This window comes from Algoriphagus oliviformis (genome assembly GCF_017254915.1).
In the GTDB taxonomy this organism is placed as follows: Bacteria; Bacteroidota; Bacteroidia; order Cytophagales; family Cyclobacteriaceae; genus Algoriphagus; species Algoriphagus oliviformis.
This window is the reverse complement of the sequence record NZ_JAFKCT010000006.1, coordinates 196,173-253,843: the sequence shown is the minus strand read 5'-3', so window position 1 is coordinate 253,843 and position 57,671 is coordinate 196,173. Positions and strand designations below refer to the sequence as shown.

The window sequence follows — 57,671 nt, the reverse complement described above, 5'->3', positions numbered from 1 at the left end:
TCGGCAATCACGCTGGAAAACGGTCGGGTGCAGCAAAACAACTTCGATACCTATCAGATCATCCGCATGCCCCAGGCGCCCAAAAAGACCCACGTCCACATCGTGCCGAGCATGGAGAAGCCGACAGGGGTAGGCGAGCCACCGGTGCCGCCTTTTATCCCGGCCTTGGCCAATGCCGTGTACAAGCTGAGCGGGAAGCGAAACTACCAGTTGCCGTTTCAGGTATAGCTTGTTTTCGCAAAAACCAGTTTTGCCAGTCAAAGCCGTCCGCATCTTCGGACGGCTTTTTTTATGATTTTTAGTCGAGCGACGGCTTGCCTTCGTATTTTTAAGCATGCGATTTTTCCGACCCCTTTCGTTCAGTTTGGCTTTCGGCCTTTTGGTCAGCTCTCCGTCATTTTCCCAAACCAAGTCAGAAAAAGACGCGGCCGTCCATGCGGCAACGCCTGTTCGTACTATCGGAACCCCGGTTTTGGAAGAGATGAGCGGCTTGGCTTTTTCGAAAGCTCATCCCAAGCTCCTCTACACCCACACGGATAGCGGGGGGGAGGCAGCGGTTTACCTGTTGGATTCGGAAGGAAAGGAGCTCGGCAAGATCCGGTTGGAAGGCGTGGAAAACCGGGATTGGGAGGATATCGCCGTGGGTCCTGGGCCTGGCGGAAAGTCCTACGTGTACGTGGCCGAGATTGGCGACAATGTGGCCGTTCACCGCTCGGTTCAGATTTTTAGGTTTCCCGAGCCGGACAGAATCGCCGACGGCTGGACTGTCAAGCCGGAGATTTTGACTTTTTCTTACCCCGATGGGGCGATGGATGCAGAGAGCCTGATGGTCGATCCGATTTCGGGCGACCTGTTTGTCGTTTCCAAAAGGGACAAGCAGAACACCGTTTTCCGTCTGAGGTCGGCTGATTTTGGGAAAAATGGAGTCGTCGCCGAGGAGTTGCTCAAGCTTCCCTTTACCAGCGCAGTGGCTGCGGATATCAGTGCCGACGGGAGCCAGATTTTGGTCAAAAACTATTTCAAAGTCTATCACTGGACCAGAACGCCGGGAGAGTCCGTCGCACAGGCCCTTGCCCGACCGCCCAGAGAGCTTCCCTATGTGCCGGAGCCCCAGGGTGAGGCGATTGGTTTTGGGCCGGATGGAAAAGCCTACTACACAGTCAGCGAAAAGCGCTTTGACATTTTGCCTGTCCTGTACCGTTACCTTTTGACCGACTAGCCATGCAGATCAGCGATACAGTACTGATGGTTCGTCCCGCCCAGTTTGGCTTCAATGCCGAGACTGCGGAAAACAACTTTTACCAAAAGCAGGATGGGCGATCAGCCTCCGAGATCAGTGCTTTGGCAAGGAGGGAGTTTGACGGTTTTGTCGCGCTTTTGAAAGACCAGCGGGTGGAGGTGATCGTCGTGGAGGATACCGACAGTCCCGCCAAGCCCGATGCCGTTTTTCCCAACAACTGGTTTAGCACACATCCGGATGGAAAGCTGATCCTCTATCCCATGTTTTCGCCGGTTCGGCGTTTGGAACGGAGGAAGGATATCGTGGAAAGGCTGATCCATTCCGGTTTTGAGGTCAACGAGATCATCGACCTGAGTTTTTTCGAAGAAAGCGGGCAATATCTCGAGGGAACTGGCAGCATGGTGATGGACCACAAGGCCCGGATCATTTACGCAGGCTATTCCCCACGTACGCACCCGGTTCCGCTGGACTATCTGGCGAAGTTGCTGGGCTATCGTGTCGTGGCGTTTGGGGCGGTGCAGGAGATGGATGGAGGGCTCAGTCCCATCTACCACACCAATGTGATGATGCATGTGGGGACGGATCTGGCCGTGGTCTGTCTGGAGAGCATAGCCAAAGCTTCCGAGCGTCGCCGGGTACAGGAGTCCCTGACCCAGTCCGGCAAAAAAGTGATACCAATCACGCTGAAGCAAAAAAACAGTTTTGCGGGGAATATGCTGGAGGTGGCAAATGACGGCGGGGAGCGATTTACCGTAATGTCCCAAGCGGCCTTCGATTCACTCGGAGTCGGACAGATCCAGCAAATCGAAAAGCACACCACGATCATCAGCCCCTCTATTCCGACCATAGAAAAGCTCGGCGGCGGCAGCGCCAGGTGTATGCTGGCGGAGATTTTTTTGGGGAAGAGTTTTTAAGTGGCGGGAAAAAGTCGTTCGCCCAAGCGAGTGTCGCCACTCGCTTCATTTATTCATGGTTTTTAACGATTCATTTCCTCGGGGAAGAGTTTGATTTCGGTTTGCCGATCGAAAGTAAATAATGGAGAATCCGTGAGTGAAGACACTCACGGAGGCAGTGCGCCTGTTGCACCATAGCGAAGTTTTAAGGAAAAAAGGATGACCGGTCGCCCAAACGAGTGTCGCTACTCGGAGTATATTGTTTTTTGGTGCCGTGGATGTTTTGGTGCCTGTAGGAACTGGGGGAAATGAATTAGTTCTCCGGTTTTTGCTAAATTTTCATATGTCTATGGAGCTAAACAAAATCTATTTTTTTACGGCGACGATCCATAGTTGGATACCCATATTGGATCAGCAAGGATTCAAAGAAATCGTGTTGTCCAGCTTAAAATTTTTGACCGTAAAAGATCTTTTGAAAGTCTATGGCTTTGTTATTATGCCAAACCATATACATCTCATCTGGGAGCTACTCGAATTGAATGGAAAAGAGATGCCGCATGCCAGCTTCCTGAAGTTTACCAGCCACGAATTTCTCAAGAAATTGAGGTTGGAAAATCCGGGATTGCTTAGGGCTTTTCAGGTTCAGGAGGAAATCAGGTCACATTCGTTTTGGCAGCGAAACTCGCTTCCAATAGAGGTTTTTTCTCCTAAAGTTGTTTTTGAAAAACTCGACTACATCCATCAAAATCCGTGTAGGGGAAAATGGATGCTCGCAGACAACCCCGTTTCCTATCCGTATTCGTCTTTTAAATTTTATGAAACTGGAAAGGACCGATTTGGTTTTTTAACGCATATCGGTGAGCGACTTTGAAATTGGAGTTCCGTGAGTGGGGCCACTCCAGGGGCGCGGATGGATGGATCTTTTTTGGGTCTCTTGGTAAAGGAAGCTCGAGCGAGTGTCGCCACTCGCTTTATTTTTTTGGTTCTGAAAGCGGTTTGGCTCTAATCCGTCTGTTGGTTTTGGATATAGGAAAATCCGTGAGTGAAGACACTCACGGGGGCGGGAGCAACCTGGGGGATACCCTCTTGGAGCTGGGAGTGGATCTGATGAGGCCGGCCAATGCCTACTACAACCAGTCCAAGCTGGGCGTGAAAATGGACGCACTCAATGCCAAGCCTATCGCAACCGATTTCAAAGTTCGGTATGGGCAAAGGCGCAAGAAAAAGGACAACGGGCAGGGGGAGTAATCCTCAGGCAAAAAGTCCCTTTTCCAACACCACTGCCGGAGCCAAGGCCTCGGCAGTATTTTTTTGCCCTTGTCCAAGGGATAAAAACCAATTCCAACACTCGCGATCGAGGATAATTCACTCGAAATACCGGTTCCATCACTCGATCACGAGGTAAAAAGCCTCGAAATACCGCTTCCATCACTCGATCACGAGGTAAAAATCCTCAAACTATCATTTCCAACACTCGGCATCGAGTATAATTCACTCGAAATACCGGTTCCATCGCTCGATTACGAGGTAAAAAGCCTCGAAATACCGGTTCCATCACTCGATCACGAGGTGAAAAGCCTCAAACTATCGGTTCAAAGTCTCGTGATCGAGTATAAAAGCCTCTCGCCCGAGTCTGAGTGACCCGTCCTGAAAAAAGTTGACAGTTTTTGTAATAATACTTAAATGGCTTTACAGAAGAAACCGATAGTAGAAATTGAATAGCAGAAGAAGAGGGCAATCCCTTATCGGGATTCTGCCATAGATTCACTAAGCCTTAAGGGGATAGGGCTAGGCTAGAGCCAACTCTTTGTTTTTAATCACTCACTCACTCTCTCTCTCTCTCTCTCTCTCTCTCTCTGAAAAAAAATTGGAAAAGAGAAATAGAAGGAGTTTTCTTATTCGAAAGATTTTGTTAGTTTCAACTCGGTAAGCGGAAGGAAGGAGCAAAATATTCGAAATCAGGTTCGTAAATACAGAATTGTGACTTATTGTGAAAACATTCCGCTCTATAAGTGAATAACAATGCAAATGACTGAAATATGCTGAAACAATTACGACTCCGAGATCTTTTTACTGGAAAAGTAGATGCAAAAAATGAAATTCTTGAGAACACAAAAGATGAGCGAGATAGATTTGTTGATAGTTTTTTGGTTCCTGATAATATAATACTTGATTCGTATTTTAAAGGAATCAAGTATATTATTTCTGGTCTTAAAGGAACGGGTAAGACAGCCTTACTGCAATACATTTCATTGAAAGCAGAAAGGGAAAATGATGTAAAGACTTCATTCATACTGTTTAAAAGTGAATTTACGGAAGAAGATAAAAAGGACTTTTCAAAAGCAGTTAATACGACAATTGCTGATAGGGATGAAATTCCTGACAGTGATGAGGATTTTGTGAATATTTGGAGATGGTTTCTTCATCGGCATCTAGTTAAAATGATAGATTCTGCAAGCCCATTTGAAAGAGATAAGAGCTTTGAAAAATATTGTAGCTGTATATTAGCGCCAAAGGTTGGTGATGAGAAATCGGGTATTACTCGATATTTGCCAAAATTAAAGAAAGGCAATGTTGAACTAGAGGCAGATTTTGATTTTATCAAGGGGAAACTTGGTTTAGATTTCGAGTGGATAAATCAAAGTGCAAGGCAGGTTAAATTCAGTTCTATAGTGCGACAAGCTGATGCATTATTTGCTGAAATGAAACCTAGTAAATTGAGGTTTTATATATTTATTGATGAACTAGAGCTTACTCTGGGCAAACAGAGACAATACAATAAAGATGTTCGATTAATACGGGATCTGTTAATTGCTATAAATTCTCTCAATGGCTTATGTCGCAAAAACAAATATCCAATATTTTTCGTGACTGGTATTAGAAGTGAGGTTTTAACGGCAATTCCATCTTCGGGTAAAGAAATAAATAAGATTGTTTCTGATTTTGGTACAACTTTGAATTGGCATCAAGCAGGCGGTAGTATAAGTCAACATCCTTTGTTGAATATTGTAAATAGAAAAATCAATTCAAGTGAAAAGGCATTGGGTCTAGAAATCACACAGCCTGTCTCAGAAATCTGGGAGAAATATTTTACAAAAAGTTTCAACACGAAACCTATTCATGAGTATATGTTGCATCAAACTTGGTACCGCCCGAGAGATATTGTTAGGATGTTGTCGATAGCTCAAAATCAGTTTCCAAATGAAACGACATTTTCGCACACAGTCTTTGACTCGATACGTAAAGAATACTCTACCCAGAGTTGGGTAGAACACACCGAGGAATTGCGTTCAAAGTATTCTGAAGATGAAATAGAGGGGATCAGAAAACTATTTTATGGAGTAAAGTGTCCGTTCTCATTTCAGGATATTACTAAGCATTCAGATGGAAGAAAGCAAATGTATTCAGAAGTAGATGAGCTACTTGCTAAATTTAGACTAGCAGATATTCTTTCACAATTATATAAAGTTGGTATTATCGGTAACACAGGTGAAAGAATTAGATATGCTTTTCGAGGTGATGATGATATTTTGTTGGATAAGCGTATGAAAATCCATGACCCTCTTTGGAATTATTTAGCTGTTGAACCAGTAAGCTACAGCTAACTACAGTAATGGTTAGTAAGAAATTGGATGTTTTTATAGTTGTGTATAATTCTTTCGTTTACAGACTTTCAATATAAATTAGAATCCATGGGTTGTCCAATTACCTATAAGTCTGTTTGTTGAATGTTTAATATTGACCAATATTAAGAAAAGAAAAATCCTTTTTCAGATCTTGATAGTAATCTCTGTAATCGTCAATTTTTTAGTGTTTTTGGCCGTTTTTGAATTAGGTGAGAAATTGGGTAGATTCTAGGCAGGGTAGAGGATAGACGATTTAAACGAATGTGTTCAAAAAAATAGTCAGCCGTTCGGCTGACTATTAAGATGCAAAGCTAAGTTGTTTACAAAGTCACTAGTAGGTTGGCTTTTGGTAAGCAACTAATTTCAAATGATCTTGTTTTGAATCTGTAGCCTGCAATCAAATCCCCGTGTAGTTAAACGGCGTGATGGCCTTCAGCTCAGTTTTGAGCTCTTCGGAGATAGGCAGACCGTCCACGAAAACCGAGATGGACTCTTGGGTGATCTTGGTGTTGGTGCGGGTGAGGTCGCGGAGTGCCTCGTAAGGCTTCGGAAATCCTTCTCTTCTCAAAATGGTCTGGATCGCCTCGGCGACTACCGCCCAGTTTTCCTCCAGGTCCGCATCGATGGCAGCGCGGTTGAGTTCCAGCTTGCCGAGGCCTTTTTGCAAAGATTCCAAAGAGATCAGCATGTGGGCCAGAGGAACGCCGATCACACGAAGCACGGTGCTGTCGGTGAGGTCGCGCTGCAGTCTGGAGATAGGAAGCTTGGCGGCGAGGTGCTCCAAAAGCGCATTGGCGATACCGAGGTTTCCCTCCGCGTTTTCGAAGTCGATCGGGTTGACCTTGTGCGGCATGGCGGAGGAACCTACCTCGCCGGCTTTGATTTTTTGCTTGAAATAGTTCATCGCCACATACTGCCACACGTCCTTGGAAAGGTCGAGCAGGATGGTGTTGATGCGTTTCAGTCCGTCAAAAATCGCCGCTAGATTATCGTAGTGCTCGATCTGGGTCGTCGGATAGGAGCGCTCCAGGCCGAGGAAGTTTTCCACGAAAGTGAAGGCAAACTCATTCCAGTCCATCTCCGGATAGGCCACTTGGTGGGCATTCATGTTGCCGGTCGCGCCGCCGAATTTTGCGGAGTAAGGCACCTGCTCCAGCAATTCCAGTTGTTTTTTCAGACGTACCACAAACACGTCGATTTCCTTGCCCAGTCGGGTGGGAGAGGCAGGCTGTCCGTGGGTTTTGGCTAGCATGGGGATGTCGCTCCATTCGTCGGCCAGATCGGCCAGGCGCTCGGTCACTTCGCCCAAAAGCGGCAGGATGACCTCTTGGATGCCGTTTTTCAGCATCAGCGGCGTGGCGGTATTGTTGATGTCCTGAGAAGTCAGACCAAAGTGGATGAACTCCTTGTAGGCTTCCAGTCCGAGCTGGTCAAACTTTTCCTTCAGAAAATATTCTACGGCCTTCACGTCGTGGTTGGTGGTTTTTTCGGTGTTTTTGATCCACTCCGCGTCGGCCAGGCTAAAGTGCTTGACGAGCTCGCGGAGCTGGGGGAAAAAGGCATGGTCAAAGTCTGCCAGCTGGGGCAAGGGCAGCTGGGCCAAGGCCACGAAGTACTCGACCTCCACATGTACCCGGTACTTGATCAGGGCGAATTCAGAGAAAAAAGCGCGTAAGGGGGCAGTCTTGCCGGCATAGCGTCCATCCACTGAGGAGACGGCTGTCAAGGCATTTAATTCCATTCTAGGTGTGATTTGGCGGGACAAAGTATTCTGGGCTCCGATTTTCGGAAGCCGCAAAGTTAAGCCTTTAGCCTCATAATCGGGGCCTAAGGGGGATAATTATCCGGGAAACCGGAAAGCTTGGCGACTAGGAGTAATACTTTATGCCGGAAAGCTTCAGCGATAACTAGGACGGAAGACCGAAGACGGGAGACGGAAAAAATTTTGTCCGATGACCGGTGACCGCTGAATTGGAAATTATAAGTATCCGCTTGATTGCACGTTACCGTTTTAAAAGAGGTTTGAGGTTCTAACTAGGCGGATTCCCCCTTTTCAAGGGGGCTAGGGGGATTTTTTATAAAGTGAAATCCGCTATTTGAGACCTACGTGCAACCCGGACACATATATTGCTTTTATTAAGTTTAGGCCGATGCAAACTAGTTTTATGCTTTTGGGGTTAAGAGGGGAAATTCCGGGCGCGATGCCGGTTTTCCCAGTTTTGGGCTTAGTTTTGCAGCCAAATCACCAAAAGTCAGCATGTTTAATTTCTTCAAGAAAAAGAAAGAAGAGGTCAAAACCAATTCCTATTTGCCACTGAAAGTACGAGAAGTAGTCCGGGAAACAGCCGATACGGTCACCTTGTATTTCGAGCAGCCGGAGCCTTTTTTGGACTACAAGCCCGGGCAATTCCTGACCTTGGTGATGGATTTTGAGGGCAAGGAGCAGCGTCGTTCCTATTCGCTCTGTACCTCGCCTTTTGTGGATCCCTTTCCCGGCATCTCGGTCAAGCGCGTCACCAATGGCCTTTTTTCCAACTTTCTCAACGAGAAGATTTTTCCGGGAAAGACCATCAACGTGCTGAAGCCTTTGGGGCATTTTACGACTGAGTTTCACTCCAAAAACAAGCGCCACTTCTTCCTCATCGCCGCGGGCAGCGGGATCACCCCACTCATGGGAATCCTCAAGTCCGTGCTGGTCAACGAGCCCAATTCCATCGTGACGCTCATCTACTGCAGCCGCAGCGAGGAGCAGATCATCTTCCGCGATCAGCTCAATCTGCTCGAACAGGGCAATTCAGGCCGATTGAAAGTCATCCACAACCTGAGCCAACCCTCCGAATCTTGGACGGGGCTGAAGGGAAGACTGTCTGAGCGGGCACTGCGCGAGCTTTTTGCACAAGCGGAATACGAAGAGCGCTACGAGGAGGTCTACTTCATGTGTGGGCCAGAAGAGCTCATGGACCTGACTACCGACATCCTCAAAGACCTAGGCGTGGAAAACGAACGCATCCACCGCGAGAGCTTCTACTCCGCCGCGGCGCATCTCGCCCACGACGAGGCGATCGCGGGAATCAACCATGGCATTCTCGCCCGCGACGTAACCATCGTTCTCGAAGGAGAAGAGCAGCTGGTGACCGTTGATCCGTCTAAGACCGTGTTGGAAGCGGGACTGGCGGCGGGCCTAAATATGCCCTATAGCTGCCAAAGCGGACTTTGTACGGCCTGTCGCGGGAGAATCCTCAGCGGAGAGGTAAAGATGGACGAGGACGCCGGCCTGAGCGAAAAGGAACTGGCTGCGGGATACGTGCTCTGCTGCGTGGCCCGTCCGCTCACCGACGATATCAAAATCACCATTGAATAAATAGTCCACGGTCAACAGACCACTGTCGACAGCTAATAGAAATAGAACTTGGAGCATAATGGTCTATTCCTATGTGGAGGATTAATTAGAGTTTCCTTAACCTTTGAATCTTGGAACAGCAACAAATCCGTGAAATCTACCGAAGCACCGAGCGGCTGACTGTCGTGCTGTTGATTTTTGCACTGCCCGCTTTTGGCATGGTGTATCTCTACCAAAACTCGGGAACCCTGGACTGGGATCTGCCCGCGCTGCCGAAGCTGGGAGAGTGGCTGATCCTAGGCGCTGCGACGGCAATCCTGATCGCGCAGTACGTCCTCTTTCACCAAAAGCTCAAGCTGACCTTTGCTCAGGCCGAGCTGGTGGAAAAAACAAGAATCTACTGCGAGGCCACCAAGCAACGGTTTTGGGCACTTTTTGGCGTGTCTTTGCTGGTGTCTTTGGGACTGCTGCTTACCCAAAGCCCGATGTTTACCCTGCTTTTTGCGGTGACCATGGTGTTTTTTTCCCTAGCCAAGCCCAGTCCAGATCGCATGGCTCGGCTGATGAAGCTGAAAAAAGAAGACCGGGAGCTCATCAGGGAAGCGTCCCGGCCTGAATGAATTTGAGATTTGAGATTTGAAATTGGTTTCGAATCTCAAATCTCGAATTTCGAATCCTCAATTCTCTATGCTGATATTTCCGGAGGAGATGTTTCCACGAACCCAGCTGGAGGCGCCATTGTCGATTTCCAGGGTTTTTCCCGTATTGATCCCGCCCACGCGCAGGTTTCCTGAGGAGGCCTTTAGGGAAAAATTGTAGGCCTTCAGGTCAGAATTGGTCTGCACGCGGAAGTTGCCGGAGGTACCGCTAAACTTGGTGTTTGGACCAAGGCCGACGTTGGAGGCGCGGACGTTGCCGGAAGTAAACTGGAGCGTGCCCAGCGAGCCGGCGTTGTTGATTTTTGCGTTGCCTGAGGTCAGCCGAACGTTGATTTCGCCCGCAACCCCGTCTGCATCCAAAGAGCCGCTGGTGGATTCATAGTCCAGATTTCCCTTGATCTTATAGAAGTTTCCATTGCCGGAAGTGACTCCGCCGGAGACGTTGCCAGACACGCCGTCAGCCGTCAGGTTGCCGGAGGTGGCGCGGATAGACAGGTCGCCAGTAATGTTGGTGGCGGTCACGTTGCCGGAGGAGACGCGCAGGGAGGTGTTGTCCTGGGTGATGTTTTCCACGGTGACATTGCCAGAGCTGCCGCGGACATCCAGTGCGATGCCTTCGGGGCCGGTGATGTTGAGGTAGCCCTTGTTTCGGGTGTTCCAGTTGTAGTTGTTTTGCTTTCGCGTGTGGCTGATCTTCAGTACGTCGCCCACAGTCACGAAGACGATGTCCTGATCTGTGTAGTTGGATTCGAGGTAGGCTTCCACGGAGACCTCGCCGCTGTTTCCGCCCTTATAGTTGACATTGAGCCAGCCGCTTTCGATTTCGATTTTTTTGATGCCGGAATAGCTTTTCTTGGAGTCGACGAGGACGTTTTGGGCAAAAGCTGCAATGCTCATCAGCGTCAGTGCCAGCGCGAGGGTTGATGTTTTGAGTAAAGTGTTCATAGCATGTTTGTTTGGGATTAGTCTACTCTGATGCCAAAGCTCATGGCCTGGAGCTCGGGGCCCAGCCCAGGCTGGAAGAGGTCATTTAGGTCATAGTTGAAGAAGAGGGTGACATCTCCGATGCCGATCTCGGAGCGGAGGCCGTAGCGGAAGTTTTCCACGTACATGTTGGACTTGGTGAAGTCTTTTACCTTGTCCCCGTCCGAATCATAGACGAATTTGCCCCGGCCGCCGAGTCGGTAGCCGGCATAGCCACCCGCGCCGAAACGCATCTTGCCGTTGCTGGTGCGGACGGTTGGGATCACGGTCAGCGTGGCGTAGGAGGCAGAGATCTTGGACTTGATCGGGTCGGCGTTGGGATCGTCGATCACCTCCGTGTAGTCGACAAACTCCAGCCCGTCGGGAGTCTTGAGCGCGTAGATGTTTTCGTCCTCAAACTTGAAATTGTACCAGCTCACGCCCAGGGTGGATCGTAGGTGGAAGTTTTTGCTCGGCTTCCATGTTCCCACTGACTGTAAGGATACAAACCAGCTGCCCCAAGGCTTCACCTGGGGAACTCCTTTATCATTAGGCCAGATATTGATTCCGACCTCGGATTCTAGGAAGTTGTAGTGGAATTTGGAGGTCTTTTCAGAATGGTAGTGGTGGTATTCTTCCTCGTCGATCTCCCATTCGTAGGCTTTGGAGCCGTCCTCGTACTGGGTGACTTTCCAGGATTTGCCCATGACGGTGTACTGTTTCTCCTTGGTGACGGTCTTGGTGCTGTCGGTGCCTTGGGCAAAAGCTCCCGAGACGAGAAAGATCAGAAAAGCGGCGGTGAATAGTAGGTTCTTCATAGTTGGTTTGTTTTAAAAATGGATTGAAAAAGAGGCTGTCTTGTAAAGAGGCGCGTCACTGCGAGGTACGAAGCAGTCTTTTGAGTCTCTAGGTAGAGATCGCTTCGTCGTTCCTCCTCGCGATGACGTCCACGCGACAGCGTCTTTTTGTTTGTTTTTAGAACACTATCCCAAACGTGATGGGGTTGAGCTCGGGGCCTTTCCCGTCCTGGAAAAGTTCGTTGAGGTCATAGGTGGTGAAGAATTTCACCCTACCGAAGCCGATCTCGCCGCGGACGCCGTAGCGCAGATTCTCCAAATAAAGCCCGGTGTCCTGCTTGTCCTTATGTCGGCCGGAGCCCTCCAGCTCGCGATACACGTACTTGGACTGCCCGCCGAGTCTGTAGCCGACATAGGGGCCAGCGGCTACTTTCAGGCCTTTTCTTCCTTGGTCGTTCATCTTGCCGAAATCCAGCTCCAGCATAGTCGTGGCGGTAAGGTACGAGGAGGAGATTTTGCTCTTGAATCCGTCCACGTCCGTGCGCTGCACAAACTCGATCTCGTCCTCTCCGCGGACGGCCTGGAAGTCGCGGTTTTCAAACTTGAAGTTGTAGAAGTGGAAACCTATCCCAAAATCCCAATAGAAGCCTTTGGAGATGCGCTGGGCGGCCATCCAGTTGAGGCCCACCATCCAGCTGCCCCAGCCTTTGACCGCGTAGGGCTTGTCTGAGGTGGGAAAGCTTCCCGACTCGTCCAGGTAGTTGTTGACCCCCAGATCCATTTTGAAAAAGGACCTAAAAGGCGGGTCGGCGCTTTTCCGCGTGCCGGTTTCGAATTTTACCCGGGTGTTGTCGCCGGATTCGTCGACGTAGACCCGCATGCCGGCCACGTTGACCTCAGTCTGTCCGGAGTCTTCATAGACTTTGACGACTTCCTTCACGGTTCCGTCTTTTTTGCGGATCTCGACGATGGTGAGCTCGCCGGTTTCTTCGTTTTTCTCCAGGTCGAGCTCACTGATGATCTGGTTGATATTCATCAGCTTCAGCTTGTCAAAGTCCTCTTTGGACTCCACGATGATGACTACTTTTCCGGACTTGCCAAATTCGATCACGACGCTGTCTTGCATGACGGTGCGCTCGGTTTGGAAGGGAAAATCTTTCAGGTCACTGGCAAATGCCACCTGAACCAATGCCATCAGGCAAAATAAAAGCAGGTATTTTTTCATAGTCAATTGCGTGAAAATGCGTGGTGTTGGTTTAGTTTTTATCGTTCTGCTCGGTCTTTTTTGATACTGATTCCCCCGGCGAAGAGATTGTCTTTTCGGTCTTGGAGCTCGGCAAAGCCTTCGTCCACCTTGCCCAGCAGGCCCTCGACCTGTCCGACGGTCTTACCGAGCTCGGTGATCAGGTTTTTGTCCACGGGTTCGGCTTTTTTGATCCCGTTGGAGTAGATGCTGACCCGGTAGAGCGGCTCGTCCTCAGCTTTGCTGTTGGCTTCGGCTAGGCTTCGCTCGATCTGGGGCGCTTTGAGCTCTGGGATCGCCACTTCCAGCTCCTCGGTCTGGAGCGTGGGTAGTGGTGCGACGATTGGGGTGTTCGTGGTTTTGGTTTCCGCCTGGGCGATCAGGTTCTGCGAAGGCTGGGCTTGGGCGGGAATGGGAGTTGGTTTGGTTTTCTGGACAGGTTTTTGGCTTTGCTCAGGCTGTTTTACTGGCTTGGATTCTTCGGTCGCTCCGGCCTCAGTGCTTGTTTTTTGCTCCTCCTCAAGCGAGGCTTGGGGCGCTTCGATACTGCCTTCAGGCTGGACTTCTACTGGCATTTCGATCTTTTCCGCCAGGAAAGTCTCCGCGGAATCTTGCTCCCCACTTGGCCAAAACGCGTAGCCAGCCACGAGCAGCGCCGTCACCGAGGCGGCCACAGCCCACCAGACGCCCAGTTTGGGCTTGGACTTTTCGGGCAGTTGGCTTTCGAGCCTTTCCCAGGCGAGCGCGCTTGGTTTTTCGCGATGCCCGTCGAGTTTTTCTCTGAAATGCTGGTCGAATTGTTCGTTTGTCTTAGCCATGGTTCGTCTTGGTTTTGGGTTGCAGACTGGCAATTTTTTCCTTTAGCGCGGTGCGGGCCCGGTTGAGCTGCGACTTGGAAGTACTCTCGGTGATGCCCAGCAGGTCGGCGATCTCCTGGTGGGCATAGCCCTCGATGGCGTACAGGTTAAACACCGTCCGGTAGCCGACCGGCAGTCCCTGTACCAGCTCCATCAGTTCGGCTGCCTCCAGATGGGTCAGCTCGTAGTGCTGGTCGCCGTACTCGTATTCGTGTTCCAGATTCACCTCCATCATGAGGTGCCGGTTGCTGCGCAGCGTCATGAGCGCCTGGGTGACGACGATGCGCTTCATCCAGCCTTCGAAGCTTCCCTTGTGCTGAAACTGGGCCAGTTTTTCGAAGATTTTCATAAAGCTCTCGATCATCACGTCCTCGGCATGTTCGCGGTCTTTGAGGTACCGCATGCAGATGGCCAGAAATTTCCCCGAGTAGGAATCGTAGAGGTGACGCTGGGCGGACCGATCACCCTTGAGGCATCCCTTGATTATTCCTTCTTCGGTAGAAAAATTGGATCTGTTAAACATTCCGGTTGGCTTTCATATTTCTAGATGCGGACCTGGAAAAAATGGTTGCGCTGGAGTATGAAAAAAAGTTAAAATTTTTCCGGGATACAATAAAATGGCTGAAAATCAGTTTGTTGGATTTGTAAGTAAAAGGTTGAAAAGTGCCGGATGCCCGAGGACAGAAGATATATGCCCCAAATGCCGGTTGGTGACAGAGCCGATTCGAACTAGCGGTGACCCTACCACTAGCGACGGGGTCGTAAATCGTACTTCATAAATCAAAAATCACTTCTACCTCCATCCCATTTCCTCATAATGAGAAGAGGAAAAATAGCAGCGCTACCGTCTGGATAAGAATCAGCATCTGCGCCTTTTCCTTGTGTTCTTTCTCCACCTTTCGCTTCCTCAGTACCAGGATGGCTGTGCCCAGAGCCGCCAACTGAAGCAGGAAACTCACCCCGTTTAGCGGGCCCATGGGGGCGTTGACCAGGTGCCAGGTGGAATTGAGTATAGAGAGGGTGCCTAGGATGATCCCCGTGATTCCAAAGAGAAAAGAGCGCTGCAACAGCACGGGTTCGGGTAGGTCAGTCCATTTCATTGGTTAGTAGTTAGTAGCAAGTAGCCAGTATCAAGACGTTAGTATCAAGACAGTAGTATCAAGTATCAAGAAGGGAGAGTCAAGAGCAGAGAGCCAAGAAACAAGAGCCAAGAGTCAAGCGGCGAGATGTAAGTATCAAGACGTACGGGGCAAGAAGCTAATAAAGGGAGTCGGGACACTGCCCACTGCCTACTACTCACTAATTACTTCTTACTCCTCACTACTCACCGCTCACTCCTCACCCCTTACCCTCCTTTCGCTCTGCAAAGTAAGCTGCAATTTCTTCCCCGCTCAGCGCATTGAGGGTCATTTCTTTGGTCAGCCCGCCTTTTCTCCCGACCAACACGCCGTATTTCATGTCGCCATAGCCTCCCATCTCGTGGGCATCGGGATTGATGGAGAGCTTTACGCCTTGCTCCAGCGCATAGCGGATCCACCTCCAGTCCAGGTCCAATCTCCATGGATTGGCATTGATCTCGATCACGACCTTGTGTGCCGCGCAGGCATCGATGACAGTCTTGTGGTCGATGGGATATCCTTCTCTTCGGAGCAGAAGTCTTCCAGTTGGGTGACCGAGGATGGTCGTGTAGGGGTTTTCTATCGCGCGGAGCAGTCGGTCGGTAGCCCGCTTGATATCCATGTTCAGGATGGAGTGGACGGAGGAGACGATGAAGTCAAAGCTGGCCAAGACGTCGTTTTCGTAGTCCAAGCTGCCATCGCCGAGAATGTCGCTTTCTATGCCTTTGAAGATGCGGAAAGGAGCCATTTCTCGGTTGAGCTGGTCGATCTCGGCATGTTGCTTTAGGATCTTTTCCACGTCGAGGCCGCCTGCGTAGATGGCCGTCTGGCTGTGGTCGGAGATCCCGAGGTACTCATAGCCCAAGGCCCGGCAGTGCTCGGCCATCTGTCTCAGGCTGTGCTTGCCGTCACTGTAGGTGGAGTGGTTGTGCAGGATGCCCCTGAGGTCTGATTCTTCCAGCAGGCTGGGGATCTTGTTTTCCTTGGCTTGCTCCACTTCTCCAAAGCCCTCCCGCATCTCAGCGGGGATGAACTGGAGCTGGTTTTGGGAGAAAAAAGCTTCTTCGCTGTCATAGTCCTTTTTGATCAATCGCTCGGCAACGGTTTCCGTGTCGCTGACCAAGCTCATCAGGTGGGCTTTGGCGGCGGTGAGCGTCAGCTTTTTCCAAGGGAAATCCAAGGCACTGCAAAAGTGCAGGACGATGCCCAGGTCAAGCTCTTTCAATTTTCCCTTCCAAGTATTCGGTCCCGAGTTTTTCCAGTTCCAGTCGACCGATGCCAGCGTTTTTAGGTCCGCTTTGACATCAGAAAGCGAGTCCGAGCCGACGAGAAACTCTGCCGCGGATATGATTTCCATGTTTCTGGCGAAGTCGCCCACGACGGCGAGCTTGGCATCTCCGACACTGCTCTGGAGGGACTGACTGAGTTGGGCGATCACCGTCTCGATGTCGGCGTAGAGCCACTTGCCGGTGTTGGAGGCTTTGAACTCCAGGTTTTGGATGATGGTGTCTTGGGTCTTTTGCCCAAAGCCCTTGATCTGGGCGACCTTGCCCGACTGGCAGGCTTCCATGAGCTCATGAGTGGAAGTGATCCCAAGCTCTTCCCAGAGGGTTTTGACCTTTTTTGGACCTAACCCTTTGATCTGGAGTACTTCGAGGATGCCTGTGGGTGTTTTTTCGAGCAGCTGGGTCAGCAGGGGAAAAGTCTCCGAAGCCTTCAGGCTTTGGATGGCCTCGACGATGCTCTTGCCCACCCCGTTGAGCTGGGTGAGTTCGGTGTTGCTGAGCTCCATAATGTCCTGATCCATACGCTCCAGCGAGATGAGCGCACTCTGGTAGCTGCGGATTTTGAATGGATTTTCGTCGTGGAGTTCCATCAACTGGATGCCGAGCTTGAGCTTTTTTAAAATCGTTTTATGATCCAAAACAGTTAGTTTTTCGTGTCAGTAGTAAGACAAATGTCTCGATTTATTGTTTCAATTTAAAGTTTGAACGGGTAACTTCCAGATATCGGTAGGCAGTGATTAGTGGCAGTGTGCAGCCGTTTCAAGGAAATAGGCTGTAAGTGGTTAGCGGTTAGAAGTAAGTAGTGCATCGGATCGCATCACAACTTACCACTCACCACTCACTACTTACTTAATTTTACAGAATAACCAAATAACCAAAACATGAACTACTGGATGGTCAAGACAGAACCCAACTCTTACTCTTGGGATGATTTTACGAAAAATGGCGAAGATGTGTGGGACGGGGTGAGAAACTATCAGGCGAGAAACTTTCTGAAAGAGATGCAGCTCGGCGATCCAGTGCTTTTCTACCATAGCGGCAAGGACAAGGCCGTGGTGGGAGTAGCCGAAGTGTCGCAGGAAGCGTTTCCCGATCCCAAAGATGGGGCTTGGGTGGCCGTGAGCTTGAAGATGAAGCAAGCGCTGGCAAACCCGGTCACCTTGGAAACCATCAAGTCCGAAGACCGGCTTTCGGGGATGCTGATGCTGCGGCAGTCCCGCCTCTCCGTGATGTCGGTGACCAAAGATGAGTTCAATGTGATACTAGGCCTAGGCAAATGAAAAACTATCTGATCGTCCTTTTTCTGGTTTTATGCACCTCCCCGCTGCTCGCCCAGGTGAAGTTTACGGAGCGGTTTGAGGTGCAGGGGGAGCCCAATGACCCCACCTTTGAGATGATGCGGATAGAGGAGGGCTTGGTGTCCTTTCGCTCCCATCAGGGGAGGGGATTTTCCGCTAAAAAGACTTTCCAGTTTTTCGTCTCCGACCTCGACCTCAAGTCCAAGGGGCTGGTCGAGCTGGAGATGAGGCCGGGCTACGAAATGGTCGGCTATGACACAGAGGGAAACAATCTCTTTGTGCTCATGGCCAAGGGCTACTCCAGCACCGCCGACAAATACATTTTGCAGGTGAACCTGGAGTCCAACCAAGGCTTTGAGTTTCCCGCCGAAAACCTCCTGGCCATAGAACTGGTGGAGTTTTTGGTGCAAAACAGAAAGGCGGTCTTCATGGGAAATGCGGAGGGCAGGCCGGTTTTGCAGATTTTTGACCTGGATACCAAGAGCATCCATACCGTGCAGGGCGTGTATGGCAACAATACCCAAGTGCTGCAGATCCGAAAGATGCCTGAGCTGGAGGCGCTGGAGGTGGTGATCAGCCGCCGTGGACAATACAAAAACCGGGAGACGTCCATTCTCACCTTTGACATGCTGGGCAACCTGGTCCGGGAGATCAAGGTGGACCAGTTTGGCTCCCAAGATCAGGAGATCCTCGACGGGATGCTGCTGGCGGACCAAAACTACCAGCAGGTGATGATCGGTTCCTATGGTCTGGACGGCCGCAGCGCCTATCAAGGCATGTACATCATGGAGATCAACGAGTTTGGGGAATATGGTTTCAAACTCTATACGCTGGAGGATTTCCCCAATTTTTTCAACTATCTCCCAGAAAAGCAAAAGTCAAAGCGGGACGAATCCGTGATGAAGGAGCTGGACAAGTCCAAGATCCCCCTGATCAGAAATACCTATGCCGTGCGGGACGTGCGGCAGGTGAAGGATGCTTATTACATCTATTTTGACCAGGTAAACATCGTGAGCAACGGGGGCAGGCGACCTGGAGGCTGGACCTCTACCAACACCTATCGCTACGACCGGATCAACCGCATGGGCTACGCTCCCTACTACATGGATCCCTTCATATCGCCCAACACGACGCCTATCCAGACTTTTGCCTCGATCAACGAGTACCAGTACGAGTCGGCGCATTTTGTGAAAGTATCCAAGGAGGGCCACGTGCTGTGGGACAACGCGGCGACTTATGACGGTTTTGTCACGACCTACCCGGAGCCTTTTGGCGAGATCGCCATCGTGGGCGATGACCTCTACCACCTTTATGCGGAAAACGACCTGATCAAAGCCAGTTTTTTCCGAAACGGGGAGAAAGTCTTTGAGCACCTGGAATTTGAGCTGGAGCTGCCCAACGAAAACGAGCGGATCAACTACACCGACTTCGAAACGCTCCGCCTGGTCCACTGGTACGACCGCTACTTCATACTCACCGGCCAGCAGAGCATTCGGGGGCTGAACGCCAGCAACCAGGCCGAGGAGCGGACGGTCTTTTTCATGAGCAAAATTCTCGTCGACGGGGATTTGTACCAGCCTGAGGAGGCCCGGGACTAGTTTTATTTTCTATATTTACGCCCAAATCCACCACATGCAAAAGCGGCTTGTACTCGATCAGCAGCAGATCGCCATCACTCTGAAGCGGTTTTGCTACCAACTCATCGAAAATCACGACGATTTCGAAAATACCGTACTCCTTGGACTCCAGCCACGCGGCCCAATTCTATTGGATAAAGTAGTTGCTCTGCTGGAGGAGATCTCGGGGATCAAGGTGCCTTCCGGCTATCTGGACGCGACCTTTCACCGGGACGACTTCCGCCGCAGGGACTTTCCGCTGAAAGCCAACGAGACCAAGATCGATTTTTTGGTAGAGGGCAAAAAGGTCATTCTCATCGACGACGTACTCTACAAGGGCCGCTCCGTGCGGGCTGCCATGGACGCGATGATCGCCTTTGGGCGGCCGGCAAAGGTAGAGCTGATGGTGCTGGTAGACCGACGCCTGACGCGGGACTATCCCATCATGCCGGACTACTTTGGCACCAAGGTGAATACCCTCGACAGCCAGCATGTGGTAGTGGAATGGGCCGATCAGGACCATGCGGAAGATGCAATTTGGATCACAGAGAAAGTTAAAAGTTAAACATGTCGCAACTCAGCACCAGACACCTGCTTGGAATCAAAGACGTCACTGAGACAGATATTCGCCTGATTCTCGAAACAGCGGCCAATTTCAAGGAGGTGATCAACCGGCCCATCAAGAAAGTCCCCTCCCTCCGCGACATTACCATTGCCAATATTTTCTTCGAAAACTCCACCCGCACCCGCCTCTCCTTCGAGCTGGCGGAGAAGCGCCTTAGCGCCGACGTGGTGAACTTCTCCTCGGCGAATAGCTCCGTGAAAAAGGGCGAAACGCTCGTGGATACGGTCAACAACATCCTGGCGATGAAAGTGGACATGGTCGTCATGCGCCACGCCAGCCCGGGAGCGCCGCACTTTCTCTCCAGAAACATCTCTGCCAACATCGTGAACGCCGGAGATGGCACGCATGAGCACCCTACCCAAGCCTTGCTAGATGCCTTCTCCATGACTGAAAAGCTGGGAGACTTGGCGGGGAAAAAGATCGCCATCATTGGCGACATTCTGCACTCCAGGGTGGCCCTGTCCAATATTTTTTGCCTGCAAAAGCTCGGAGCCGAAGTGATGGTCTGCGGACCGATCACGCTCCTGCCAAAATACATTTCCAGTCTGGGCGTGAAAGTGGAACTGGACGTGATGAAGGCGCTGGAATGGTGCGACGTGGCCAACGTGCTCCGCATCCAGCTGGAGCGCCAGCAGATCAAATATTTCCCGAGCTTGAGAGAATACTCCCTCTACTACGGGATCAACAAAAAGATGCTCCAATCCCTGAACAAGGAAATCGTCGTGATGCACCCAGGCCCGATCAACCGAGGCGTGGAATTGAGCTCAGACGCAGCCGACTCCGAGCACTCCATCATCCTCAACCAAGTCGAAAACGGCGTCGCCGTCCGCATGGCGGTGCTGTACCTACTGGCTGGGGTGAAGGGATAGGTCGGAAGGACGAGGTTCTGAATTGGCAACGATCCGGAACGGGTCAGATGTTTATAGAAACCGACAGATGTAAATTTCATTCGACCCCGCAGGGGTCGTATGGATGATTGCCCGTTCCTGCTATAAACATGCAATCCCTTCGGGATTGAGCTCCGGAATTAGTCGGTGTGTTTACAGCTAGAAACTCTTTTTCAACTCTTTTACATCTTTGACCAGCTCTTTTATCAGAGCGATTTGGCTATCGGAAACATCACGTCTTGGTATAGCGTTGGCAATTTCCTTGCTTTGCCAAATCAACAGCCAACTCCTTGTCAATTTTATCTCGTGCAGTTTTTTCCAATACATTTTTGAATCAAATGACTCTCCTGAAGTGCGAATGAAATCCTTGGTGAATTCATATTCAGTCTCTCCACTTAACATTTTGTTTGATTCATAGTTCTTTTTCGCAGATCGCAAAATCAAAAAAGGCGGAATAAAAGTCATGGTAAATGCAATGGCAAAAGGAATGATCGGGAACTCAGTCCAAAAAGGGATTTTGGCCGCATATGGAATGAAAATGCACAGAAGCATAAATAATCCAAACACTAAGCCGAACTTCATTGTTGGCTTCCTATATAGAAAGTAGAAGTTTATTTTCTTGTAATCTTCGAATGTTAGTTGGGTCGTTACCGTAATGGGGTTCTTTGCGCTTGACATGAATCTCAGATGTCGGTTGGTTTGTAGTAGTGCTTCGTGGAAAGTACCCCATCACCTCGCCTGAAAGCTAGGAGCTTCTGAAAGAAATAGGGATCTTTGTCCTAAAGATATCAGAGTTCTGCAAATCGAGCGGTTCTTTTTCGCTACTGACCGAGATTTTTTGTTTGGCAAGCCTCGCTTCTAAGTGCCCATTTGAGTACTTTGTCTAACCTCGGAGGCGAGAAATCGAAAGGTCAAAGCAAGGTAAAAGGATAAATCTGAAGTTTAGAGTACGAGGTACGAAATACGCGGAGCGAAGGGTAAAAATCCTAAATAGCCCACGGCTTAGGATCGACATGCTCACCTACCGCGGGCTATTTAGTTTGCATTTAGGGGCGTAGCCCTAGGATCTTCGTAGCGGAGTTTCATAGCGTGATTTCATATAGGCGCGTAGCGCTGTGATCTTTCCCGTGCTGTAGTTCGCGATGGGCTATGTCAGGGCTACGCCCCTTTGACTCCCGACGGTCAGATTTCCTACGAAGAAGGCTACGCCCCTATGCATAATCATGTCTAACCGGGATTTTCAACTTCCCTACTTCCAAACCTCCTACTTCCCGACATCTTCCTTCGACAAGCTCACCATCCGAGCTCAACAAACATCCGACCTCCAGACCTCCCAACTTCCTAGCCTCCCTACTTCCTGACCTCCAACCTCCCCACATTTCTCCCCGATTCCTTGGAGCATGCCGATATTATGCTGAAAATCGCAAAAGGAATTTTTCATGCTCACAGTTACCAATCTGATCAAGACCTACGGCAAGCAAAACGCGGTCGATGACATCAGTTTCCATCTCGACGGGGGAGAGGTAGTCGGCCTGCTGGGGCCAAATGGCGCCGGGAAAAGCACCACGATGAAGTGTATCGTCGGCCTGCTCCGCAAGACCTCTGGGGAGATCAGCATCGGCGGATACGACCACCTCAGCGTGGAGGCCAAGCGCTTCTTCAGCTACATTCCCGAGACCCCCTATGTCTATGACCTGCTCACCGTGAATGAACACATGCAGTTCATCGCCCAGGCCTATGGGGTCAGGGACTGGCAAGGGCGGGCCAAGGAACTGCTGGAGCTATTTGAACTGGACGACAAGGCCAACAAGCTGGGTCGCGACCTGTCCAAGGGCATGCGCCAAAAGGTCTCCATCTGCTGTGCCTTGCTGCCGGATCCGCAGTTGCTTTTTTTTGACGAGCCCATGATCGGGCTGGATCCAAAGGCGATCAAAAACACCAAGAAGATCTTCAAAACCCTCAAGGAGTCCGGCAAGACCATCCTGGTCTCTACCCACCTGATCGATAGCGTGGAGGCCATCGCCGACCGCATCATGATCCTGAAGGACGGCCGCATCATCGGCAACGATACCATAGCCAACTTGAAGCAGCAAGCCGAGCAGGCCGAAGGAGCCTCCCTCGAGGACCTGTTCCTAGAGATGACCAAAGATGTTTGAGATCCAGCTCCTGCTCCGAAAGGATCTCCGGATTCTGGTCAACAACCTCAAGCTCATCCTGCGCAATCCCCTGCGGCTGATCCCCTACGCCGCCATGCTCGGCTACATCGCCTTCGTCTATTCCCAACGAACGAAGCGAAGCAGCGCGGGCGTGGGTCAGTTGGAAGAGCTTGGGGTGGACGGTATTCCGCAGCCTGACTTTGCGCTGCAAAACGTGGTCGGGGGGATCACCATCCTGGCGTTGGGCTTTCTGGTTTTTCAGCTGTACCGGGCGACCAAGACGAATGTGAGCTTTTTCAAGATGGCGGACGTGAACCTGCTTTTCACCGCGCCGGTGAAGCCGCAAAACCTGCTGCTGTACTACATGGCCCGCTCCATCCTTCCGGCCCTGGGCGGCTCCATCCTTTTTGTGCTCTATGGCGCCGGGCAGGTCGCCAGCCAGCTGGACCTCAATCTGGCCAACTCGGTTTTCATCGTCCTGGGATTTGCGCTGTTCTTCTTTATGGTTTTCCCGATCCGCTTCCTGATCTACACGCTCCATACCAAGTATGGAGTGATGGACTACATCCGGGGCGGCATCGTGGGGCTGGGGATAGGTTTGGCTTTGATGATTTTGGTGCCGGGTTTTCTTGCAGAAAAGTTCTGGCAGGGCATGTTTGCATGGGTAGCCTCGCCTTGGTTTGACCTCTTTCCGCTCGTAGGATGGAGTCGGGGCATCATGGGCTATGCCACGCATGGCAATCTGGTGCTGGCATTGGCCTACGTCGCCTTGTATGGCTTGGCTTACTTCACCGTGGTGAAGCTGGTCATCCAGTTTTCCGGGTACTATTATGAGGACGTGCTGGAAGCGACGAAGTCAAACGAGGACAAGCTCGAAAAGGCCCGGGGGAAAAAGGAAATCGGAGAGGATGCCTACAGTCTGAACGCCAAGAAGCAGCTGGCTTTGCCGGACTTCGGGGTGGGGGCCAAAGCCCTGTATTGGCGGAACTACGTGCACAGCAGCCGACAGGACTTTCATCCCCTGTTTGGGATCTACACCATGGGGATGGCGCTGATCGGCATCGTGCTGGCAGGCCTGTCCAACTTTGACTGGTTTTCCCACAAGGTCTTTTACTTCTACCTGCTGTTTATGCTCTTTTTTTACTTCATGGCAGGTATTAGCAGGGCAAATATCGGGGACCTGAAAAAGCCCTTTTTCATCCTGATCCCTGCAAGCTGGGGGGCGAAGTTTTGGAATATGATCAAGCTCGATATCGTGCAGACGCTGGTGTTTTCGGGGATTTTGATCCTGCCTTCGGTGTTTTTGGCACAGTTGAGTCTGGGCTTGATCCCCTTGTTTCTCGCAGGGATGGTGGTCTGCTATCTCATCGGCTTTGCCATCAACCTCATCCCGCAGGTCGGCTTGGACGAGGGCTGGGATCGCAAGCTGATCAAGCCGGTCATGATCGGGGGCATTTTTCTGTTTGGGATCATCCCGGCGATCATCCTGAGCGTGCTGGCGTTTTTGGCTACCAAGCAGTTTGTGTGGACTTTGTTTACGGCCGTGCTGGGGCTGTCCTTCATCGCGGCGATCCTGCTCCATGTGACCCTGGATGTGCTGAAGCGGATCGAGTTCAAGGAAGTTTGACACGGTGTGCAAGACCAGCCGGGACGTCACTGCGAGTGAGGGACGAGCGAAGCAGTCTCTGGTCGGCTATCGGTTTTCACGAGTGCCCTTCGCAAAGGCCTGTCCTTCATGGGCTGCTGAAAAATCCCGATGACTCACGAAATATTATTTGGCTTCGGGGAGAGAGTTTCGCTGCGTGCTGAAAAATTCCTTTAATTTTAACCCATCCAAATATAACTGACCATGATCTACAACTCCATCATCGACACCATCGGCAATACCCCGATGATCCGCCTAAACAAGCTAGCCCAAGACATCCCCGGGGAGGTTTTGGTCAAGGTAGAATACTTCAATCCGGGCAACTCGATGAAGGATCGCATGGCCGTGAAGATGGTGGAGGATGCGGAAAAGGCCGGAATCCTGAAGCCAGGCGGTACCATCATCGAGGGGACCAGTGGCAATACGGGCATGGGCTTGGCCCTCGCCGCCGTCGCCAAAGGCTACAAGTGCATTTTTACCATGGCCGACAAGCAGTCCAAGGAAAAGATCGACATCCTCAAGGCTGTGGGGGCGGAAGTGGTCGTCTGCCCGACCAACGTCACCCCGGATGATCCCAGGTCCTACTACTCGGTGGCCAAGAAGCTGAACCGCGACATTCCCAATTCCTTTTACCCCAACCAATACGACAACCTCTCCAATACCGCCGCCCACTACGAGACTACCGGGCCGGAGATCTGGAAGGATACCGACGGCAAAATCACGCACTATGCCGCGGGCGTGGGCACCGGCGGATCCATGTGCGGCACGGCCAAATACCTGAAGCAGCAAAACCCGGCTGTCGTCACCGTCGGGATCGATACCTATGGTTCCGTTTTCAAAAAGTACAAGGAGACGGGCATCTTTGACGAAAAGGAGATCTACCCCTATCTGACCGAGGGGATAGGCGAGGATATTTTGCCGAAAAACGTCGATTTCAGCCTGATCGACCACATTATCAAAGTGACCGACAAGGACGCCGCCGTGATGACCCGCCGACTGGCGCGGGAGGAAGGCCTGTTTGTGGGCTGGTCTTGCGGATCTGCCGTGCACGGCGCGCTGGAGTGGGCCAAAGGAAACCTGAAAGCGGGCGACCGCATGGTCATCATCCTGCCCGATCACGGCACCCGCTACCTCGGCAAGGTGTACAATGACGAGTGGATGCGCAACCACGGCTTTCTCGAAGACAAAACCTTCTCCACCGCGAGGGATATCATCTCCCAGCGCAGCGGCAGCTACCACTTGCTGTCGGTAAACAAGGATGACTCCGTGAAGGAAGCCATCGCGCTGATGAACGGACGCAGCATTTCCCAGATTCCCGTGCTGGATGGCGAGGAAGTCGTCGGATGCCTCACGGACAACAAGCTCCTTTCCAAAATCATCGAAACCCCCACGCTCAAAGACGGTGCGGTCTCCGAAGTGATGGAAGGTCCGATGAAGTTTGTCGCGCTGGACTCCACGCTCGACGTGCTGTCTTCCATGGTGGAAAAGGAAAAAGCCGTCCTCGTGAGGGACAACATGGACAACATCCACATCATTACCAAGCACGATATCCTGGAGGCGTTTACGAAGTAAGGAATTAGAAAATTTTAAAATTGGAAGATTGAAAAATTCGGTGGCACGGTGCAAAAGTTGTATCGTTGCTGAATAGCACACTTCTGTCTTCCGTCATCGGTCTTCCGACCTGATTGATGAAGCTAATTTCATATGTTCCAGTTTGTCCGTAGCTGACCGAAATACGGATGATTACGCTCTAAAAAATGTCCCCATCACAGATTCAAAAGCTGTTTCAGCAATACCCTGAGTTTGGTATCCAAGAAAGTATCCAAAAGGGTTGGGAATACTTCAAGGCCCAGCCTCTCATTTCTATCGCCTTTTCCCTGCTCGTGTTTACGATTCAGGGGATACCCAACTTTTACCTCGAGGGGTATAGCCTGCTGGTCAGCATCCTGATCTCCCCTCCGCTGACCGCCGGTTTTTTCCTGGTGGCCAACCGCATCAGCAGGGGAGTGGAGGTTCAGTTTTCCAGTTTTTTTGACGGATTTTCCTACTGGGGTATCTTGATCGTGACTTCGCTGGTGTCGGGGATTTTGACCTTTTTCGGCATTTTGGCGCTGATCCTTCCGGGCATTTACCTGGCGGTGGCGTTCACGTTCGCGATTCCCTTCGCGCTGTATTCTGGGACGGATTTCTGGACTTCCATGGAGCTGAGCCGAAAGCTGATCACGATGAACTGGTGGAAGTTTTTCGGCTTTGTGCTGGTGCTGCTGGTGCTCAACATACTGGGAATCCTGTTCTTTTTCGTAGGGATACTGGTGACGATCCCGGTAAGCTACTATGCGATCTATGCGGTTTTTGAGGAGCTGACACAGGACGCGCTTGCGGAGCCCGAACCTACCCACGAGCCTGGGATTTAGCCGAAGCGACTTCGCGAGAAAGTAGCTGAAAGTCGGTCTAAACCAACAACAAAACAACAGTCCGTTGAAAGGGGTTTCTGGCCTTTCATCACAACCCTCAACAAACTATTGTTGATTTAAGTGAGTTTTGGGCAAATAAATAATTAGTAAAAGAGTGAGAGATTTATTGGAAAAGTTTTCGGGTAGAGTCAAGACAGTAGCCTTTGGAATTGGAGTGATGTGCATGGGGTCTTTTTTGCAATCATGCAGTGAAGATGTGATTGAACCAATCCCTGAAATGGAAGCGGTATCCTTCGAACGAGTGATGAATTTTAACTTCGGAAGGGCGGACGTAGGCAGGATGGACGTGATCGATGACCGCCTATACTATTCCAATATTGTTACTCCGGGATATTTTGACAAGACTGGGACGCAGGTCCAGTACGGCACGAAACACTATGACATGAGATTTGGGCATATTTTCACCAAAGACTTCATGGTGGGTGTCTCGGAAAACAGGCGCTCCTTGATATTCCTTCCCAACATCGGTTTTGCTTCCAACAAAATCATCTACTTGAACGCGCTTAACATCCCTGACCTGCAGGGTGACTTATTGCTTATGCGAGGCTGGTCCGAAGTGCCCAATTTCTCCTTGAACGGCAACTATCTTTTGAGCAGCTGGGAACTGCCTTTGGACGCAAGCCGAGAGGATGCGGGGAAAGGTGTATTCCTGCTGGAGCTCAACATGAGCGGCACCGAGGGCGGGCTGGTCTTGGATAGAGATCAGCCGGTGCTGAGACGAATCCCCTTGGGCTTTGCCATCGAGAAGGAGATGAAGCCTATTTATCAAATCATCACCGCTTTTCCATTTGAGCAGGGGTGGTTGGCTTCGATAAATGTGGATGGTGTCCAGACCTCGGTGAAGATAGAAAAAGACGGCAGGATTGATCTGCTCCAAAACCGGTTGGAAAGGTTTGTTTTGTATAGTGTTGAGCGTAGTTCACAGGGTGAGTTGTTTGTGTCGGATGAGGATGGCTTGCTTTACTCCGAGTCGGGAAATCCATTTGAGTTGGTGAGGATCGCCACGGTAAACCGTTTCCTCCGCTTTAAATTTTTGGAGGATCGGGTAGTCGTCTGGACTGCGGAGGATCGGATTTTTGAACTGAAGGATTTTAGGGACGTTTCCAAGATTCGTCTGGTAGAGTTGGAGAATAAAGGATTGGAGGGGATTCAAGTCAAGGATGTCGAGCTATTCAATGGGTCGGTTTATGTGTCTACCAACGGTGGGTTTTTTGTGAAAGAAGAAGCTGATTTTTGGGCCGAAAAAGTGGAATCGATTGATCCGAGTATGGGGATTGGTTGGGAGTTGAGCTTCTAACATTCGAGTTGTTTCCTAATGGAAAATTGACCTTTATGCGGACAGTTTAGTCGTGAATTGGCTTCTGTAGCGCAAACTCACTCATGCGCCAGAATCATCGCCTCCAAGCGGTTTCTGCTTTTTTCCATCAAGTCTCCGACAGCCGTCTCCGAGGGCGGGGGTGCTGTGATCGGGCTGGAGAAATAGATCCTGACTTTTCCCGGGGAAAGCAAGAGGGAGCCGCGAGCCATGACCCGGTCCGCTCCTATGATCGCCATGGGAAGGATGGGCGTTCCCGTATCGACGGATAGGCGAAAGGCGCCCTTTTGGAAGGGGAGGAGGGTTTCTTGGGAGTCGTTTCTCGTGCCTTCGGGAGCGACCACGACGGACTTTCCCTGGTTTAGAAACTGGACGAGCCTTTCCAGACTCAGTCGCCTGGACTCGGCGTCGCTGCGGTCTACCCATACGGCCAGCCTACCGATCACGGTGCCGAAGACGGGGATCTTGGACAGCTCTTTTTTGCCGATGGCCCGGATCTCCTGCGGGATAGTCATGGGAATGACTGGAGCGTCTACAAAGGAGCGATGGTTGAAGATGTAGATGTAGGCCTTGTCGCGGGCGATATTTTCCAGCCCATGCACCTCATAGCGCACGCCAGAGAGAAACGACCAACTACTGGCCCAGATCCGGATGAAGAAGAAAGCGGGCTTGTCCCCGCGCTCGCTGACCAGCAGAGGCAGCAGTATGGGCAATGCAAACAGGAGCATCAGCACCACGAAAATCAAAACCGAATAAAGTGTGTAAATCCACTGGAAGAGCTTGATCATCCGGAATATTCGTTACTTTTGGGTTCGTAATTATCCTTTAACTCTTTGCTTGCAGGTCCCGCTTTTGCGGGACCTTTTTCTTTTTAGCCTGCCGCTCTGGCACCAGGTGGCCTACTCCACCCGCATCGCGGCGGTCTTTTCGGAGATGCCGGTTTCGCTGAATGCCTCAATGGTGAAATAGTAGGGGGTATCCCGATCCAGATTTCTCATGAACAGGGAAGTGTCGCCGTAGACCAGCCAAGAATGGTAAAGCTTGTCCGGGGCGATTCCCCAGCGGATGTTGTAGCCTTGGGCACCTTCTACGGATTTCCACGATAGCGCTGCGTCCCTTCGGTCTTCCTGTCTTTGCACGGCAAAGCCTTTCACCGGATTTGGTTTTTTGCCCAAGCCGAGGCCGAAAACGCGGATTTCGGAAAGGGCGAGGTTTGCTCCGGGCACGCTGACGTTGGAGTAGCGGACGTACTTCGCCGTCACGGGTTTTTCCAGTGTCAGGTAGGCGTTGGGCGCATCGATGTAGCTGTTTTTGCGGTCTACGACCGTCTGCCAGTTTTTTCCATCCTGGGAGACTTCCAAGGCAAAGCGATGGCGGAGTCCTTCCACCCGGGTGTAGATGCCGCTCTCCTGGTCGTGGAAGTTCAGCTGGATCGCATAGACCTTACCGGGGGCGGACAGTTCGATTTGCACCCACTGGGCGTCGTCATTGGCTTCGGCTACCCAAAATGACTTCGGGCTCTCGTCGGTGAGGACTTCGGAGGTGATCTGTCCAGCTTCGTTTTTCACCAAGGGCATTTCGGTGATTTCAAACTCATCATCCGTCGAAGTGCTTTTGCGGATCTGCATCTTGGAGGAGGAGACGGTGGCTTTTCCCCGATACGAAAGCAGCATCCAGCCGGTGTGCTGGCCAGCCTTGTCGGGATGGCTGGGCGCAAAGCGCGGATAGTCCCCGTAGTGCGTGTCGGAGTGCATCAGGCCTTCCTCGTCAAAGTAGGTCGGAAACATGGCCAATCGGCGCTCCCAGTGTGAATTGGAAGCCAAGGCCATGGTTGAAAAGTGCCAGTATTGCCCATTCGTCTGCTTCACGGTCATGCCGTGTCCAGCGCCATTGCTGAAGCCGCCCGGCTTGAAGGACATGGGGTTGCTCTTCATGTAGGTAAAAGGTCCCAGGGGAGAGTCGCCGATGTACACTCCATCGCCATAGACATTGAACTGGGTGCCGGGAGCGGCATATTGCAGGTAGTATTTTCCGTTGTGCTTGATCATGGCCGCACCTTCCATATAGCCTTCTTTCAAGGTGGGGTGGAAGTTGTTTTCTCCAAAGCGTTCCCAGCCGTGGAGCTCCTCGTCGAGGTTGATCAGATCGGCTTTGACACCGGTCTCCAGCATGCGGTCGTCTTTGTTGAGTTCCTTGACCCGGATCGGGTAGACGTTGGACGAACCCCAGTAGAGATAGGTCTTGCCGTCGTCATCGATGAAGAGGTCGGAGTCTTGGATGTTGTTGGTGATGGAGGCGGTGGGAGCCCACTTGCCGCTCTTGGGGTCATCGGTGTAGAGGATGCTGCCGTAGCCAGCCGGATCTCCCGCGAAGTACACGAGGGAATCCCGATAATTAAAGGCGGTAGGGGCATTGCTGCCTTCGAAAAACCACTGCTGCGGCTTGATAAACGTCCAGTTGATCAGGTCCTTGGAATGCCAGTAGCCAAAGGAGCGGGTGACAAAGAGGTAGTATTCCCCGCGAAACTCCACCACGGCGGGATCGGCTCCGGAGCGGTAGGAGATGTTTCGGGCCGAATTGTACACCATGTAGGTGTAGTCGATGTCGAGGGGATTGATGTAGGTTTTGGGGACGATTTCCTGGGCGCTCAGGGAAGAGAGGACAAGAAAAAGGAAGATGGTCGCCTTGAGTTTCATGGGTTTATACAGGGGGTATTGTCTGGTTTTTAGGCAGATCAGGCCGATTTCGGCTACGCTTGGCGTCTTTGCCTAGCTGCAAATTTAAAGAACTGCCGTTTGGAAAGCGGGAAATTTTGCGCTTTGGCGCTTCTTCTGTCCCCAAGCGGTATGAATAGGCCGTGGTTTTTTGGTTTTCAGGCCCGGCTTTGCCCGGTCTGGGGGAGAGAAAGCTTTGATTAATATGTAGCTGTAGTCCGATAAAATCCCTACCTTTGCAGTCCGTTCGGGTGAGCGGCGTGTCTTGCAGTAGCCAAGGCGCTGATTTCTAACCACAAAACTTCAGTCGGATGACTCTACGACTGAGGCTAATCAGAGTCAAAAACAACTATGTCTAGTACAAAAGAATTCGACTGGGAAGCGTTCGACACCAAAGGTTTCGGCGAAGGTTACTCCAAAGAGCAGAGAGCTCAGATGGAAGCCATGTATGCTGGCACCTTGAACGAGATCACTGAAAAAGAAGTGATCAAAGGGGTGGTAGTAGGAGTAAATGACAAGGATGTCATCATCAACATCGGTTTCAAGTCAGACGGCTTGGTGCCTCTTTCTGAATTCCGTGACGTAGCCGGCATCAAGCCAGGCGACGAAGTGGAAGTATTCATCGAAGAGCAGGAAAATGCCCTGGGTCAGTTGATCCTTTCCCGCAAGAAAGCGAAGATCGTTCGCGCTTGGCAAGACATCGAGAGCGCTCTTGAGAATGACAGCGTGATCGAAGGTCTGGTGAAGAGAAGAACCAAAGGTGGTCTGATCGTAGATATCTACGGTGTAGAAGCCTTCTTGCCAGGTTCTCAGATCGACGTGAAGCCTATCAGAGATTTCGACATCTATGTAGGTAAGAAGATGGAAGTGAAAGTGGTGAAAATCAACCACGCTAACGATAACGTAGTAGTTTCCCACAAAGTCCTCATCGAGAAAGACCTCGAGAAGCAAAAAGCAGAGATCCTCAACAACCTGGAAAAAGGACAAGTCCTCGAAGGTGTGATCAAAAACATGACCAACTTCGGTGTGTTCATCGACTTGGGTGGTGTAGATGGTCTCCTTCACATCACCGATATCTCTTGGGGTCGTATCAACCACCCAGAGGAGGTATTGCAGCTTGACCAGAAAGTACAGATCGTTGTCCTTGACTTCGATGACGACAAGAGAAGAATCTCTCTGGGTATGAAGCAGCTGACTGCCCATCCTTGGGATTCTCTGGCTTCTAGCCTTGAGATCGGCTCCAGAGTACAGGGCAAGATCGTCAACGTAGCTGACTACGGTGCGTTCCTTGAGCTGGCTCCAGGTGTAGAAGGTCTGATCCACGTATCCGAAATGAGCTGGTCTCAGCACCTGAGAAACCCAGCCGATTTCGTGAAAGTAGGTGACGAGATCGAAGCTGTGGTGTTGACTTTGGACAAAGACGACAGAAAGATGTCTCTGGGTATCAAGCAACTGACCGAAGATCCTTGGACCAAGCAAGACATGGTAACCAAGTACGCGGTAGGTACCAAGCACAAAGGTGTGGTAAGAAACCTGACCAACTTCGGCCTGTTCCTGGAATTGGAAGAAGGCATCGACGGTCTGGTACACGTATCCGACCTGTCTTGGACCAAGAAAATCAAGCATCCATCCGAATTCGTGAAAGTTGGCGACGAGCTGGACGTGGCGGTTTTGGAACTGGACGTGGACAACAGAAGATTGGCGCTGGGCCACAAGCAGCTGGAAGAAAACCCTTGGGATACTTTCGAGACTGTGTTCCCTGTAGGATCTATCCACAAGTGTACTGTGAACTCCAAAAACGACAAAGGTGCCGTTCTTGAGCTTCCTTACGGTCTGGAAGGTTTTGCTACCTCCAAAAACCTCGAGAAAGAAGACGGTTCCCAAGTAGAAGTAGGTGAGTCTCTGGACTTCAGAGTGACCGAATTCTCCAAGGACGACAAGCGTATCGTTCTTTCCCACACCGCTACCTTCAGAGAAGAAGCAAAAGCTCCTAAGAAAGCTGCTGCTACCGGTGGTAAGAAAAACGAATCAGTAGAAATGCCAGCTCAAGCTGAGAAATCAACTTTGGGTGACATCGACGCTCTTGCCGAACTGAAAGAGAAAATGGAAGGCAAAAAGTAAGACGTCAGATTCTAGATACTAGAATCAAGACGAATTACCTCCAATAGTAAAAACGCCGGCTGCAAAGTCGGCGTTTTTTTGTTGCCCAGACCTGTCAGGGTTCGAATTCATGACAGGTCTTTCTGTAGGTAATTGTAGCGCTTCGATTTGGGGTTTCGTTTTGTCCTTATATTTTTAACGAACTCCATTTGATCAAGAAATGAGGCTATGAAAAAGAACCTGCTTGCGATTTTCCTGATTTTGAATTCGGTAGTGGCTTTTGCCCAAAACGGGCTGGAGCTAAAGGGCTATTTTGGCTTTTCAGGCACGCTGACCGGACCCAAGGCGGAACTAGTGGGTGCGAGCTCTGTGGAGATGGAGAGGTTCAGGGAGTTTGGGGTGATGGTTTCTTCAGGACTAGGAGGGAAGTTTCGATTAAATGGGGGGATAAACTACGCCTATGGTACGGTCGAATACTTTCCCAATTTACCCCCTTGTGTCAATTGTCAGTCGATCAGCTACGCGCACAATCCCGATTTCCGCATGCTTTCCATCCCTGTGTACGCCGAATATGAACTGACCAGGTTTCTGTATGTCGCTGCCGGTCCTCTGGTCGACTTTCAGCTTTCCGAGGGAAACAATTTTGACGAGCAAAGCGGACTAGGCTATCTGGTTGGCTTGGGAGGCAAAGTCCGCGCCGACAAGTTCACCTTTTCCGTTTTTCCCCACTACAAGCGTCATGGGGTAATGCCATTTGACAGGCCTGAAAACGACAATCACCACAAAGATCTCCTCCAGGAATTCGGTTTGCAGTTTGGGTTAGGCTATAGTTTTTAGCCAGGCTCGGTCACTTTTACAGCGTATTCCAAGCGATTTTTTCAGCCTTAAGCGGTAGGTCTCTGATTCGGCTTCCCGTCGCGTCGAAGATCGCATTGGCGATGGCTGCGGCGACAGGGCCCATGGCTGCTTCACCGGCACCCATGGGTGGCGTGTCAGGCCGATCGATGAGATGGACTTCCACTTCGGGCACATCCATCATCCTCAGGATGGGGTAGCTGCTCCAGTTCTCGCTGATGATACCATTGCCGTCGTAGCGGACCTCTTCCAGCATGCTCCAGCTCGCCGACTGGATCATGCCGCCTTCGCATTGGTTACGGAGTCCATCCGGATTGATCACCAGGCCGGAGTCGATCACTCCGGTGAGTTTTTTGAGGCGGTAGGTTTGGTTGGCCTTGTCGATGTCAACTTCAGCCAGCGCGGCAAAATAGGAAGTGGAATTTTTGTACCGCGAGTAAGCGATACCGAATCCGTTAAGTGCCGTTTTTTGTCTGGATTTCCAGTCCGCTTTTTCCGCAAGTTTCTCCAATACGGCCCTAGCCCTCGGGTCCTCCAGGTTTTCCAGGCGGAACTCGATCGGGTCTTTGCCCGCCCTGTGGATCAATTCATCCAGAAAGGACTCCATGGCAAAGGTATTGGCGTAGGCTCCAAGGCCTCGAAGGGAGGAAGTGCGCAGCGGCCCGGCGAAGTTATACAGCTGCAGCTGCTTGGCGGGGATGCTGTACTCCGGGATTCCGTTGCGATAGGAGCCTGCGGAAAATCCCCCTTTCCTAAACTCAAAGGGTGTGTCGAGGTGCCGGGCGGAGACAAAGCTTCCTGCGCGGCCGTTTGGACGGGTGCTGTGGGAGTCCGACCAGAGCGTGGTGTCCCAAGCGAGGATTTTGCCTTCAGCGTCCATGCCGGCGGCGAGCCGAAAGGCCATGGCAGTTCCATAGGGCTCCCATTGGTGCTCGGATTCCCGCATCCATTGGAGGCGGATCGGTCGGCCGGGCAGTTTTTTGGCGATCAGGGCGGCTTCCCCGGAGACGTCGTCGGCTCCGTTTTGGCCGTAGCAGCCGGAGCCAGGCACGCCGATGCATCGGATTTTTTCCTCATCGAGGGAAAAGAGATCGGCCAGGGTCGCCCGGATCGGATAGACTCCCTGCGTGGCCGTCCAGACGCTCAGCAGCTCTTCCTCCCAAAGCGCAATGGCACAGGAAGGCCCCATGGAAGCATGCATGTGGTAGGGGCGGAAGTATTCCGCCTGGAGGCTGATAGTGGAACTTTTGATGGTTTCGGCGATTCCGGGGGACATCTGCACTTCCTCCACCTTGCCCAGTGAAGTGGTCATCGATTCAGCCAACTCTCGGGGTAGTGGTCGGAGGGGGACTTCGCTCCAGACAGCCAGGGACTTTAGCATTTCTCGGGCCTTTACCGCCTGGTATTCCCGCTCTGCCACCACGGCCAAGAAACTTCCGTCCCGGATCACCTTGACAACGCCGGGCATGGACTCCACTGCGGTAGGGGCTAGTGACTCCAGCTTGGCATGATAGGATGGGGGATGGAGCACTCTTGCGTGCAGCATCCCGGGCATCCGCAGGTCATGGACGAAGTGCGGTTCTCCCAAGGCCATCTTTCGGATGTCGTCCCGCTGTAGGGACTGGCCCACGTAGCGGTAGTCTCGCGGTGCCTTGGTGGGGGCGGTCCCTGTGACAGTGCCTTCGAGGTGCTTGCCCTCCAGGAGTTTCCAGTAGCTGATTTCATCGCCCTTTGGGGATTTGATTGTGCCGTTTGTTACGGAAAGCGAGTCCGGACTGGTGCTCCATTTTTCGGCCGCCATAGCCAAGAGATAGCGTCGCGCTTCGGCCGCCGCATTGCGGATGGCTTTTCCGCTTCCCTCAACCGAGTTGCTGCCGGCTGTAAAGCCCTCATTGGCGGTTTGGCCCGTGTCTGAGTTGATGATGCGGCATCTGTCCGGAGAAATGTCCAATTCCTCGGCTGCGATCTGGATCAGGGCTATTTTGATTCCCTGCCCGAGTTCCTGCTTGCCGGACAGTACGGTAAGAAAGCCTTCCGCATCGAGCCGGATCCAGGAGTCGACCAGTTTGCCATCGACATGGGGTCGAAGCGGGATGCCCGGATAGGCGGGGATTTCGTTCGTGGCTCCTTTCGTTTGGCAAAAGGCCAAAGGGAGGAGGTTAAAGCCGATCATCAGATGCCCGGTCGTCTTGAGGAAGGATCTGCGGCCTGTGTCGGATGGCTGATGCTTTTTCATAGACCTGGATTTGGCTTTTCGGAGGCGAGTTTCACGGCCTTGACAAACCGGGAATGCGTGCCGCAGCGGCAGATGACGGGATTGAGAGCCGCTCTTATTTCGGATTCCGAGGGATGGGGGTTGGACTCGAGGAGCGCGGCCGCCGAGATGATCATGCCGTTGAGACAATAGCCGCACTGCGCGGCCTGCACGTCGATGAAGGCCTGTTGAACGGGGTGCAAACCTCCGTCTTTTGCCAATCCTTCCAGAGTAGTGATCTCGATTTCTTCAAAACTCCCACAGGGTCTCAGGCAGGTGGGTTCAGCCTTGGAGTCGGCGAGCACCATACATGCCCCGCATTGATGGAGTCCGCAGCCGTACTTTGCCCCGTTGATGCCAAATTCCTCCCGCAGGATGTAGAGTAGCGGTTCCTCGGGGTCTGCGGAAAAAGTCCTGCGCTGGCTATTCACGCGTAAAGTGATGCTTTGGGACATGATATTCAGTGGTTTGGAAATCAAACTAAGGAATGTCGGCCTGAAATGCAATTGGAAGTGTGTAGGAGAGATACGCGAGCTGCGCCCAGATGGGAAAAGCGTATTGGGGTAAAACAGAAAAAGATTATCCGCTTTTATGACAGTACGCAGCCGCGACAATCCGAAGGAACGCTAAAATTGGCCCCTACTTCGGTCTTCGGTCTTCAGGCCCGATTGAAGAGGGAAATTCGCTTACTGGCAAGATTGCGGAAAATCGGGAAACAGAAAAAGCACCCTTTTCAGGATGCTTTTCAGTTGGAGGTCGCGAGCGGATTCGAACCGCTGTACGAGGTTTTGCAGACCTCTGCCTAGCCACTCGGCCACGCGACCATTCGGTTTTCGGAATGCAAATGTAGGATTAATCTTTTTTGGATCAAATACCGAAATCCGAAAATAATCTCATTCCCCTCCTGTGATTTTGGGTAAATATCTTGGATTCCGGCCTTTTTTCGGGGTGGAATTACTGATTATCAGAGGTGTACGATTTTGGTTCAAAAATTCTTTTATTTATAAGGATTCTAAATAAAACTCAGGATTCAAAAAAGCTCTTAAATAATTGAAAATCATATAAATAGGAGCTTTGTTTTTGCGAGTCCTGCCAAATTTGGGATGCCTAAATCATGTTTGAAAAATTGGCCTCGGGTAGTACCTTTGCAGGGGTTAAAGAGAACCTTAAAAACTATTTAATTAGCTATAATATGTTATCCAAACGCTCGTTAGTAGGGATTCGATTGAGTTTCCAGACGCTGGCAGTGCTGCTTTTCATGCTGATTGGGGTTTCGGCTTACGCTGCGGATCCTACGGTCGGCAGCGGCGAAGAAGCGATTGCGGCAGGTAAGACTGTCTTCAATGCCAATTGTAAGCAATGCCACAAACTCGATGCAAAAAGTGTTGGCCCTGCTCTGAGAGGAGCCACCGACAGACAGCCTCTTGACAAAGTAAAGAGCTTCATCAAAAACTCCCAGGCGGTCATCGGCTCCGGAGATGCCTATTTCACGGCTCTCTTCAAGGAGTACAGCAACACCGTGATGCCAGCTCACGAATTTTTGTCTGATGACGACCTAAACAACCTTCTTTCCTACATCGAGCACGGCGACAAAGTCGATCCAGCTGCGGCTGCAGCAACTGCAGGTGGTGAAGCTGGCGCGGCAGCGGGCGGAGGAATCCCTAGCGAATACCTGTCCATCATTTTGGGTGTTTTGGTTGTTGTATTGCTGCTGATCTTGGTCGTGTTGGGATTGATCATCTCAGTATTGACCAAGTACATCAACAAGCAGGATCTTCCTGAGGACGACAAGGAATTCGTATCCCAGAAGACTGATCTGGGCAAGGTTTTCAAAAGCGACGCCTTTATTATAGTGGTGACGGCTTTGGTGATTGCCTTGGTGGCAAAAACCGCCATCGACGGCCTTTACTCCGTGGGTGTGCAGCAAGGCTATGCACCAACCCAACCGATTGCCTACTCCCACAAGCTTCACGCGGGAGACCTGGAGATCGCCTGCCAGTATTGCCACACCGGCGTGGAGATCGGCCGCTCGGCAAACATCCCTTCGCCCAATATCTGTATGAACTGCCACACCCACGTGCAAAACGTGCAGGGCAAAGAAGGCATCTCTCCCGAGATCGCCAAGATCTACGCAGCGGTGGAAAACAACCAGCCTATCGAGTGGGTAAGGGTACACAACCTGCCTGATTTGGCTTACTTCAACCACTCCCAGCACGTAGCGGTAGGCGGCATCGAGTGCCAGACTTGCCACGGTCCTATCCAGGAAATGGAAGTGGTAGGCCAGCACAGCGCCCTGACCATGGGCTGGTGTATAGACTGCCACAGACAGACTGAGATTGCTACCGAAGGCAATGCTTACTATGATAAGTTGGTTCAACTTCACTCGGATTCTAAGGATGCGCTGAAAGTCAAAGACATCGGCGGTCTAGAGTGTGCGAAGTGCCACTATTAATTCCTTATCCTTTTAGCTAATTCATTCCTAGAAATAAAAATGAAGGAAAATAAAAAAACCTACTGGAAGGGGCTCGAACAACTCAGCAACGACGCGGAGTTTGTGAAGCATGCCGACAAGGAGTTTGCGGAGCTTCCGACTACACTCAGCGAAGACGGCAACTCCTCCCGAAGAGATTTTCTCAAAGTGATGGGTTTCAGCTTGGCAGCGGCTACTTTGGCGGCTTGCGAGGCTCCGGTGAGAAAGGCTATTCCTTATGTGAACAAGCCGGTGGACATCAACCCTTCCATCCCCAACTATTACGCTTCTACCTTTGCCTCCGGTGGTGACTATGCCTCCATCGTGGTAAAAACCAGAGAAGGTCGTCCTATCAAGATCGACGGAAACGAGCTTTCCCCGATCAACAAAGGCGGAACCAACGCCATCATGCAGGCGGCGGTACTTTCTCTATATGACAAGCAGAGACTGGCTGCCCCTATGGTGGGCGGCGCCAAGTCTGACTGGAAAACCGTAGATGAGCAGGTGAAAGCCAAGCTCGCTTCCGCAGGCGCGATCAAGATCGTGACCAACTCGCTTTTCTCCCCGACTACCGAAAAAGCCATCCAGGAATTTGCCGCAGCTTTTGGCAACGTGGAAGTAGTGACCTACGATCCCCGCTCCAACTACGGTATCGCCAAAGCCGCCGAGGCCACTTATGGCCAGGCGATGGTGCCTGACTATAGATTTGACAAAGCCAAGGTGATCGTGTCCTTCGGCGCTGACTTCTTGGGAACTTGGATTTCCCCAACCGAATACTCTGAGGGCTACACAGCCAACAGAAAGGTGACCAAGGAAAAGCCTGAAATGTCCCGTCACTACCAGTTTGAGTCCAACCTGTCTCTGGCTGGTGCAAACGCCGACTACAGAACTCCAATCAAAGCCTCCCAAAGCGGATTGGCAGTATTGGCTCTTTATAACTTGCTGGCGAAAAAGGCCGGTGCTGCGACACTTTCCGCTCCTGCGGTGGAAATCGCACACCTCGAGCAAGCCGCCAACGACCTGTGGGCTGCCAAAGAGCTCGGCTTGGTCATCTCCGGATCCAACGATCCAAATGTGCAGATGGGCATCAACGCCATCAACGACCTTCTTGGAGCCAACGGATCTACCGTGGACTTCTCCAACCCAGTGAACTACAGAAAAGGTGACGACGCCAAAATGGCTCAGTTTGTCGCTGATCTGGGTGCCGGTCGAGTAGGAGGAGTGATCTTCTACAACTGTAACCCAGTGTACGACCATCCGCAAGGCGAAGCAATCGCGGCGGGCATTGCCAAAGCCAAGGTCAGCATCGCGACCAACGGTACCCTGGATGAGACTTCATCCCTCGTACAGATCGTCGCTCCAGATCACCACTTCCTCGAGTCTTGGAACGACTACAACCCTAAGAAGGGCTTGTACTCTTTGGCCCAGCCAACCATTTCCCCTCTCTTCGCAACCAGACAAGCTCAGGATTCCTTCCTGACTTGGGCAGGAAATACCACTTCTTACTACGACTACCTCCAGGCGAACTGGACCGCTTCTTTCTTCCCTGCTTACGGGGCAGATGCGGCTTCCTTCCAGGAGTTCTGGGATAGAGCCTTGTACAATGGCGTCGTGGGTACTACTGCTGCTGCTGTGCCAGTCGCTGCTGTTGCCGATACTTCCGCTTCTGCAGCCGCCGTTGCCAAAAGCTACTCCGCTGACAATGCGGGCAGCGAACTGGTGGTCTATACCAAAGTCGGTATGGGTGACGGTACCTACGCCAACAACCCTTGGCTACAGGAAATGTCCGATCCTATCACCAAAGCTACTTGGGATAACTACCTGACCGTTTCCCAGCGTTGGGCAAACGAGAACGGCGTGACCATGGTAGAGGAAAATACCCAAAAGGCCCAGCTGACCGTAAACGGCAAATCCCTAATCGTGCCTATTCTGATCCAACCGGGTCAGGCTTACGGTACCTTCGGTTTGGCTATCGGATACGGTAGAACAGCCGCTGGCAGAGCCGGAAACGGTGTAGGTGTAAATGCCTACAACCTGCTGGATCTTTCCAAAGGTTTCGTACAAACTGACATCACTGCTGGAGTAGAAGTGGCCGTGACCGGAGATTCCTACAAAATCGCCCGTACCCAGACTCACCAGACCTTCATGGGACGTGAAAACGTGATCCAAGAGACTACCCTGGGCGAGTACAAGCAGGACGCTTCTGCTGGCCGATACAAGCCAGAGATCTACAAAGACGGTGAATTTGTGAAGCCATCCAAGATTTCTCTTTGGAGTGGACACAAATACAGCCAGCACCACTGGGGCTTGGCAATCGACATGTCTTCCTGTACTGGTTGCGGTGCTTGTACCGTGGCTTGCCAGGTGGAAAACAACGTCGCTGTAGTAGGTAAGCAGGAAGTGCTGAACAGAAGAGAGATGGCTTGGATCAGAATTGACCGCTACTATTCTTCCGACGCTCCGGCCGACGACCTTTCAGGAATGGAAGTGGCTGCCGAGAATCCTGAGGTGACTTTCCAGCCGATGATGTGCCAGCAGTGTAACAATGCTCCTTGCGAGACAGTGTGTCCTGTGGCTGCGACTACGCACTCTTCCGAGGGTCTTAACCAAATGACTTACAACAGATGTATCGGTACTAGATATTGTGCCAACAACTGTCCATATAAAGTACGTCGATTCAACTGGTTCAAATACCACGACAACAAAGACTTCGCTGTGGCCAACATGGCTCAGAATGATGACTTGGGCAAAATGGTACTGAACCCGGACGTGACCGTACGCGCCAGAGGGGTAATGGAAAAATGCTCCATGTGCGTGCAGCGTATCCAGGCTGGCAAGCTCGAAGCCAAGCGCGAGAAGCGCAAGGTGAAAGACGGCGACATCAACGTCGCTTGTGCGCAGGCTTGTCCAGGCGGAGGATTGGTGTTCGGTGACCTGAACGATCCGGAAAGCCGCATCTCCAAGTTGCTGAAGATCGAGGAGACCGACTCGGCGACCAAGGAAGTGGGTGAGGAGAGAGCTTACCACGTATTGGAAGAGATCAACGTGAGTCCTAACGTTTGGTACTTTACCAAAATCAGAAATAAAGAGAAAAACGAAGCGTAATCATAATTTTATAAACTATGCAGGTTACTTCATCCGTACGTGAGCCCTTAGTTACCGGAGGCAAGACCTACCATGACGTGACACACGATGTGTCGCGGCATGTGGAAGCAAAACCAAACATCCGTTGGTTTTTGGCTTTCCTTACCTCAGCCGGTGTATTGGCCCTAGGATCTATAGCGGTAGTTGCCACCGTCTGGGAAGGCATCGGGATGTGGGGATTGAACAAAACAGTAGGCTGGGCCTGGGACATCACCAACTTCGTGTGGTGGGTAGGTATCGGTCACGCCGGTACGCTGATCTCCGCGGTACTGTTGCTGTTCAGACAGAAATGGAGAACATCGATTAACAGAGCCGCCGAGGCGATGACCATCTTCGCGGTAATCTGTGCGGCGATGTTCCCGGTACTCCACATGGGCCGTCCATGGCTGGGTGCCTACTGGGCGCTTCCCCTGCCAAACACTTTTGGTTCCCTTTGGGTAAACTTCAACTCCCCGCTTCTTTGGGACGTGTTCGCGATCTCTACCTATTTCTCGGTTTCCTTGGTGTTCTGGTACATCGGTCTGATCCCTGATTTTGCCACCATCCGTGACCGCGCCACAGGCTTGAGAAAGACCATCTACGGAGCGCTTTCCTTCGGATGGGACGGAGCAGCCAAGAGCTGGATGCGCTATGAGTCAGTTTCCCTGATTCTTGCTGGTCTGGCTACCCCGCTGGTACTTTCGGTACACACTATCGTATCCTTTGACTTTGCTACCTCGGTGATCCCGGGATGGCACACCACCATCTTCCCTCCATACTTCGTGGCCGGTGCGATTTTCTCCGGATTTGCGATGGTATTGACGCTGATGATCATCACCAGAAAGGTGTACCAGCTGGAAGACTACATCACCATGGGCCATATCGAGCTGATGAACATTGTAATCATCATCACCGGATCCATCGTGGGTATCGCCTATATCACCGAGTTTTTCATCGCTTGGTATTCTGGGGTGGAAGCAGAACAATACGCCTTCATCAACCGTGCAACCGGACCTTACTGGTGGGCTTACTGGTCCATGATGACCTGCAACGTGATCTCTCCACAGCTTTTCTGGTTCAAGAAAATCAGAACGTCCATCGTAGCCACCTTCATTTTGTCACTGGTGGTAAACATCGGGATGTGGTTTGAGCGATTTGTAATCATCGTGACTTCCCTTCACAGAGACTTCCTGCCTTCTTCTTGGGCGATGTTCTACCCATCTTGGGCCGATGTGGGGGTTTACCTGTTCACCTTTGGTCTTTTCTTCACCCTGTTCTTCCTGTTTGCGAAGTTCTTCCCGGTGATCAACATGGCGGAAGTGAAATCTGTACTGAAGTCTTCATCCGAAAAAGTGCATAAATAATCATGGAAAAGGATACACATTTTATTCTGGGAGTCTACGACGATGAGGACGTATTGCTCCATGCAGTAGAGCAAGTAAGAGGTACTGGCGTGAAGATCCACGAGGTATATTCTCCCTATCCGGTACACGGACTGGAGCATGTGCTGGGGTACAAAAGAAGCCGTCTTCCCATCGCCGCATTCCTTTTCGGCATGCTGGGTACCACACTCGCACTGACCATGCAGTTTTACATGATGAAATTTGACTGGCCGATGATCATCGGGGGTAAAAACCATGCGGCTTTCCCTGACTTTATCCCAGTTTCCTTCGAGTTGACCGTGCTTTTGGCATCCTTCGGCATGGTAAGCGTGTTCATGATCAGCTCTAACCTGAAGCCTTGGGCTCAGCCTAGGATCTTCGACCTGAGATCTACCGATGACAAGCACATCATGGCTATCGATATCGCCAACAACAGCGCCATCGAAGTGGATCAGATCAAGGAAATCCTGAGATCCTCTGGAGCAACCGAGGTTAATAACAAAAGTTTTGAATAGAAAATCCGGATATATGAAAATTGCAAAAGCATTGATTTTCGGAGGTTCTGCACTGGCCATTTCACTTTTGGCTGGATGTAAAGCCGGTGGTGACAACCAAGGGCTGGAGTACGCACCTCAGATGTATCACTCGGTCGCATACGAGCCTTTGACCCAAATCAAAGACGAATCACAAGGCACTTGGCTTTCCAACCGCGAGGATGGCAAGGGGGAGTTTTTCAACTCCAACGTGTACAACCCGCACGGGATGAACATGCGCGAGCCGGTAGCCAACACGGTTCCAAGAAACAAGCAGGGCTATCTGCCTTACAGATTGAAGGCATTTGAACTGGAGCAGGCAGCTTTGGTCCAAAACCCACTGGAGTCTTCCGAGGAAGTACTGAAGCGTGGTGAGGTACTTTTCATGCAGTATTGCTCCGCTTGCCACGGCAAGACAGGACAGGGTGATGGCAAAGCCGGCGAGATCATCGGTGGTGTAGCCAACCTGACTGGCGGTGCCTATGTCAACCTTCCGGAAGGCCACATCTTCCATGTGATCACCAAAGGAAAGGGCAGAATGGGCGCGCATGGCTCCCAGATCCCTGAGGAGAGCAGATGGAAAATTGTTCACTATGTCAAACAAGTTATCCAAGGTCAGGCTGCAGCCGCCGCTCCGGCTCCTGCTGTAGACTCCACCGCGGTAGCACAAGTAACCCCAGCTAACTAATCATGGCGCATCACGGCGAACAACACTATAATCTGGAGCAGCGATTCGACTTTACGGCTGCTACCAAAAAATCCATCATGACCGTGCTGGTCATCGGTGCGATTATCCTGGGCATCGGCATCATCTTGGGGATGACGGGCGTTGGCCACCATGAGGAAGCTGGAGAAGCTGGCGGGCATGCCTTCCACTGGTACGAGCGTCTTTTTGCCAACCTTTGGATCAACAACGTATTCTTCACCGGTATCGCACTGGTAGGGGTATTCTTCTTTGCCATCCAGTTTGCGGCGCAGGCTGGCTGGTCTACTCCGCTGCTTCGCATCATGCTTTCCATGGGAAGCTGGTTGCCGATCGCGGGGATTTTGATGATTGCGTCTTTCTTCCTGACCGGACATAGCCTGTTTCACTGGTGGCACGCGGAGCTGTTTGACCCTGCTTCCCCAGAGTACGACAGCATCATCGACGGCAAGGGAGCGTTTTTCTTTTGGCCTTTGGCCAAAGGATCTTTCCCGGTCTTCTACATCGCCCGAATGGTGATCTTCTTCGGCTTCTGGGTGTTTTTCATCAACAAGTTCAAGCAGATTTCCGCTCAGGAGGATCAATTGGGAGGTACTTCCCACTGGTTTAAGATGAGAAGCTGGTCTGCTTACTTCCTGGTGTTCTTCGCGGTGTCTTCTTCGATTTCCGCTTGGGACTGGGTGATGTCCATCGACACGCACTGGTTCTCCACCCTTTTCGGTTGGTATGTGTTTGCTTCCTGGCTGGTGACGGCGGTATCGGTGATCACGCTGATCACGATCTTCCTCAAGGGCAGAGGCTACCTGGAAATGGTCAACCAAAACCATATCCATGATTTGGGCAAGTTTGTGTTTGGCTTCTCTATCTTCTGGACTTACCTGTGGTTTTCACAGTTCCTTTTGATCTACTACGCGAACATCCCAGAGGAATCAGTCTATTTCGTAGAGCGACTGACCAGCGACGTGTACGGTCCGTTTATTTTTGTCAACCTTGGCCTAAACTTCTTCCTGCCTTTCTTGGTTTTGATGACCAGAGATGCGAAGCGACACGGCATTTTCCTTAAGGTTGTTTGTAGCATTTTGGTCGTAGGCCACTGGGTGGACTTCTTCCTGATGGTGCAGCCAGGTACACTGGGACACAACGGGGGAATCGGTTTCATGGAAGTCGGGATGTTCCTGGTCTTTGGCTCTGCCGCTGCACTGGTGGTATTGGGAGCTCTTTCCAAGACCAACCTGATCGCCAAGAACCATCCAATGCTTGAGGAAAGCTATCATCATCACATTTAATTAATTATCCGAAAAGACTAAGATATGTACGGATTTCTGATTGGAGTAGGGGTTCTTCTGGTGCTGTCCATAGTTTGGATGGTGTACAGAATTCAGACCTTGGTTTCTGTAGTAAAAGGTTCAGACAAGAAGATTGCCTCTGGCAGCAACAAGGTGAACGCCATCCTGTTTGTCCTGTTCTTGTTGGCCAGTGGGGCTTTGATGTTCTGGTATTCGATCAAAGAATTTGACAATTACCAGCTGCCTATCGCTTCCGAGCATGGCGTGGTGACGGACAGCTTGTTTTGGATCACCATGGCGGTGACCGGAGTCGTGTTTTTGATCACGCACGTGTTGCTGTTTGTTTTTCCATACAAGTATCAATACAAGGAAGACCGCAAGGCGACCTTTTATCCTGACAACAACAAGCTGGAAGTCGTATGGACTGCCGTACCTGCGGTCGTGTTGGCTGGCTTGGTGATCTCCGGATGGATGGCTTGGTCTGACATCACCGCACCAGCCCCTGAAAATGCCCACGTGGTAGAGATCATGGGCTACCAGTTTGCTTGGGAGATCAGATACCCAGGCAAAGACAATGTGCTGGGCGACTACGACTACCGCCTGATCACCGCTTCCAACTCCCACGGAGTGGACTTTACCGACAAAAACGCTTTGGATGATTTCCCTTCCCCGAGAGTGGTGATCCCAAAAGGCGAGCCGGTGCTCTTCAAGATCCGCGCCCGTGACGTATTGCACTCCGTATTCGCTCCGCATATGCGATTGAAAATGGATGCCGTGCCGGGTATGCCGACCAGATTCTGGTTTGTACCTACCAAGACTACCGAGGAGATGCGTGCGGAACTCAACGATCCTGAATTTGAATATGAAATCGCTTGTACTGAAATCTGCGGGCGTGGACACTTTGGTATGAAAAAAGTGATCGAGGTAGTGGAGCCTGAGGCTTACCAGAAGTGGTATGCTGAGCAGAAGACTTTCATCCAGCAAAACCCTGCCTTGGCAGAGGGACTGTCCGCTGATGTGAAAGAGCTGGCAGAAATTCAATTAAGAGAAAGTAAAAAATAAAATTATAGGTTATGGCTACAGCATCTGCGGCACATCATGACACCGCCCACGATCACCACGATCATGAGCATCATGATAATTTTATAACAAAATATATCTTCTCCCAGGATCACAAGATGATCGGTAAGCAGTTTTTGGTTACCGGTATCTTCTGGGCGCTAATCGGTGGCTTCCTGTCTGTTCTTTTCAGATTGCAGTTGGGTTTTCCTGACTTGAGTCTGGAGTTCCTACGCCCGCTTTTGGGTGGTTGGATTGACGAGACTGGAAAGTTGGATCCGACGTTTTACCTAGCTTTGGTGACGATGCACGGTACCATCATGGTATTCTTCGTGTTGACTGCCGGATTGAGCGGTACTTTCTCCAACTTCCTGATCCCTCTGCAGATCGGTGCCCGTGATATGGCATCGGGCTTCATGAACATGCTTTCCTACTGGTTTTTCTTCATCTCCGGAGTGATCATGTTTATTTCCCTGTTTATCAAGACAGGACCTGCTGGTGGCGGTTGGGTAATCTATCCTCCGTTGTCTGCACTGGAGCAGGCGATTCCTGGCTCCGGCTTGGGTATGACGCTCTGGCTGGTAGCGATGGTATTCTTCATCGCCTCTTCCCTGATGGGTGGTATCAACTACATCACCACTATCATCAACTTGAGAACCAAGGGGATGTCCTTCTCCAGATTGCCTTTGACGATTTGGGCGTTTTTCCTCACTGCGGTGATCGGACTTTTGTCCTTCCCGGTACTGTTTGGAGCGGCGCTGTTGTTGGTTTTTGACAGAAGCTTCGGTACTTCTTTCTACCTATCTGACATCTACATTGCTGGTGAGGCCCTGCCTAACACCGGTGGTAGCCCTGTTTTGTTCCAGCACTTGTTCTGGTTTTTGGGCCACCCTGAGGTGTACATCGTATTGTTGCCTGCCTTGGGTATCACTTCCGAGGTGATCGCGACCAACTCGAGAAAACCGATCTTTGGCTACAAGGCGATGATTATTTCCATGCTGGGAATCACCATCCTGTCCTTTATCGTGTGGGCTCACCACATGTTCGTGTCCGGTATGAATCCTTTCTTGGGCTCGATCTTCATGTTCTTGACCTTGATCATTGCGGTACCGTCTGCGGTGAAGGTGTTCAACTACCTGACCACGCTGTGGAGAGGCAACTTGGTGTTCACACCTGCAATGCTGTTTTCCATTGGTCTGGTATCCTTCTTCATCTCCGGAGGTTTGACAGGTATCTTCTTGGGTAACTCCGCGATTGATATCCAGCTGCACGATACTTATTTCGTCGTGGCACACTTCCACTTGGTAATGGGATCGGCGTCTTTCTTCGGCATGGTGGCCGGTGTATACCACTGGTTCCCCAAGATGTTTGGTCGCATGATGGATGCCAAGCTGGGCTATGTACACTTCTGGCTGACTTTCATTGGCGTGTATTTGGTGTTCTTCCCAATGCACTACATCGGCATAGCCGGTTTCCCAAGAAGGTACTACAACTGGACCAACTTTGCCTTTACAGACATGTACACTGACCTGAACATGTTTGTGTCCGCTGCAGCGATCATCACGTTCGCTTCCCAGTTTATCTTCCTTTTCAACTTCTTCTACAGCATGTTTAGAGGAAGAAAGGCTACGCAAAACCCTTGGAGATCCAATACCCTGGAGTGGACTACTCCTGTGGAGCCAGGTCACGGCAACTGGCCGGGAGAAATCCCTACGGTCTACAGATGGCCTTATGACTATTCCAAGCCTGGCGCTGCGGATGACTTCATCCCTCAGACTGTACCGTTGTCCCAGACACCGGAGTCCAACCTGCCTCATGAGCAAGAGATGGTGAAGCTGGAGCTGGAGATCATGAAAGAGGAGGCTGAGGTTTTGGTGGCTAATGAGTCAAAGCACTAATAGAGCAATAGACAGCTTTCGCCGCATCTCTACGTGGACGGTGATTGCTGTTTATTTTCTGATCTTGGTCGGGGGAATCGTGCGCAGCACGGGCTCAGGAATGGGCTGCCCCGATTGGCCGAGATGCTTCGGGAGCGTTATTCCTCCCACAGACGAGTCCCAACTTCCGGAAGATTACCGGGAGCTTTACCTTCAGATAAGGTTAGCTAAAAACGAAAGGTTTGTAGCGACGCTTGAAAAACTAGGCTTTGAGAAGAAGGCCAACGAAATCGCCAACGACAAGTCTATCTTGGTAGAGGAGGAGTTTAACGCCACCAAAACCTGGATAGAATACATCAACCGCTTGGTTGGGGTTTTCATCGGGATACTGATCATTCTTACGGTTTGGAAGTCATTCAAGCTTTGGAGTGTGGACAGACGGATTCCGATTTATTCCCTGCTTGCGCTGGTTTTGGTGCTGTTCACCGGATGGATAGGCTCTATCGTGGTGTCCACCAATCTGCTGCCTTGGATGATCACCTTCCATATGCTGCTTGCCTTGGGGCTGGTAGCTGTCTTGCTCTATGTCAACCACCTTTCCGAGATGCTGGGTGCAAGGCAGGGAGTAAGGATAGCCGTGCCAGGCAAAGTCCGAGGACTGTTACTTGTCGGAATGATCCTCACCTTGGTACAAGTAGTATTGGGAACGGAGGTAAGAGAGGAGATTGATCGGGTTTCCTTTGCGCTTGGCGACCTGCTTCGGGACGAATGGATAGGCCGGTTGGGCTTGGACTTTCTGGTTCACAGGTCCTTTTCGATCATCCTTTTGGGAGTGCATATTCTGTACTTCTATTGGGCGTTTCGATATGCGGCCCGAGGTTCAAAAGTGATTGTCCTCTCGCAGGCATTGATGCTGGTCTTGCTTTTGGAGATCGCGTCGGGGATAGGGATGGCGTACTTCGGCATTCCTGCGTTCCTTCAGCCAGTGCACCTATTGCTCGGCTCCCTGATTTTGGGAATCCAGTTTATGCTGGTTCTCCAGTTGGGTAGTCGGCTACAGTATAAGTTAAATACAAATTGAAAATGAGGACAGTTGACGTAACTGACCATTCTATATCGGCTTTGATCGCTGCAAGGGTCAAGGCCTATTCAGACCTGATCAAGCTGAGGCTTTCTGCCTTGGTCACGTTCTCCGCGGTGTTCGGATACATTCTGGGCGATAGGGGAGCGAGTTTTGGTTGGTCTGGGTTCATCGGCCTAGCGCTGGGAGGGTTCCTGATTTCAGGTGCTTCCGGAGCTGCCAATGAGATCATGGAGCGCGACTTGGACAAGCTCATGAAGCGCACCCAAAACCGTCCCTTGCCGCTGCAGATCATCTCCCTTCAGGAGGCCTACTGGTTTACTTCACTGGTGGCGATCGTAGGCATCTCCCTATTGTGGATCTTCACCAATCCCCTGACCACTTGGCTCGGCATCTTGAGCATGGTATTGTACGTGTTTGCATACACGCCGCTGAAGCGTGTAGGTCCGATTGCGGTATTCGTGGGAGCGATTCCCGGAGCGATGCCCCCTCTGTTGGGATGGACGGCGGCTACAGGATCCATTACCTATGAGGCGCTGATCATCTTTGGTATCCAGTTTATCTGGCAGTTTCCGCACTTCTGGGCCATCGCCTGGGTCAGTGACGAAGACTACAAGAGAGCAGGCTTCAAACTGCTTCCAAGCGGAGGCGGACAAGACCTGAATACCGCCATTCAGATCATGATCTATACCCTGTTTCTGTTGCCTCTGGGACTGTTGCCAAGCTACTTCGGTCTGACAGGCTTGAACTCCGGGATCGTGGCGACTGTATGCGGAGTGCTCTTCTTGGCACAGACTTTCTCCCTGATGAGAGACTGCTCGAGAAAGTCCGCCCTGAAGATCATGTTTGGATCGTTTCTTTATTTGCCGATTGTACAGATCGCTTACCTGCTAGACAAATTGCCCTAAGCCATGGAAAGAGAACTGAAATACATCGATATGGTGGAGCAGCCCATCTCCATGCATCCCAAAAAGTTTGCGCTTTGGCTGTTTATGGTGACGGTGGTGATGGTGTTTGCCGGTCTCACCAGTGCCTACATCGTAAGGCAGTCTGAGGGAAACTGGCTGGAATATGAGCTGCCAAATATCTTTTGGGCTACTACCGGAATGGTGGTCTTGAGCAGTATTGCCCTTCACTGGGCGTATTACTCCGCTAAGAAGGACAACTTGATCAACCTGAAAGTAGGCATGATCCTGACCGTCTTGCTGGGAATAGGCTTCCTGGTAGGACAGTGGTATAGCTGGGTAGCGCTGGTGGATGAGCAGGTGTTCTTTGTGGGAAATCCCTCTGGATCCTTTCTCTATGTTTTCACCGGATTGCATGGGGCTCACCTGATCTCTGGTGTTATATTTCTGATTATTGTGTTAATTTCGACCTTCCGACTGAAGGTTCATTCCCGGGCGATGGACACCATGGAGATGGCCACTACCTATTGGCATTTTCTTGGGGGCTTGTGGATATACTTGTTCATGTTTTTGCTTCTGAATCATTAAAAAATAAACCTGGTACAAATCAATAAATTATGTCTGCGCATTCTACTGCTATTGGAGTAAGCTCGAAAAGAGGCGTTTGGGATGGAGGTAACGAACCCCTCAAGGCAAGCTATGGAAAACTCATGATGTGGTTTTTCCTTCTTTCCGACATCTTCACTTTTGCGGCCTTCCTGATCACCTACATCTCTATCCGTGTGAGCTATCCCGCTTACGCCGGTTCTGCGGAGGTTTTTGCAGGGTCTAACGAATATTGGCCTGTACCTGAGATGGTATTCAAAGCGCTCCCTTTCCTTCACGGCTTCAATGCTCCCCTGATTTTCGTGGGCATCATGACCTTCATCCTGATTGCCAGCTCGGTGACCATGGTGTTGGCCGTAGAGGCAGGCCATAGAAACGACCGAAAGGACGTGGTAAAATGGATGCTTTGGACTCTGGTAGGGGGTATCACCTTCCTGAGCTGCCAAGCTTGGGAGTGGAGCCACTTCATCCACGGCACGGACGGTGGTAGCGTCTTGACCTATGTGAACTCTCTTGGCAAAGTCGTACAGGAGACGGTCTTTGGTGCGAATCTGCACGTGAATGAATATGGTCCGGCGGCTTTTGCGCAGCTGTTCTTCTTCATCACCGGCTTCCACGGCTTCCACGTGACTGTGGGCGTGTTCTTGCTGTTCCTTTGCTTCTACCAAGCTGCCGTAGGTATCTACGACCGTAGAGGCCACTATGAGATGGTCGAGAAAATCGGTCTCTACTGGCACTTTGTGGACTTGGTTTGGGTATTCGTATTCACCCTGTTCTATCTGATCTAAGCATTCATTCAATCATCTTTGATATGGAAATTCAAGAAAACAAATCAACCCTGTCCGTAACGCCTCGCAACGACGAGAAGATCAAGAAGATCTGGAAAACGGCTGGTATTCTTTTGGCGATCACCGTGGTCGAGTTCATCATGGCCTTCACCATGGGAAGAGGAATTCTGCTTTACAGCGCGTTTATCATCCTCACCATCTGGAAAGCCAAGTATATCATGATGGAGTTTATGCACTTGGGTGACGAGGTGAAGCCGCTTTTCTACTCGATCATCGTGCCCCTGATCTTCCTGGTGTGGCTGGTGATTGCCTTGGTAAAAGAAGGCTCGGAGATCTTCCTGCTACGCTGGTAAAAACAAAATTTCGATAAAATCGAAGGTTGAGGTGAATCACTTCAACCTTCTTTTTTGTTAACGACATACGATGAAAGGATTGAGGATATTGCAGGGGATGGTGTTGGTGTGCATCTTGTTGATCCCTGTTTTGGTGTTCATGTTTTTGAGAGGGTTTGGGAAAAACGAATACGATCTGCCCATCTTTTTCCAAAACGGCGTGGACAACCCCTTCTTGGAATGCCCCGTGACGGATTCCACCCAGCACTACATTCCCGAGTTTGCTTTTACCGACCAAAACGGAAAAACCATGGGCCGTGCTGAGATGGAGGGCAAGATTACCATTGTGGATTTCTTCTTCACCTCCTGCCCGAGCATCTGTCCGGTCATGTCCAAAGAAATGGAGCGGGTGGATGACATGTTTCGCGACGAACCCATGGTCCAGATCATGTCGATCAGCATCGATCCAGAATACGACACGCCCGAGATCCTGAAAGGCTACGCCGACGAGCACAACGCTACCCCAGGCAAATGGCACTTTCTCTCAGGCCCCAAAGCGGAAACCTACCAGCTCGCGCGCTGCGGCTTTGTGATCCCTACCGTAGATGGCAACGGCGTCCCCGACGACTTCGTCCACACGGACAAATTCATGCTCATCGACGAGCAGGGCAGAATCCGTGGCTACTACAGCGGAACAAATCGGGAGGAAGTGGACTTGTTAATGCTAGAAACCAAAGTACTGTTACATGGAACCAAGTAAATCGCCCCTGCTGCAACAAGAAGCAAAAGTAAAAAACTGGATCATCGGCATCTCCGTCGCCATACCTTTGGCAGTGGCCGTACTGCTGTTTATGCCCGCGAAGATCACCTCCCTGGGCGATTGGGTTTACTTTCTTCCCCACCTCAACGCGGTGATCAACACTGCCGCCTCGGTGGCCTTGATTCTGGGTTTGGTTTTTATCAAAAACAAAAAATACAGCTACCACGGCGCTACCATGACGGTAGCTTTTGTACTTGGGGCCTTGTTCTTGGTGTCCTACGTCGTCTATCACGGCGCGGCGGAAAGTACCAGTTTCGGAGGAGAGGGCGCCATCCGCACGGTTTATTATGTTCTGCTGATCAGCCATATCCTGCTGGCGGCGGTGGCCCTGTTTCCCATCCTCTTTGCCTACTACTACGGCTACACAGATCAGCGGGAAAAACACCGAAAAGTGGTTAAATTTGCCTATCCGATCTGGCTGTATGTGTCTGTCAGCGGCGTCATCGTGTATTTGCTGATCAGTCCCTATTACACCCATTAAAAAGGCTGAACCAGCTGCTTGCCCGGCATTCGGTGTCTGGCAAGCCTTCATCCAAAAGACTGTCCCATGAGAATCAAACTACTTCTTCTTCCCCTTCTCTTCTTTGGAATCCAGCTGGGCAGCTGGGCGCAGTGCGCCATGTGCCGGGCCTCGGTGGAAAACAACGTGAGTAATGGAGAGACGACCATCGGTGCAGGTCTCAACACGGGAATCCTCTACCTATTTGTCATGCCCTACCTGCTGGCGGCCGTGATTGGCTACCTCTGGTACCGGTCTGCCAAGAAGCGGAAAGCCAAACTGGCCATGCGATAACAGAACCAAAGGCAAAGTTTGATACCAGACTTTGCTTTTTTATTTTTAGGCTGCATGAACTTCCAAACCCGCAGGCTGGTCATTTTGGTCAGCATCGTTTTCTTACTTATAGTTCTGATTTTGAATTTTTTCGTTTTCCAAAAAAGCGAGGAAGAGAAATACTTTGAGGCTATACAGACGAAAATCCAGCGGGTAGACAGCCAGTTTGACGAGGACTTTATCCGTGTTTTGATGGAGGTGAGGCCGGAGGATCCCATCACCTTTGAGCAGGTCAGCAGCCCGGGTCATCATCATCCTTTCTTTGTCTTGGATACGGGGGGACAGCTTTTGTTTTGGTCCGACTTCACCGTGACCTTGGACTTTTCCCAGCTTGATCTCAATAGCGAGTACCAGCTGCTGGAGGATCCCTTTGGGACTTTTTTTGTCAAGATCAGAAAGATCAAGCGCAACACCTCCGACTACTACCTGGTGCACGCCCTGCGCCTGATCTGGCCGGGCTCTATCGAAAATGACTACCTCAAGACGGGCCCCAATCCCGAGTTTTTTGGCAATGACCGATTTCAGCTATTTTCCGAGCCCGCAGACGGAGCTTTCCAGGTCAGTTCCGAGGCGGGCAAGCCGGTCTTTGGCATCAGCTTTCAGCTGGGCTACGAGCCCGTGGGCCGGGTGGCCAATACCGCCTTGGTGGTGTTTATCTGCTCGGTCTTTTTGCTCTACTTCCTGCTGAGCTTTGATTTTCTCATGACCAAATGGAGGCGGGGCTACCCTTGGCAGGCGATCGGCTATGCCATTTTGGTTTTGGCATCGATCCGGGCGGTGATGCTTTACTTTAACTTCCCCGGGGACTTCTTCGAGTTTTCGCTGTTCGATCCGGTGAACTACGCCTCCTCTTGGCTGAATCCCAGCCTGGGCGACCTTCTGCTCAATACCTTTTGTTTCAGCTTGATCCTGGGCCTGGTCATTTCCCAGCTGTATTCCAAAAAGGCCTTTCAAAAGGTGCAAAGCCTACTCCAGGGCAGTCGTTTTCCGGCGGCCTTGGTGCTGACTCTCTCGGTCAGTACGGGCTTCTTTGTATTGATCTGGTATCTGCCCCGCAACCTGATTTTCAACTCCCAATGGGTGCTGGACATACGCTCTATTCCTACCTTCGACTGGTTTCAGGGCCTGAGCTTTTTGATCCTTTTCCTCTTTGGTTCGGCGTACGTGCTACTTTCCCTGACTTTGTTTAGCCTGCTGCTGAGTGTACGGCGGGACAAGCGAACCTACTACCGATACCTGCTGCTGGTCGGGCTGCCGGTCTTGGGGATCGCGCTGTACTTCAGCATCTGGTTTGGCTTGGTTTGGTTGATCCATTTGTTTTTTCTTTTCAGCATCATCCGCTTTGAGCTTTTTCAGAATGTCTTCCGTCTTGGCCTGGACACCTTTCTGACTTTCTTCTATGCCTGCCTCATCACGGCCACGGTGATCGGGGTCAGCACACTCAAGTCCGAGCGGGAGCGCCTGATCGTGTCCAAGACGCGCTTTGCCAACCAAAACCTCATCGAAAACGACGTCATGACGGAGTTTTTCCTGGGGGATATTTTCAGTAGGGTAAAAAGCGATCTCTTTATCCAAAATCGAATGGGAGATCCTCTGCTGTCCAAAGAACCTGTGGAAACGAAGATCCGCCGCATCTACCTGGACAATTACTTCGACCAATTTGAGGTGGTGATCCGGATTTTTGGGGCCTCTGGGCAGCAGGTACACGGGCCGGCTGAGGACTCGGACTTGAAGGATCTACAGCAGGAGTATGTGAAAAGCGACTATGCGACCGGCGTGCGGGATTTGTATTTTGTCAGGGGAAAGGAGACCACCGCCAGCAACAAGTTTGTCGGGTTCATCCCCGTGCTGCGGGAGGATAACCTGCTCGGGACGCTCTACCTGGAGCTAAACCAGCTGAGGATACAGCCGGGAAGCGTGTATCCAAAACTGCTTTTGGATCGAAAGTACGCCGAGAAGCTCGATCCGCTTAACTATGACTATGCGGTGTTTCGGGAGAATGAGCTGCTCAGAAGCTCCGGGACCTTCAACTTTAACCAAGGCGAGTTTCTGGAAATTCTCAGTCGGGAGCAACTGTACACCGACGGATTGCAGTGTCAGGGATTCCACCATTTTGGGATGAGAAATGGCGAGGAAGTGATTGTCCTTTCCTCTCGTACCATTTCCATTTCGCAGTTTTTCGGAAATATCTCCCTGTTTTTTGTGGCCTTTGTGTTCCTGACCTTTCTGGCCATTTCCCTCAATGCACTGTTTAAAGGCTACCGCAACTTTGAGTTTAACTACTCGACCAAGCTGCAGCTTTACCTGAATTTCGCCTTCTTTTTCCCCATCATCATCATCTCGATCATCACCGTGGGCCTGCTGGGGGGCAGCTATCGCGACGACCTAAACCGCCAATACATCGAAAAGGCAAGCCTGATCCGCAGCAACCTCGGGACTTTCTTCAACAACCAAAATCCCGCCAGCGTAGACCGGGACTTGCTCAACGAGGAGATCAACTCTCTCGCCAATACTATCGCCAGCGATATCCATCTCTACACCCCCGAGGGCTACCTCGAGTCGACCAACCGTCCCAATATTTTTAGCAAAAAGATCCTCGGGCCGTGGATCAATCCGGCGGCCATGGCTGGAGTGATGGAGAAAAACCAGATCCAGCTCCTGCTGGACGAGCAGATCGGGAAGCTTCGCTATCAGACCGTGTACTTGGCTGTGCCTTCGCAAATCGACCAGTCCAATATCGGCATCCTTGCCGTGCCTTTTTTCGAGTCGGAAACCGAGCTCAATTCCCTGATTTCTGACGTGCTGAGCAATATCTTCAATGCCTTCGTGGTCATCTTCATCCTCTTTTTGATCGTCTCTTCTTTTGTGTCCAAAAACCTGACGCTGCCATTCAAGCTGCTGACGCAAAAGCTAAAGGCTACCAACCTGGAAAACAACGAACCCATGTACTGGGCCTCAAAGGACGAAATCGGCCTCTTGGTGAATGAGTACAACAACATGCTCTTCAAGCTAGAGGCGAGTAAAAAGGTATTGGCCTCTACCGAGAAGGAATCCGCCTGGAAGGAAATGGCCAAGCAAGTGGCCCATGAGATCAAAAATCCGCTCACCCCGATGAAGCTCACGCTGCAGCACTTGCTGCGCTTGGAGCAGGACGGCAAGCTTGACGATCAGGATAGGCTGCGCAAATCCCTGGAGACGCTCATCCACCAGGTGGATGCACTGAGCGGGATTGCCTCCTCCTTTTCCACTTTTGCCAAGATGCCCCTGCCTAAAAACGAGCTGATGAACTTCAAGGCCGTGGTGACCAAGGTGCTGGACCTTTTCAAAAACGACCAGCGACTACGGCTAGATTTTCAGGACGATTCCTTCACCGAGGACATTCCCATCATGGGCGATGACAAACTCTTTGGCCGCGTGATCTCCAATCTGATCATCAATGGCATCCAGGCGGCGAAGTCCGGACAGCCGCCCCACATCCAAGTATGGCTTTGGCTGACCGAGCAGGCGGTGTTCCTGGAGATCACTGACAATGGAAAAGGCATTCCTCCCGAGCTGCGGGACAAGATCTTTATCCCCAACTTCAGCACGAAGACGACCGGATCCGGGCTCGGGCTCGCCATCGCAAAAAGCGGTGTGGAGACGGCTGGCGGCAAAATCTGGTTTGACACCGAAGTAGGAAAGGGCACGACCTTCTACCTAACCTTCCCGTTGGTGCAAGGCTGAGCGAGCTTTTTTGTTTTTCACCACAGAGTCCACGGAGAAAAAAGAGAACTAAGGCGCCTTTCCGCCTCAGCAAGCCATTTATTTGCTCATGAAGACCGGGAGGCGCAGAGAATCTGAGATGATCTTTCCCAAGCGGTAGCGTCCCATTTCTCTAAGCTCTCTGTGGTGAAAAAAATCGACCACAGAGTTC

Annotated in this window: 49 protein-coding genes and 1 tRNA gene (1 of these 50 only partly in view); 36 read left to right on the top strand and 14 right to left on the bottom strand. The window is 51.2% G+C overall.

The window, feature by feature from the left end; all coding sequences use genetic code 11:
* The 6 genes from J0A68_RS15245 to J0A68_RS15220 form a co-directional block, all read left to right on the top strand.
* Positions 1-228, top strand: partial view of a xanthine dehydrogenase family protein molybdopterin-binding subunit gene (locus J0A68_RS15245; RefSeq protein ID WP_236025612.1) — the end only. It extends 2,052 nt beyond the left edge of the window; only the last 228 of its 2,280 coding nucleotides appear in the window; its start codon lies off the left edge, out of view; the stop codon is at positions 226-228.
* Between the two features lie 106 nt (positions 229-334).
* Entirely contained in the window at positions 335-1,219 is an 885-nt protein-coding gene (locus tag J0A68_RS15240) for a hypothetical protein (RefSeq protein ID WP_206579076.1), read from the top strand.
* Between the two features lie 2 nt (positions 1,220-1,221).
* Positions 1,222-2,154 (top strand): citrulline utilization hydrolase CtlX, encoded by a 933-nt coding sequence (ctlX, locus tag J0A68_RS15235; protein WP_236025611.1) that lies wholly within the window; start codon positions 1,222-1,224, stop codon positions 2,152-2,154.
* A 328-nt stretch (positions 2,155-2,482) separates the two neighbouring features.
* Entirely contained in the window at positions 2,483-3,004 is a 522-nt protein-coding gene (locus tag J0A68_RS15230) for a transposase (protein WP_206579075.1), read from the top strand.
* A gap of 167 nt (positions 3,005-3,171) precedes the next feature.
* Entirely contained in the window at positions 3,172-3,381 is a 210-nt protein-coding gene (locus J0A68_RS15225) for a hypothetical protein (RefSeq protein WP_206579074.1), read from the top strand.
* Positions 3,382-4,172: 791 nt separating this feature from the next.
* Positions 4,173-5,738: a P-loop ATPase, Sll1717 family gene (locus tag J0A68_RS15220; protein WP_206579073.1), complete on the top strand. Its 1,566-nt coding sequence runs from the start codon at positions 4,173-4,175 to the stop codon at positions 5,736-5,738.
* 418 nt (positions 5,739-6,156) lie between these two features.
* Here J0A68_RS15220 and purB read toward each other — a convergent pair whose 3' ends face one another.
* Complete coding sequence (gene purB / locus J0A68_RS15215) at positions 6,157-7,500, bottom strand: adenylosuccinate lyase (RefSeq protein ID WP_206579072.1); 1,344 nt, start codon at positions 7,498-7,500, stop codon at positions 6,157-6,159.
* Between the two features lie 516 nt (positions 7,501-8,016).
* On the opposite strand from purB, the gene J0A68_RS15210 reads away from it, so the two are divergent.
* Together J0A68_RS15210 and J0A68_RS15205 are read left to right on the top strand one after the other, a co-directional pair.
* Positions 8,017-9,120, top strand: a complete 1,104-nt coding sequence (locus tag J0A68_RS15210; RefSeq protein ID WP_206579071.1) for a ferredoxin--NADP reductase — start codon at positions 8,017-8,019, stop codon at positions 9,118-9,120.
* Between the two features lie 110 nt (positions 9,121-9,230).
* On the top strand, positions 9,231-9,719 hold the full coding sequence (locus J0A68_RS15205; protein ID WP_206579070.1) for a hypothetical protein: 489 nt from the start codon (positions 9,231-9,233) through the stop codon (positions 9,717-9,719).
* A gap of 57 nt (positions 9,720-9,776) precedes the next feature.
* On the opposite strand, the gene J0A68_RS15200 is transcribed toward J0A68_RS15205, so the two are convergent.
* From J0A68_RS15200 to J0A68_RS15170, 7 genes are all read right to left on the bottom strand, one after another.
* A complete protein-coding gene (locus tag J0A68_RS15200; protein ID WP_206579069.1) occupies positions 9,777-10,703 on the bottom strand; it encodes a DUF4097 family beta strand repeat-containing protein in 927 nt (308 codons plus the stop codon).
* 17 nt (positions 10,704-10,720) lie between these two features.
* Positions 10,721-11,539 (bottom strand): outer membrane beta-barrel protein, encoded by an 819-nt coding sequence (locus tag J0A68_RS15195; RefSeq protein WP_206579068.1) that lies wholly within the window; start codon positions 11,537-11,539, stop codon positions 10,721-10,723.
* 157 nt (positions 11,540-11,696) lie between these two features.
* Positions 11,697-12,743 carry an outer membrane beta-barrel protein gene (locus tag J0A68_RS15190; RefSeq protein WP_206579067.1) on the bottom strand — a complete coding sequence of 349 codons (1,047 nt, stop codon included), beginning with the start codon at positions 12,741-12,743 and terminating at the stop codon, positions 11,697-11,699.
* Between the two features lie 38 nt (positions 12,744-12,781).
* Positions 12,782-13,579 carry a hypothetical protein gene (locus tag J0A68_RS15185; RefSeq protein WP_206579066.1) on the bottom strand — a complete coding sequence of 266 codons (798 nt, stop codon included), beginning with the start codon at positions 13,577-13,579 and terminating at the stop codon, positions 12,782-12,784.
* Entirely contained in the window at positions 13,572-14,141 is a 570-nt protein-coding gene (locus tag J0A68_RS15180) for an RNA polymerase sigma factor (protein ID WP_206579065.1), read from the bottom strand. Before J0A68_RS15180 ends, J0A68_RS15185 begins: the two co-directional genes overlap by 8 nt.
* A 289-nt stretch (positions 14,142-14,430) precedes the next feature.
* Positions 14,431-14,718 (bottom strand): hypothetical protein, encoded by a 288-nt coding sequence (locus tag J0A68_RS15175; RefSeq protein ID WP_206579064.1) that lies wholly within the window; start codon positions 14,716-14,718, stop codon positions 14,431-14,433.
* 238 nt (positions 14,719-14,956) lie between these two features.
* Positions 14,957-16,660, bottom strand: coding sequence for a DNA polymerase/3'-5' exonuclease PolX (locus J0A68_RS15170; protein WP_206579063.1), 1,704 nt, complete (start codon positions 16,658-16,660; stop codon positions 14,957-14,959).
* A gap of 243 nt (positions 16,661-16,903) precedes the next feature.
* Between J0A68_RS15170 and J0A68_RS15165 the strand changes: the two genes are divergently transcribed.
* Genes J0A68_RS15165 through J0A68_RS15150 form a run of 4 tightly spaced genes read left to right on the top strand, consistent with a single transcriptional unit; the run spans position 16,904 to position 20,430 of the window.
* Positions 16,904-17,302 carry an EVE domain-containing protein gene (locus J0A68_RS15165; RefSeq protein ID WP_206579062.1) on the top strand — a complete coding sequence of 133 codons (399 nt, stop codon included), beginning with the start codon at positions 16,904-16,906 and terminating at the stop codon, positions 17,300-17,302.
* A complete protein-coding gene (locus tag J0A68_RS15160) occupies positions 17,299-18,918 on the top strand; it encodes a transcriptional regulator (RefSeq protein ID WP_206579061.1) in 1,620 nt (539 codons plus the stop codon). Before J0A68_RS15165 ends, J0A68_RS15160 begins: the two co-directional genes overlap by 4 nt.
* A gap of 34 nt (positions 18,919-18,952) precedes the next feature.
* Positions 18,953-19,501 (top strand): bifunctional pyr operon transcriptional regulator/uracil phosphoribosyltransferase PyrR, encoded by a 549-nt coding sequence (gene pyrR / locus J0A68_RS15155; RefSeq protein WP_206579060.1) that lies wholly within the window; start codon positions 18,953-18,955, stop codon positions 19,499-19,501.
* Positions 19,502-19,503: 2 nt separating this feature from the next.
* Positions 19,504-20,430: an aspartate carbamoyltransferase catalytic subunit gene (locus tag J0A68_RS15150; protein WP_206579059.1), complete on the top strand. Its 927-nt coding sequence runs from the start codon at positions 19,504-19,506 to the stop codon at positions 20,428-20,430.
* A gap of 177 nt (positions 20,431-20,607) precedes the next feature.
* Here J0A68_RS15150 and J0A68_RS15145 read toward each other — a convergent pair whose 3' ends face one another.
* The gene (locus J0A68_RS15145; RefSeq protein ID WP_206579058.1) at positions 20,608-21,030 is read right to left on the bottom strand and encodes a YcxB family protein; all 423 of its coding nucleotides are present in this window, start codon (positions 21,028-21,030) and stop codon (positions 20,608-20,610) included.
* An 857-nt stretch (positions 21,031-21,887) separates the two neighbouring features.
* Here J0A68_RS15145 and J0A68_RS15140 point away from each other — a divergent pair.
* From J0A68_RS15140 to J0A68_RS15120, 5 genes are all read left to right on the top strand, one after another.
* Positions 21,888-22,604, top strand: coding sequence for an ABC transporter ATP-binding protein (locus J0A68_RS15140; protein WP_206579057.1), 717 nt, complete (start codon positions 21,888-21,890; stop codon positions 22,602-22,604).
* Positions 22,597-24,231 (top strand): putative ABC exporter domain-containing protein, encoded by a 1,635-nt coding sequence (locus J0A68_RS15135; protein WP_206579056.1) that lies wholly within the window; start codon positions 22,597-22,599, stop codon positions 24,229-24,231. Before J0A68_RS15140 ends, J0A68_RS15135 begins: the two co-directional genes overlap by 8 nt.
* 222 nt (positions 24,232-24,453) lie before the next feature.
* The gene (locus tag J0A68_RS15130; protein WP_206579055.1) at positions 24,454-25,821 is read left to right on the top strand and encodes a pyridoxal-phosphate dependent enzyme; all 1,368 of its coding nucleotides are present in this window, start codon (positions 24,454-24,456) and stop codon (positions 25,819-25,821) included.
* A gap of 185 nt (positions 25,822-26,006) precedes the next feature.
* Positions 26,007-26,663: a DUF2189 domain-containing protein gene (locus tag J0A68_RS15125; protein ID WP_206579054.1), complete on the top strand. Its 657-nt coding sequence runs from the start codon at positions 26,007-26,009 to the stop codon at positions 26,661-26,663.
* Between the two features lie 277 nt (positions 26,664-26,940).
* Positions 26,941-28,020 carry a hypothetical protein gene (locus tag J0A68_RS15120; protein ID WP_206579053.1) on the top strand — a complete coding sequence of 360 codons (1,080 nt, stop codon included), beginning with the start codon at positions 26,941-26,943 and terminating at the stop codon, positions 28,018-28,020.
* Between the two features lie 77 nt (positions 28,021-28,097).
* On the opposite strand, the gene J0A68_RS15115 is transcribed toward J0A68_RS15120, so the two are convergent.
* Both J0A68_RS15115 and J0A68_RS15110 read right to left on the bottom strand, forming a co-directional pair.
* The gene (locus J0A68_RS15115; protein ID WP_236025610.1) at positions 28,098-28,826 is read right to left on the bottom strand and encodes a lysophospholipid acyltransferase family protein; all 729 of its coding nucleotides are present in this window, start codon (positions 28,824-28,826) and stop codon (positions 28,098-28,100) included.
* 111 nt (positions 28,827-28,937) lie between these two features.
* Complete coding sequence (locus J0A68_RS15110; protein ID WP_206579052.1) at positions 28,938-30,734, bottom strand: family 43 glycosylhydrolase; 1,797 nt, start codon at positions 30,732-30,734, stop codon at positions 28,938-28,940.
* A gap of 369 nt (positions 30,735-31,103) precedes the next feature.
* Between J0A68_RS15110 and rpsA the strand changes: the two genes are divergently transcribed.
* Both rpsA and J0A68_RS15100 read left to right on the top strand, forming a co-directional pair.
* On the top strand, positions 31,104-32,873 hold the full coding sequence (gene rpsA, locus J0A68_RS15105; protein ID WP_206579051.1) for a 30S ribosomal protein S1: 1,770 nt from the start codon (positions 31,104-31,106) through the stop codon (positions 32,871-32,873).
* A gap of 207 nt (positions 32,874-33,080) precedes the next feature.
* Entirely contained in the window at positions 33,081-33,689 is a 609-nt protein-coding gene (locus tag J0A68_RS15100; RefSeq protein WP_206579050.1) for a hypothetical protein, read from the top strand.
* Positions 33,690-33,705: 16 nt separating this feature from the next.
* Here J0A68_RS15100 and J0A68_RS15095 read toward each other — a convergent pair whose 3' ends face one another.
* From J0A68_RS15095 to J0A68_RS15085, 3 genes are all read right to left on the bottom strand, one after another.
* Positions 33,706-35,943, bottom strand: a complete 2,238-nt coding sequence (locus J0A68_RS15095; RefSeq protein WP_206579049.1) for a xanthine dehydrogenase family protein molybdopterin-binding subunit — start codon at positions 35,941-35,943, stop codon at positions 33,706-33,708.
* Complete coding sequence (locus J0A68_RS15090; RefSeq protein WP_206579048.1) at positions 35,940-36,416, bottom strand: (2Fe-2S)-binding protein; 477 nt, start codon at positions 36,414-36,416, stop codon at positions 35,940-35,942. The genes J0A68_RS15095 and J0A68_RS15090 overlap by 4 nt, the downstream gene beginning before the upstream one ends.
* A gap of 295 nt (positions 36,417-36,711) precedes the next feature.
* Positions 36,712-36,785 (bottom strand) — tRNA-Cys (locus J0A68_RS15085).
* Positions 36,786-37,153: 368 nt separating this feature from the next.
* Here J0A68_RS15085 and J0A68_RS15080 point away from each other — a divergent pair.
* The 17 genes from J0A68_RS15080 to J0A68_RS15000 all read left to right on the top strand — a co-directional run bounded on the left by J0A68_RS15080 (position 37,154) and on the right by J0A68_RS15000 (position 57,481).
* Positions 37,154-38,413, top strand: coding sequence for a c-type cytochrome (locus J0A68_RS15080; protein ID WP_206579047.1), 1,260 nt, complete (start codon positions 37,154-37,156; stop codon positions 38,411-38,413).
* A gap of 39 nt (positions 38,414-38,452) precedes the next feature.
* Complete coding sequence (locus tag J0A68_RS15075; protein ID WP_206579046.1) at positions 38,453-41,536, top strand: TAT-variant-translocated molybdopterin oxidoreductase; 3,084 nt, start codon at positions 38,453-38,455, stop codon at positions 41,534-41,536.
* A 17-nt stretch (positions 41,537-41,553) separates the two neighbouring features.
* Positions 41,554-42,918: an NrfD/PsrC family molybdoenzyme membrane anchor subunit gene (gene nrfD / locus J0A68_RS15070; RefSeq protein WP_206579045.1), complete on the top strand. Its 1,365-nt coding sequence runs from the start codon at positions 41,554-41,556 to the stop codon at positions 42,916-42,918.
* 2 nt (positions 42,919-42,920) lie between these two features.
* Positions 42,921-43,451, top strand: coding sequence for a DUF3341 domain-containing protein (locus J0A68_RS15065; protein ID WP_206579044.1), 531 nt, complete (start codon positions 42,921-42,923; stop codon positions 43,449-43,451).
* A gap of 13 nt (positions 43,452-43,464) precedes the next feature.
* The gene (locus tag J0A68_RS15060) at positions 43,465-44,157 is read left to right on the top strand and encodes a c-type cytochrome (protein WP_206579043.1); all 693 of its coding nucleotides are present in this window, start codon (positions 43,465-43,467) and stop codon (positions 44,155-44,157) included.
* 2 nt (positions 44,158-44,159) lie between these two features.
* On the top strand, positions 44,160-45,458 hold the full coding sequence (locus tag J0A68_RS15055) for a quinol:cytochrome C oxidoreductase (RefSeq protein ID WP_206579042.1): 1,299 nt from the start codon (positions 44,160-44,162) through the stop codon (positions 45,456-45,458).
* Positions 45,459-45,482: 24 nt separating this feature from the next.
* Entirely contained in the window at positions 45,483-46,520 is a 1,038-nt protein-coding gene (locus tag J0A68_RS15050) for a cytochrome c oxidase subunit II (RefSeq protein WP_206579041.1), read from the top strand.
* Positions 46,521-46,531: 11 nt separating this feature from the next.
* Positions 46,532-48,415 (top strand): cytochrome c oxidase subunit I, encoded by a 1,884-nt coding sequence (locus J0A68_RS15045; RefSeq protein WP_206579040.1) that lies wholly within the window; start codon positions 46,532-46,534, stop codon positions 48,413-48,415.
* Complete coding sequence (locus tag J0A68_RS15040) at positions 48,399-49,475, top strand: COX15/CtaA family protein (protein WP_206579039.1); 1,077 nt, start codon at positions 48,399-48,401, stop codon at positions 49,473-49,475. Before J0A68_RS15045 ends, J0A68_RS15040 begins: the two co-directional genes overlap by 17 nt.
* Before the next feature lie 2 nt (positions 49,476-49,477).
* Positions 49,478-50,383, top strand: coding sequence for a heme o synthase (gene cyoE / locus J0A68_RS15035; RefSeq protein WP_206579038.1), 906 nt, complete (start codon positions 49,478-49,480; stop codon positions 50,381-50,383).
* Between the two features lie 3 nt (positions 50,384-50,386).
* Complete coding sequence (locus J0A68_RS15030) at positions 50,387-50,968, top strand: cytochrome c oxidase subunit 3 (RefSeq protein WP_206579037.1); 582 nt, start codon at positions 50,387-50,389, stop codon at positions 50,966-50,968.
* 29 nt (positions 50,969-50,997) lie between these two features.
* Positions 50,998-51,774 carry a cytochrome c oxidase subunit 3 gene (locus tag J0A68_RS15025; protein WP_206579036.1) on the top strand — a complete coding sequence of 259 codons (777 nt, stop codon included), beginning with the start codon at positions 50,998-51,000 and terminating at the stop codon, positions 51,772-51,774.
* A gap of 23 nt (positions 51,775-51,797) precedes the next feature.
* Entirely contained in the window at positions 51,798-52,127 is a 330-nt protein-coding gene (locus J0A68_RS15020) for a cytochrome C oxidase subunit IV family protein (protein WP_206579035.1), read from the top strand.
* A 70-nt stretch (positions 52,128-52,197) separates the two neighbouring features.
* The gene (locus J0A68_RS15015; protein ID WP_206579034.1) at positions 52,198-52,866 is read left to right on the top strand and encodes an SCO family protein; all 669 of its coding nucleotides are present in this window, start codon (positions 52,198-52,200) and stop codon (positions 52,864-52,866) included.
* The gene (locus J0A68_RS15010) at positions 52,853-53,407 is read left to right on the top strand and encodes a DUF420 domain-containing protein (RefSeq protein ID WP_206579033.1); all 555 of its coding nucleotides are present in this window, start codon (positions 52,853-52,855) and stop codon (positions 53,405-53,407) included. The genes J0A68_RS15015 and J0A68_RS15010 overlap by 14 nt, the downstream gene beginning before the upstream one ends.
* A 66-nt stretch (positions 53,408-53,473) precedes the next feature.
* On the top strand, positions 53,474-53,719 hold the full coding sequence (locus J0A68_RS15005; protein ID WP_206579032.1) for a hypothetical protein: 246 nt from the start codon (positions 53,474-53,476) through the stop codon (positions 53,717-53,719).
* Between the two features lie 54 nt (positions 53,720-53,773).
* On the top strand, positions 53,774-57,481 hold the full coding sequence (locus J0A68_RS15000; RefSeq protein ID WP_206579031.1) for an ATP-binding protein: 3,708 nt from the start codon (positions 53,774-53,776) through the stop codon (positions 57,479-57,481).
* Positions 57,482-57,671 lie beyond the last annotated feature (190 nt).

What these genes read in the sequence shown, in the direction of transcription:
- J0A68_RS15015 (WP_206579034.1), top strand. Translation starts at nt 52,198, where the DNA reads ATGAAAGGATTGAGGATATTGCAGGGGATGGTGTTGGTGTGCATCTTG.
- ctlX (WP_236025611.1), top strand. Translation starts at nt 1,222, where the DNA reads ATGCAGATCAGCGATACAGTACTGATGGTTCGTCCCGCCCAGTTTGGC.
- J0A68_RS15145 (WP_206579058.1), bottom strand. Translation starts at nt 21,030, where the DNA reads ATGAAGTTCGGCTTAGTGTTTGGATTATTTATGCTTCTGTGCATTTTC.
- J0A68_RS15065 (WP_206579044.1), top strand. Translation starts at nt 42,921, where the DNA reads ATGGAAAAGGATACACATTTTATTCTGGGAGTCTACGACGATGAGGAC.
- J0A68_RS15050 (WP_206579041.1), top strand. Translation starts at nt 45,483, where the DNA reads ATGTACGGATTTCTGATTGGAGTAGGGGTTCTTCTGGTGCTGTCCATA.
- pyrR (WP_206579060.1), top strand. Translation starts at nt 18,953, where the DNA reads ATGCAAAAGCGGCTTGTACTCGATCAGCAGCAGATCGCCATCACTCTG.
- J0A68_RS15190 (WP_206579067.1), bottom strand. Translation starts at nt 12,743, where the DNA reads ATGAAAAAATACCTGCTTTTATTTTGCCTGATGGCATTGGTTCAGGTG.
- J0A68_RS15025 (WP_206579036.1), top strand. Translation starts at nt 50,998, where the DNA reads ATGTCTGCGCATTCTACTGCTATTGGAGTAAGCTCGAAAAGAGGCGTT.
- cyoE (WP_206579038.1), top strand. Translation starts at nt 49,478, where the DNA reads ATGAGGACAGTTGACGTAACTGACCATTCTATATCGGCTTTGATCGCT.
- J0A68_RS15020 (WP_206579035.1), top strand. Translation starts at nt 51,798, where the DNA reads ATGGAAATTCAAGAAAACAAATCAACCCTGTCCGTAACGCCTCGCAAC.
- J0A68_RS15120 (WP_206579053.1), top strand. Translation starts at nt 26,941, where the DNA reads ATGGAAGCGGTATCCTTCGAACGAGTGATGAATTTTAACTTCGGAAGG.
- nrfD (WP_206579045.1), top strand. Translation starts at nt 41,554, where the DNA reads ATGCAGGTTACTTCATCCGTACGTGAGCCCTTAGTTACCGGAGGCAAG.
- J0A68_RS15045 (WP_206579040.1), top strand. Translation starts at nt 46,532, where the DNA reads ATGGCTACAGCATCTGCGGCACATCATGACACCGCCCACGATCACCAC.
- J0A68_RS15100 (WP_206579050.1), top strand. Translation starts at nt 33,081, where the DNA reads ATGAAAAAGAACCTGCTTGCGATTTTCCTGATTTTGAATTCGGTAGTG.
- J0A68_RS15095 (WP_206579049.1), bottom strand. Translation starts at nt 35,943, where the DNA reads ATGAAAAAGCATCAGCCATCCGACACAGGCCGCAGATCCTTCCTCAAG.
- J0A68_RS15230 (WP_206579075.1), top strand. Translation starts at nt 2,483, where the DNA reads ATGGAGCTAAACAAAATCTATTTTTTTACGGCGACGATCCATAGTTGG.
- J0A68_RS15150 (WP_206579059.1), top strand. Translation starts at nt 19,504, where the DNA reads ATGTCGCAACTCAGCACCAGACACCTGCTTGGAATCAAAGACGTCACT.
- J0A68_RS15140 (WP_206579057.1), top strand. Translation starts at nt 21,888, where the DNA reads ATGCTCACAGTTACCAATCTGATCAAGACCTACGGCAAGCAAAACGCG.
- J0A68_RS15000 (WP_206579031.1), top strand. Translation starts at nt 53,774, where the DNA reads ATGAACTTCCAAACCCGCAGGCTGGTCATTTTGGTCAGCATCGTTTTC.
- J0A68_RS15075 (WP_206579046.1), top strand. Translation starts at nt 38,453, where the DNA reads ATGAAGGAAAATAAAAAAACCTACTGGAAGGGGCTCGAACAACTCAGC.
- J0A68_RS15115 (WP_236025610.1), bottom strand. Translation starts at nt 28,826, where the DNA reads ATGATCAAGCTCTTCCAGTGGATTTACACACTTTATTCGGTTTTGATT.
- purB (WP_206579072.1), bottom strand. Translation starts at nt 7,500, where the DNA reads ATGGAATTAAATGCCTTGACAGCCGTCTCCTCAGTGGATGGACGCTAT.
- J0A68_RS15210 (WP_206579071.1), top strand. Translation starts at nt 8,017, where the DNA reads ATGTTTAATTTCTTCAAGAAAAAGAAAGAAGAGGTCAAAACCAATTCC.
- J0A68_RS15165 (WP_206579062.1), top strand. Translation starts at nt 16,904, where the DNA reads ATGAACTACTGGATGGTCAAGACAGAACCCAACTCTTACTCTTGGGAT.
- J0A68_RS15110 (WP_206579052.1), bottom strand. Translation starts at nt 30,734, where the DNA reads ATGAAACTCAAGGCGACCATCTTCCTTTTTCTTGTCCTCTCTTCCCTG.
- J0A68_RS15030 (WP_206579037.1), top strand. Translation starts at nt 50,387, where the DNA reads ATGGAAAGAGAACTGAAATACATCGATATGGTGGAGCAGCCCATCTCC.
- J0A68_RS15010 (WP_206579033.1), top strand. Translation starts at nt 52,853, where the DNA reads ATGGAACCAAGTAAATCGCCCCTGCTGCAACAAGAAGCAAAAGTAAAA.
- J0A68_RS15160 (WP_206579061.1), top strand. Translation starts at nt 17,299, where the DNA reads ATGAAAAACTATCTGATCGTCCTTTTTCTGGTTTTATGCACCTCCCCG.
- J0A68_RS15135 (WP_206579056.1), top strand. Translation starts at nt 22,597, where the DNA reads ATGTTTGAGATCCAGCTCCTGCTCCGAAAGGATCTCCGGATTCTGGTC.
- J0A68_RS15185 (WP_206579066.1), bottom strand. Translation starts at nt 13,579, where the DNA reads ATGGCTAAGACAAACGAACAATTCGACCAGCATTTCAGAGAAAAACTC.
- J0A68_RS15130 (WP_206579055.1), top strand. Translation starts at nt 24,454, where the DNA reads ATGATCTACAACTCCATCATCGACACCATCGGCAATACCCCGATGATC.
- J0A68_RS15175 (WP_206579064.1), bottom strand. Translation starts at nt 14,718, where the DNA reads ATGAAATGGACTGACCTACCCGAACCCGTGCTGTTGCAGCGCTCTTTT.
- J0A68_RS15055 (WP_206579042.1), top strand. Translation starts at nt 44,160, where the DNA reads ATGGCGCATCACGGCGAACAACACTATAATCTGGAGCAGCGATTCGAC.
- J0A68_RS15195 (WP_206579068.1), bottom strand. Translation starts at nt 11,539, where the DNA reads ATGAAGAACCTACTATTCACCGCCGCTTTTCTGATCTTTCTCGTCTCG.
- J0A68_RS15060 (WP_206579043.1), top strand. Translation starts at nt 43,465, where the DNA reads ATGAAAATTGCAAAAGCATTGATTTTCGGAGGTTCTGCACTGGCCATT.
- J0A68_RS15080 (WP_206579047.1), top strand. Translation starts at nt 37,154, where the DNA reads ATGTTATCCAAACGCTCGTTAGTAGGGATTCGATTGAGTTTCCAGACG.
- J0A68_RS15005 (WP_206579032.1), top strand. Translation starts at nt 53,474, where the DNA reads ATGAGAATCAAACTACTTCTTCTTCCCCTTCTCTTCTTTGGAATCCAG.
- J0A68_RS15240 (WP_206579076.1), top strand. Translation starts at nt 335, where the DNA reads ATGCGATTTTTCCGACCCCTTTCGTTCAGTTTGGCTTTCGGCCTTTTG.
- J0A68_RS15180 (WP_206579065.1), bottom strand. Translation starts at nt 14,141, where the DNA reads ATGTTTAACAGATCCAATTTTTCTACCGAAGAAGGAATAATCAAGGGA.
- J0A68_RS15125 (WP_206579054.1), top strand. Translation starts at nt 26,007, where the DNA reads ATGTCCCCATCACAGATTCAAAAGCTGTTTCAGCAATACCCTGAGTTT.
- J0A68_RS15040 (WP_206579039.1), top strand. Translation starts at nt 48,399, where the DNA reads ATGAGTCAAAGCACTAATAGAGCAATAGACAGCTTTCGCCGCATCTCT.
- J0A68_RS15200 (WP_206579069.1), bottom strand. Translation starts at nt 10,703, where the DNA reads ATGAACACTTTACTCAAAACATCAACCCTCGCGCTGGCACTGACGCTG.
- J0A68_RS15220 (WP_206579073.1), top strand. Translation starts at nt 4,173, where the DNA reads ATGCTGAAACAATTACGACTCCGAGATCTTTTTACTGGAAAAGTAGAT.
- J0A68_RS15090 (WP_206579048.1), bottom strand. Translation starts at nt 36,416, where the DNA reads ATGTCCCAAAGCATCACTTTACGCGTGAATAGCCAGCGCAGGACTTTT.
- rpsA (WP_206579051.1), top strand. Translation starts at nt 31,104, where the DNA reads ATGTCTAGTACAAAAGAATTCGACTGGGAAGCGTTCGACACCAAAGGT.